This window comes from Streptomyces sp. NPDC058464, from assembly GCF_042721035.1.
In the GTDB taxonomy this organism is placed as follows: Bacteria; Actinomycetota; Actinomycetes; order Streptomycetales; family Streptomycetaceae; genus Streptomyces.
On record NZ_JBHXMA010000047.1, the window covers coordinates 1 to 57671 of the forward strand.

Annotated in this window: 39 protein-coding genes (1 of these 39 running past the window's edge); 19 read left to right on the top strand and 20 right to left on the bottom strand. The window is 72.7% G+C overall.

What is annotated here, in order from left to right:
- Positions 1-123: 123 nt before the first annotated feature.
- On the bottom strand, positions 124-831 hold the full coding sequence (locus ACFWPQ_RS42280) for an SDR family NAD(P)-dependent oxidoreductase (protein ID WP_384047569.1): 708 nt from the start codon (positions 829-831) through the stop codon (positions 124-126).
- Positions 832-932: 101 nt separating this feature from the next.
- Here ACFWPQ_RS42280 and ACFWPQ_RS42285 point away from each other — a divergent pair, with 101 nt between their 5' ends.
- The 9 genes from ACFWPQ_RS42285 (at position 933) to ACFWPQ_RS42325 (ending at position 21008) form a co-directional block, all read left to right on the top strand.
- Positions 933-1781 carry a helix-turn-helix domain-containing protein gene (locus ACFWPQ_RS42285; RefSeq protein WP_384047572.1) on the top strand — a complete coding sequence of 283 codons (849 nt, stop codon included), beginning with the start codon at positions 933-935 and terminating at the stop codon, positions 1779-1781.
- 38 nt (positions 1782-1819) lie between these two features.
- Positions 1820-3001 carry a histidine kinase gene (locus tag ACFWPQ_RS42290; RefSeq protein ID WP_384047575.1) on the top strand — a complete coding sequence of 394 codons (1182 nt, stop codon included), beginning with the start codon at positions 1820-1822 and terminating at the stop codon, positions 2999-3001.
- A complete protein-coding gene (locus ACFWPQ_RS42295) occupies positions 2989-3642 on the top strand; it encodes a response regulator (protein ID WP_384047578.1) in 654 nt (217 codons plus the stop codon). Before ACFWPQ_RS42290 ends, ACFWPQ_RS42295 begins: the two co-directional genes overlap by 13 nt.
- Positions 3643-4070: 428 nt before the next feature.
- Positions 4071-8144 carry an amino acid adenylation domain-containing protein gene (locus ACFWPQ_RS42300; RefSeq protein ID WP_384047582.1) on the top strand — a complete coding sequence of 1358 codons (4074 nt, stop codon included), beginning with the start codon at positions 4071-4073 and terminating at the stop codon, positions 8142-8144.
- Entirely contained in the window at positions 8141-17590 is a 9450-nt protein-coding gene (locus tag ACFWPQ_RS42305) for an amino acid adenylation domain-containing protein (RefSeq protein WP_384047585.1), read from the top strand. Before ACFWPQ_RS42300 ends, ACFWPQ_RS42305 begins: the two co-directional genes overlap by 4 nt.
- Positions 17591-17601: 11 nt before the next feature.
- A complete protein-coding gene (locus ACFWPQ_RS42310) occupies positions 17602-18684 on the top strand; it encodes a GSCFA domain-containing protein (protein WP_384047588.1) in 1083 nt (360 codons plus the stop codon).
- Positions 18623-19339: a hypothetical protein gene (locus ACFWPQ_RS42315; RefSeq protein ID WP_384047590.1), complete on the top strand. Its 717-nt coding sequence runs from the start codon at positions 18623-18625 to the stop codon at positions 19337-19339. The genes ACFWPQ_RS42310 and ACFWPQ_RS42315 overlap by 62 nt, the downstream gene beginning before the upstream one ends.
- Positions 19340-19390: 51 nt before the next feature.
- Positions 19391-20269 (top strand): TauD/TfdA dioxygenase family protein, encoded by an 879-nt coding sequence (locus ACFWPQ_RS42320; RefSeq protein ID WP_384047593.1) that lies wholly within the window; start codon positions 19391-19393, stop codon positions 20267-20269.
- A gap of 22 nt (positions 20270-20291) precedes the next feature.
- The gene (locus tag ACFWPQ_RS42325) at positions 20292-21008 is read left to right on the top strand and encodes a hypothetical protein (RefSeq protein WP_384047596.1); all 717 of its coding nucleotides are present in this window, start codon (positions 20292-20294) and stop codon (positions 21006-21008) included.
- Positions 21009-21017: 9 nt separating this feature from the next.
- On the opposite strand, the gene ACFWPQ_RS42330 is transcribed toward ACFWPQ_RS42325, so the two are convergent.
- From ACFWPQ_RS42330 to ACFWPQ_RS42375, 10 genes are all read right to left on the bottom strand, one after another.
- A complete protein-coding gene (locus ACFWPQ_RS42330) occupies positions 21018-23141 on the bottom strand; it encodes an exo-alpha-sialidase (RefSeq protein WP_384047599.1) in 2124 nt (707 codons plus the stop codon).
- Between the two features lie 150 nt (positions 23142-23291).
- Positions 23292-24392 carry a dihydrodipicolinate synthase family protein gene (locus tag ACFWPQ_RS42335; protein ID WP_384047602.1) on the bottom strand — a complete coding sequence of 367 codons (1101 nt, stop codon included), beginning with the start codon at positions 24390-24392 and terminating at the stop codon, positions 23292-23294.
- Positions 24392-26005 carry an FAD-dependent oxidoreductase gene (locus tag ACFWPQ_RS42340; protein WP_384047605.1) on the bottom strand — a complete coding sequence of 538 codons (1614 nt, stop codon included), beginning with the start codon at positions 26003-26005 and terminating at the stop codon, positions 24392-24394. The genes ACFWPQ_RS42335 and ACFWPQ_RS42340 overlap by 1 nt, the downstream gene beginning before the upstream one ends.
- The gene (locus tag ACFWPQ_RS42345; RefSeq protein WP_384047608.1) at positions 26002-28257 is read right to left on the bottom strand and encodes a trehalase family glycosidase; all 2256 of its coding nucleotides are present in this window, start codon (positions 28255-28257) and stop codon (positions 26002-26004) included. The genes ACFWPQ_RS42340 and ACFWPQ_RS42345 overlap by 4 nt, the downstream gene beginning before the upstream one ends.
- Complete coding sequence (locus tag ACFWPQ_RS42350; RefSeq protein ID WP_361302963.1) at positions 28254-29135, bottom strand: ATP-binding cassette domain-containing protein; 882 nt, start codon at positions 29133-29135, stop codon at positions 28254-28256. The genes ACFWPQ_RS42345 and ACFWPQ_RS42350 overlap by 4 nt, the downstream gene beginning before the upstream one ends.
- Positions 29132-30169: an ABC transporter ATP-binding protein gene (locus ACFWPQ_RS42355; RefSeq protein ID WP_384047612.1), complete on the bottom strand. Its 1038-nt coding sequence runs from the start codon at positions 30167-30169 to the stop codon at positions 29132-29134. The genes ACFWPQ_RS42350 and ACFWPQ_RS42355 overlap by 4 nt, the downstream gene beginning before the upstream one ends.
- The gene (locus tag ACFWPQ_RS42360) at positions 30166-31704 is read right to left on the bottom strand and encodes an ABC transporter substrate-binding protein (RefSeq protein WP_384047615.1); all 1539 of its coding nucleotides are present in this window, start codon (positions 31702-31704) and stop codon (positions 30166-30168) included. The genes ACFWPQ_RS42355 and ACFWPQ_RS42360 overlap by 4 nt, the downstream gene beginning before the upstream one ends.
- 68 nt (positions 31705-31772) lie before the next feature.
- Positions 31773-32651: an ABC transporter permease gene (locus ACFWPQ_RS42365; RefSeq protein ID WP_384047617.1), complete on the bottom strand. Its 879-nt coding sequence runs from the start codon at positions 32649-32651 to the stop codon at positions 31773-31775.
- Positions 32651-33577, bottom strand: a complete 927-nt coding sequence (locus ACFWPQ_RS42370) for an ABC transporter permease (protein ID WP_384047620.1) — start codon at positions 33575-33577, stop codon at positions 32651-32653. Before ACFWPQ_RS42370 ends, ACFWPQ_RS42365 begins: the two co-directional genes overlap by 1 nt.
- Positions 33574-34674, bottom strand: a complete 1101-nt coding sequence (locus ACFWPQ_RS42375; protein ID WP_384047623.1) for a LacI family DNA-binding transcriptional regulator — start codon at positions 34672-34674, stop codon at positions 33574-33576. The genes ACFWPQ_RS42370 and ACFWPQ_RS42375 overlap by 4 nt, the downstream gene beginning before the upstream one ends.
- Before the next feature lie 245 nt (positions 34675-34919).
- Here ACFWPQ_RS42375 and ACFWPQ_RS42380 point away from each other — a divergent pair, with 245 nt between their 5' ends.
- On the top strand, positions 34920-35777 hold the full coding sequence (locus tag ACFWPQ_RS42380; RefSeq protein ID WP_384047626.1) for a phytanoyl-CoA dioxygenase family protein: 858 nt from the start codon (positions 34920-34922) through the stop codon (positions 35775-35777).
- Between the two features lie 4 nt (positions 35778-35781).
- Positions 35782-36705, top strand: coding sequence for an AraC family transcriptional regulator (locus ACFWPQ_RS42385; protein ID WP_384047628.1), 924 nt, complete (start codon positions 35782-35784; stop codon positions 36703-36705).
- A 74-nt stretch (positions 36706-36779) separates the two neighbouring features.
- Here the strand turns inward: ACFWPQ_RS42385 and ACFWPQ_RS42390 are convergent, their stop codons facing one another.
- Positions 36780-37646 (bottom strand): aldo/keto reductase, encoded by an 867-nt coding sequence (locus tag ACFWPQ_RS42390; protein ID WP_384047631.1) that lies wholly within the window; start codon positions 37644-37646, stop codon positions 36780-36782.
- 192 nt (positions 37647-37838) lie between these two features.
- Between ACFWPQ_RS42390 and ACFWPQ_RS42395 the strand changes: the two genes are divergently transcribed.
- Together ACFWPQ_RS42395 and ACFWPQ_RS42400 are read left to right on the top strand one after the other, a co-directional pair.
- Positions 37839-39512, top strand: coding sequence for an FAD-dependent oxidoreductase (locus tag ACFWPQ_RS42395; RefSeq protein ID WP_384047633.1), 1674 nt, complete (start codon positions 37839-37841; stop codon positions 39510-39512).
- 155 nt (positions 39513-39667) lie between these two features.
- Positions 39668-40099 (top strand): OsmC family peroxiredoxin, encoded by a 432-nt coding sequence (locus ACFWPQ_RS42400; protein WP_384047636.1) that lies wholly within the window; start codon positions 39668-39670, stop codon positions 40097-40099.
- Between the two features lie 15 nt (positions 40100-40114).
- Here the strand turns inward: ACFWPQ_RS42400 and ACFWPQ_RS42405 are convergent, their stop codons facing one another.
- The 7 genes from ACFWPQ_RS42405 to ACFWPQ_RS42435 all read right to left on the bottom strand — a co-directional run bounded on the left by ACFWPQ_RS42405 (position 40115) and on the right by ACFWPQ_RS42435 (position 50280).
- Positions 40115-41077, bottom strand: a complete 963-nt coding sequence (locus ACFWPQ_RS42405; protein ID WP_384047638.1) for a phosphotransferase family protein — start codon at positions 41075-41077, stop codon at positions 40115-40117.
- Between the two features lie 240 nt (positions 41078-41317).
- On the bottom strand, positions 41318-43123 hold the full coding sequence (locus ACFWPQ_RS42410; protein ID WP_384047641.1) for an RICIN domain-containing protein: 1806 nt from the start codon (positions 43121-43123) through the stop codon (positions 41318-41320).
- A gap of 53 nt (positions 43124-43176) precedes the next feature.
- The gene (locus ACFWPQ_RS42415) at positions 43177-45336 is read right to left on the bottom strand and encodes a beta-galactosidase (protein ID WP_384047644.1); all 2160 of its coding nucleotides are present in this window, start codon (positions 45334-45336) and stop codon (positions 43177-43179) included.
- Positions 45337-45390: 54 nt separating this feature from the next.
- Positions 45391-46221 (bottom strand): carbohydrate ABC transporter permease, encoded by an 831-nt coding sequence (locus ACFWPQ_RS42420; protein WP_384047750.1) that lies wholly within the window; start codon positions 46219-46221, stop codon positions 45391-45393.
- 131 nt (positions 46222-46352) lie between these two features.
- Positions 46353-47291, bottom strand: coding sequence for a carbohydrate ABC transporter permease (locus ACFWPQ_RS42425; protein WP_384047646.1), 939 nt, complete (start codon positions 47289-47291; stop codon positions 46353-46355).
- Between the two features lie 98 nt (positions 47292-47389).
- Positions 47390-48781, bottom strand: a complete 1392-nt coding sequence (locus ACFWPQ_RS42430; RefSeq protein WP_384047649.1) for an extracellular solute-binding protein — start codon at positions 48779-48781, stop codon at positions 47390-47392.
- A gap of 359 nt (positions 48782-49140) precedes the next feature.
- Positions 49141-50280 carry a LacI family DNA-binding transcriptional regulator gene (locus tag ACFWPQ_RS42435; protein WP_384047652.1) on the bottom strand — a complete coding sequence of 380 codons (1140 nt, stop codon included), beginning with the start codon at positions 50278-50280 and terminating at the stop codon, positions 49141-49143.
- A 458-nt stretch (positions 50281-50738) separates the two neighbouring features.
- Between ACFWPQ_RS42435 and araB the strand changes: the two genes are divergently transcribed.
- Genes araB through araD form a run of 3 tightly spaced genes read left to right on the top strand, consistent with a single transcriptional unit; the run spans position 50739 to position 54786 of the window.
- A complete protein-coding gene (gene araB / locus ACFWPQ_RS42440; protein WP_384047753.1) occupies positions 50739-52418 on the top strand; it encodes a ribulokinase in 1680 nt (559 codons plus the stop codon).
- Between the two features lie 56 nt (positions 52419-52474).
- The gene (gene araA, locus ACFWPQ_RS42445) at positions 52475-53992 is read left to right on the top strand and encodes an L-arabinose isomerase (RefSeq protein WP_384047655.1); all 1518 of its coding nucleotides are present in this window, start codon (positions 52475-52477) and stop codon (positions 53990-53992) included.
- A 56-nt stretch (positions 53993-54048) separates the two neighbouring features.
- Positions 54049-54786, top strand: a complete 738-nt coding sequence (araD, locus tag ACFWPQ_RS42450; RefSeq protein ID WP_384047657.1) for an L-ribulose-5-phosphate 4-epimerase AraD — start codon at positions 54049-54051, stop codon at positions 54784-54786.
- Positions 54787-55019: 233 nt separating this feature from the next.
- On the opposite strand, the gene ACFWPQ_RS42455 is transcribed toward araD, so the two are convergent.
- The gene (locus tag ACFWPQ_RS42455; RefSeq protein ID WP_384047660.1) at positions 55020-55622 is read right to left on the bottom strand and encodes a TetR/AcrR family transcriptional regulator; all 603 of its coding nucleotides are present in this window, start codon (positions 55620-55622) and stop codon (positions 55020-55022) included.
- A gap of 144 nt (positions 55623-55766) precedes the next feature.
- Here ACFWPQ_RS42455 and ACFWPQ_RS42460 point away from each other — a divergent pair, with 144 nt between their 5' ends.
- The 3 genes in view from ACFWPQ_RS42460 to ACFWPQ_RS42470 are tightly spaced (at most 3 nt apart) and all read left to right on the top strand, a layout consistent with a single transcriptional unit that may run on beyond the window.
- Positions 55767-56843: a zinc-binding dehydrogenase gene (locus ACFWPQ_RS42460; protein WP_384047662.1), complete on the top strand. Its 1077-nt coding sequence runs from the start codon at positions 55767-55769 to the stop codon at positions 56841-56843.
- Between the two features lie 3 nt (positions 56844-56846).
- Positions 56847-57374 (top strand): nuclear transport factor 2 family protein, encoded by a 528-nt coding sequence (locus tag ACFWPQ_RS42465; protein WP_384047665.1) that lies wholly within the window; start codon positions 56847-56849, stop codon positions 57372-57374.
- On the top strand, positions 57371-57671 hold the 5' end (the start) of the coding sequence (locus ACFWPQ_RS42470) for an NAD(P)-dependent oxidoreductase (RefSeq protein ID WP_384047668.1). Its footprint extends 557 nt past the window's final position; only the first 301 of its 858 coding nucleotides appear in the window; it begins with the start codon at positions 57371-57373; its stop codon lies off the right edge, out of view. The genes ACFWPQ_RS42465 and ACFWPQ_RS42470 overlap by 4 nt, the downstream gene beginning before the upstream one ends.

A 57671-nucleotide genomic window follows, 5' to 3' on the forward strand; every position in this document is an offset into this window, starting at 1 on the left:
CCGACCGCCACCGCCACCGCCACCTCGCCGTCGCAGCTCTGCCTGCTGGTCATCTGCCTCGGCTGACCCCCGGGCCGCCGCGTGCGCGGAACGCGGCGGCCCGGCCGGCGGCCATGCCGTGACTCACCAGGGCAGGCGGCCGTTCACGTCGAAGAAGCCGCCGGTCGGTCCGTCCGGGCCGATCTGCGCCATCCGCACGATGATCTCGGCGCCCTGCTCCACGGTCTGCGTGCCCGTGTTGCCGTTCAGGTCCGTCTTGGTGAAGCCGGGCTCGACGGAGTTGATCCGCATGGCCGGGAACGCCTTCGCGAACTGCACGGTGAGCATGTTGACCGCGGTCTTCGAGGCCGGGTACGCGATGCCCGGGTAGAAGTGCGCGAAGTGGTCCGGGTCGGAGAGGGCCGTCAGCGAGGCCAGGCCGCTGCTGACGTTGACCACGACCGGTGCCGCCGAGCGCTCCAGCAGGGGCCGGAAGGCGTGCAGGACGCGGACGACACCGAAGACGTTCGTCTCGAAGGTGGTGCGCATCTGGTCCGCGGTGACGGTCTCGGCCGTGGGGACGCCGTTGTCCGCGGTCCTGCTCTCGATCCCGGCGTTGTTGATCAGGACGTCGAGCCCGCCGTCGGCCTCGATCGTCTTGGCCGCGGCCTCGACGGAGGCGTCGTCGGTGACGTCGAGGTGGACGAACCTGCCGCCCAGTTCCTCGGCGGCCCGGCGGCCGCGTTCGGCGTTCCGGGCTCCGATGTACACGGTGTGGCCTGCGGCGATGAGTCGGCGGGCGGTTTCGTGGCCGATGCCCTTGTTGGCTCCGGTGATCAGTGTTGTCGTCATGCCTCCACCCTGCGCCCCGGTCGCGGGGGCAGCCAGAAGACCCTTCTTCCTGGGACTGCGGGTACCAGGCACCTCCGCGGCCGGCCGTGTTGACTGTGGGTATGACGGCGACGGAACTCGGACAGGCACTGCGGCGCTGGCGCGACCGGGTGGCGCCGGACGCGGCCGGGCTGCCGGCCGGCGGCCGGCGGCGCGCGGCGGGGCTGCGGCGCGAGGAACTGGCGCTGCTGGCCGGGATCTCGGTCGACTACGTCACGCGCCTCGAACAGGGCCGGGCGACCAACCCGTCCGTGCAGGTCGTGGAGGCGCTGGCACGGGCGCTGCGACTGTCCGCGGACGAGCGGACGTATCTGTTCGGGCTGACGGGGCTGGTACCGCCGGGCCCCGACATGGTGCCCGCCTACATCACGCCCAGTGTCCAGCGGCTCCTCGACCGGCTGGCCGGCACGCCCGTCGCGGTGTCCGACGCGGCCATGACCCTGCTGGTGACCAACCCGATGTACGGGGCGCTGATGGGCGATCCGTCCGGGCTGCGCGGCTTCGAGCGCAACGGCGTGTGGCGCAACTTCCTCGCGCGGCCGACCCGGGTGCGGCACACCCCCGAGGAGCGGCGTGCCTTCGAGGCCGGCATGGTCGCCGAGCTGCGCTCGACGGCCGCCCGCTATCCGGCCGACCGCCAACTGCGGCGGATGATCGCCGAGTTGCGTGCGCAGAGCGGGCGGTTCGCCGAGCTGTGGGACGCGGGGGTCGTCGGGCGGCTGGAGGCGTCCCGCAAGACGGTCGAGCATCCGCAGGTGGGCTCCCTGACGCTGGACTGCGACCACCTCCGGGTCGAGGAGCACGACCTGCGCATCCTCGTGTACTCGGCCGAGCCGGGCACGGAGGCCGCCGAGAAGCTGGAGCTGCTCTCGGTGCTCGGCACCCAGAGCCTGACGGAGAGACGATCATGAAACTTGCGTGACTCAAGCAAAACCCTTAGCTTCCTTTCATGTGGAAATCGGTGCGGCGTGCCGCGGAGGCCACGGTCCACCTCCTCGTGGCCGCCGCGATGGCGTTCGGAACGTGGATCTTCATCACCGTCCTGCTGATCACCGCGATCGGCACGCTGGTGGTCGTCGGCGTCTGGCTGCTGCCCGAGACGGTGCTGCTGGTCCGGCGGATCGCGGGAGCCAAGCGGGGCCTGACCGCCGCGTGGACCGGGGTGCGGATCCCCGAGGCGTACCGGCCCCTGACCGGGACCGTGCGCGAGCGGGTGGTCACGGCCGTGCGGGATCCCGGTACCCGCACCGACGCGCGCTGGATGGCCGCCCACTGGTTCTACGGCGCGCTGCTCGGCCTCGCCCTGCCGCTGTGGCCGGTGGGACTGGTCGTCGACGGCCTGTGGTGCGGGCTGCTGCGCCGCGAGGCGGTCGTCCTGCCGCTGATCGTGCGGCTCGCGGACCTGGAGGCGGACTGGTCGACGGCACTGCTCAAGCCCTCCCCGCAGGCACAGCTCACGGCCCGGGTCCAGGAACTCGCCGCGACCCGCGCCGACGCGATCACCGCGCACGAGGCCGAGCTGCGCCGGATCGAACGGGACCTGCACGACGGGGCTCAGGCCCGGCTGGTGGCGCTGTCCCTGCGGATCGGGCTCGCCAGGCGCGCCTACGGCGGCGATCCCGAGACCGGCCTCCGGCTCCTCGACGAGGCCCAGGAACAGGCCGAGAAGGCGCTGACCGAGCTGCGGCAGGTGGTGCGCGGCATCCATCCGCCGATCCTGAGCGACCGGGGCCTGGCGGGCGCCGTGCGGGCGCTGGCGGCGGGCAGTGGCCTTGAGGTGGCCGTGGACGACGGCGGTCTGGAGCAGGGGGTGCGGGCGCCCGCGGCGGTGGAGGCGGCCGCCTACTTCGCGGTGGCGGAGTCGCTGACGAACGTCGCCAAGTACAGCGGGGTGTCCCGTGCCGAGGTCCAGCTGGTGCGGGCCCGGCGCGGACTGCGCGTGCGGGTCCGGGACGAGGGCCGCGGCGGTGCGGGGGTGTCCTCGTCGGTGTCCGGGTCCGAGGGCGAGGGCGGCGGCTCGGGGCTGCTCGGCATGCGGCGGCGGGTCGCCGCGCTCGACGGAACCATGGAAGTGTCCAGCCCGGTCGGGGGGCCGACCGTGATCGAAGTGGAGTTGCCGTGCGTGTGGTGATCGCCGAGGACAATGCCCTCCTGCGGGAGGGACTGGTCCTGCTGCTGACCTCGGCCGGGCACGACGTCGTGGCCGTCGCCGGGAGCGGGCCGGAGATCATGCCCGCGCTCCTGGAACACCGCCCGGACGTGGCCGTGCTCGACGTGCGGATGCCCCCGGGCTTCCGCGACGAGGGACTGCGGGCGGCGCTGGAGGCGCGCGAGAAGCTGCCCGGACTGCCGGTGCTGGTGCTCTCGCAGTACGTCGAGGAGACCTACGCCGGTGAGCTGCTGAGCGGTGGAAGCAGCGGCATCGGGTATCTCCTCAAGGACCGGGTGGGCCGGGTCGACGAGTTCCTCGACGCGCTGGAGCGGGTGGCCGGCGGCGGCACCGCGCTGGACCCCGAGGTCGTCACCGAGCTCCTCACCCGCCGCAAGGACTCCCCGATCGACTCCCTCACGCCCCGCGAGCGCGAGGTGCTGTCGCTGATGGCCGAGGGCCACGACAACGCCACCATCGCCAGGACCCTCGTCGTCACCGAGCGCGCGGTCCACAAGCACATCGGCAACGTCTTCCTCAAGCTCCACCTGCCACCGAGCGACAGCGGCCACCGCCGGGTCCTCGCGGTCCTCGCCTACCTGGCCCACGCACCGCAGGTGTGACCCGCGACTCCTCGCGAGGCGGCACGAGTCTTCCCGGGCGCGGGTCTTTCCGGGCGCGGCCGCCGCCGGATGAGCCCGCTCAAATAGGTCAACTCCCGCAGCAAAGTCAAGTGTTGACATGTCCTGAGCGCGTGACTGATGATCACAACCACGTCACGGAGCCTCCTGAGAAACTCTGCACAACTGACGCCCCAGTGTGCGCATCCGCACCACGCGTATCCCCCGTCGGTCCTCCCCCACCTGCCGATACCTACGCATCCCCCCACTTCACATCCCCCCGCCTCGCCCCCCCATCTCGAACTCTCCACTTCGCACCCCCCACTTCGCACCCCCCACTTCGCATCCCCCTCCGGCACTTCGCGCGATGCCGTCATTCGCCGCGCCTCCGTTCCGTCCCCGGTCCCGTTCCCCGACAGGAAGGCCAGGCCTTGCCGGTGCTGAACACTCCCCGTCTCGCCCCCGCGGATCCGGACCGCCGTGTCCGGCCGGCGTCCTTCGCCCAGCAGCGGCTGTGGTTCCTGGCCCAGCTTCCGGGCGGGAACACCGCCTACAACGAGACCCTCGCCTTCCTCCTCACCGGACCGCTCGACCCCGGCGTCCTGACCGCCGCCTTCGACGCCCTGACCGACCGGCACGAGACCCTGCGGACCCGACTGGTGGCCGAGGCGGGCGGAGTGTGCCAGCACATCGACCCGGCGGGCTCGGGCATCCCCCTGGAGTTCGAGGACCTCAGCGAGTCGACGGACCCCGACGGGCGCGTGGCCGCGTGTCAGCGGGAGGAGGCGGAGCGGGAGTTCGACCTGGCGGCCGGTCCGCTCTGGCACGGCCGGCTGCTCGCCCTCGGCACCGCACGCCATGTGCTGTTACTGACGTTCCATCACAGTATCTACGACGGCACGTCGATGAACGTGATGATGAGCGAAGTCGGCCTCCTCTACGAGGCGTTGGCGGCGGGGGTGCCCGACGGGCTGCCCGGGTTACGGCTCCAGTACGCGGACTACGCGGACGCCCAGCGGCAGTCGGTGCTCGGTGGCGACCTCGCCGCCCAAGAGGCTTACTGGAAGGGCGTGTTGGCCGACGCCCCGCCCCTGCTCGAACTGCCGCTGCCGGGGCCGCGGCCGGCGGAGCAGGGCTACGAGGGCGGACGCGTCGGGTTCGAGCTGGACGCGGACGTCACGGCCGCCCTCCGCGGGCTCGCCCGGGAACACGGGGCCACCTTGTTCGTGGCGGTGCTGACGGGCTGGGCCGTGCTGTTGTCGCGGCTCTCCGGACAGCAGGACATCGTTGTCGGAAGCCCGGTCGCGGGCCGCCGTGGCCCGGGCACCGCCGGCCTCATCGGTTTCCTCGTCAACTCCCTTCCGCTGCGCGTCGATCTGTCCGGTTCCCCGACCGCGGCGGAGGCCCTGGCCCGTACCCGGGCGGTGGTCCGCGGCGCCCTGGCCCACCAGGACCTGCCGTTCGAGCGGATCGTCGAGGTGGTGAACCCGCCCCGCAGCGCGGCCCACACCCCGTTGTTCCAGACGATGCTGGCCTGGGTCCCGGACCGGCACGACCTGCTGAAACTGCCGGGCGTCGAGACCGTGCCGCTGCCGATCGCCCACGCCCCGGCCAAGTTCGACCTCGCCCTGTCGGCGACCGAGTCGGAGGGCCGGGTCACCGGCCACCTCGACCACGCGACCGCGCTGCTGGACACCGCCACCGCCGAACGCTGGGCCGGGCACCTCCGGCACCTGCTCACCGACATGGCCCGGCACCCGGACCGCACCGTCGACACCCTGGAACTGATGGACCCGCGCGAGCGCCAGGCGGTGATCGCCACCGGCGACGCCACACGGCAGCGGGACGAGAGCGGCAACTCCCCCGACGCCGGCGGCTCCCCCGACGCCGGCGGCTCCTCCGACACCATCGCGACCGCGCTGCGCACGGCCACCGGCATCGTGGAGCTCTTCGAGGCCCGGGTCCGCGCCCACCCCGCCGCCACCGCAGTCGTCGACCGCGAGCACACGATGGACTACGCGACACTCGACCGGCGTGCCAACCGGCTCGCGCACGCCCTCGTCGGCCGTGCCGTCCGCCCGGGTGACGTCGTCGGACTGCACGCACGCCGTACCGGCGACCTGGCCGTCGGCATCCTCGGCATCCTCAAGGCGGGTGCCGCCTATCTCCCGCTCGACCCCGGGCAGCCCTGGGAACGTCTCGCCGCCATGGTCGAGGACGCCGTGTGCCCCGTGGTCCTCAGCGACCACCGCGGTGCGGACCGGCCAGGGGACTGGCTCGACATCGGCATGATCGAGGCCGAGGTCGAGGTCGAAGTCGAGGTCGAGGTCGAGGTCGATGCCGGGGGAACGGCCGGGGACCGGCCGCCGGCCGGGATCACCCGGGCCCCGGACCAACTGGCCTACGTGATCTTCACCTCCGGGTCCACAGGGCGCCCCAAGGGCGTCGCCGTCGAGCACCGCAGCGTCCTCAACCTCTTCTCCGCCTGGCACGACCGGATGGGCACCGCCCCCGGCGAGGCGGGCTCGGCCTGGTCCAGTATCGGCTTCGACGCCTCGGTCCACGAACTCCTGCTGCCCCTCACCACCGGCGGTGTGCTGCACATCGTCCCCGAGGAACTGCGCGGCGACCCGGAGGAGTTCTTCGCCTGGCTGCGCGAACACGAGATCGTGCAGGCGTTCCTGCCACCCGCCTACGTCAAGTGGGTCGACGAGGACCCGGTCGGACGGCTGCGCGGGCTGCGCCTGCGCAAGCTGCTGACCGGGGTCGAGTCGATCACCGAAGCGGCGCTGCACCGCATGACGGAACTCCTGCCCGGCCTGCGGGTCTGCTTCGGCTACGGCCCCACCGAGGCGACCCTCTACAGCACCGCCCACTACGACCCCCGCCCGCTGGACCGCCCCTGCCCCGTCGGCAGCCCGCTCCCGGGCACCCGCTGCTACGTCCTGGACGCCCGGATGCAGCCGGTCCCGCCCGGCGTCGTCGGGGAGATCCACCTCGGCGGGGCGGCCCTCGCCCGCGGCTATCTGGGCCGCCCCGACCTCACCGAGGAACGCTTCCTGCCCGACCCGTTCGTACCCGGCGACCGCGTCTACCGCACCGGCGACCTCGCCCGCTGGGGCGACGACGGCCTGCTCCACTACGCGGGTCGCGCGGACGACCAGGTGAAGCTGCGCGGCTTCCGCATCGAACCGGGCGAGATAGCGGCGGCGTTGACGCGGCTGCCCGGCGTCCGCGAGGCCGTCGTCCTCGCCGACCAGGACCCGGCGGGCCGGCCCCGGCTGGTGGCCGCCGTCGGCCGGGGTGCCGTCGCGGCGCGCGGCAGCGCCGACTGGCGCACGGCACTCGCCCGCAGTCTGCCGGACTACATGGTCCCCGCCGTCGTCCTCGACCTGGAGACCCTGCCGCTGGGCCGCAGCGGGAAGCTCGACCGCGCCGCTCTGCTCCGCCTGGTCCACGAGCAGACGTCTGACCAGGTCAACACCGCCAGCCCGCGCGACCACGTCGAGCACGCCCTGTACCGCATCTGGCAGCGCATCCTGCTGCACCCCGCGATAGGCGTCGGCGACAACTTCTTCGACCTCGGCGGCACATCGCTGTCCGCCATCAAGATGGCCCACGAGGTCACCGAGACCTTCGGCCGCCGGCTGCCCGTCGCCGAGGTCGTGGTCCGGCCGACGATCGAGGCGCTGGCAGCGCTGCTGCGCGAGGACGGCGCGAACCGCGCCACGGGCAGCCTGATCGAGTTCCGCCGGGGTACCGGCCCCCGGGTCGTCTGCGTCCACCCGGCCGGCGGCACCGCCTTCTGCTACCTGCCCCTCGCCGCCCACCTGCCCGCACAGGCCGGCCTCTACGGCATCCAGTCCCCCGGCGTGAACCCGGGAGAGGACGTGCTGCCCACCGTGGAGGCCATGGCGGAGGAGTACCTGCGCCTCCTCGAACCGCTCGGCCGGGGTCCGCTCGTCCTGACCGGGCTCTCCTACGGCGGCCTCGTCGCCCACGAGATGGGACGCCTGCTCGGCGCCGCCGGACGCACCGACGTGAGCGTGGTCCTCCTCGACACGCAGGCGACCGACGACACCGAGGCCCGGGCGGCGATCACCGCCGTCGACGCGGACGAGTTCCGCGACAAGCTCGTACGGTTCAACGGGATGTACCCCGGCATCGACGACGCCCAGGTGGACCGCTACTTCCGGATCTACAACCACAACCGGCTCACCGCCCGCGATCACCTCCCGGCCGCCTCCCCGGCCCGGCTGGTCCTCGCGGAGGCCGTGCCGGACGGTGCCGACACCCCCTTCCACGCCGAGGTCCGCGCCTTCTGGCGGCGGCGCGCACAGGGCGAGTTCCGCGTCGAGACGATGGCATGCGACCACTGGGAGATCCTGGAGGGCGCCGAGACCGCCCGGGTCGCCGCTCTGCTCGCCGCCGAACTCGCCCATCACGAAGGGCAGTCGAGGCACGCGACACACTCCGTCGCCGTACCGGCGGGAGAAGTCCGATGACCGACCGCACCGCGCCCTCCGAACCGGCCGACATCGTCCCGGCCGACATCGTCCCGGCCGACGGCGTCCCGGCCGACGGCGTCCCGGCCGTCGCCGGGCTCGTCCAGGCCGACGCCGGGCTCGTCCAGGCCGTACTCGCCCAGGTTCGCCGCGCGCCCTCCGCCGTCGCCGTCGAGGACGGTGGCCGCGTGCTCGACTACGCGGAACTCGACCTGCTCAGCGGCCGGGTCGCCGCGAGGCTGCGGGAACGGGGCGTGGCCGCCGGGCAGTCCGTCGCGGTCTGCCTGCCCCGCTCCTGGCAGCTGGTGTGCGTCATGCTCGGCATCCGCCGCGCGGGGGCCGCCGTCGTCCCCCTCGACCGGCTCAGCCCGCCCGACCGGCAACGTCACATCCTCGACGACTCCGCCGCCGTCGCGGTCGTCCACGACGGTACGGCCGAGCACGTGCACGGGATCGACGCCGACCTCCTCCTCGGCCCGGCCGCGTCACCCACGGCCGCGACGGCAGCCGAACCCGTCGGTGACGCGGACGACCCGACCGCCTTCGTCTTCTACACCTCCGGCAGCACCGGCCGTCCCAAGGGCGTCGAGGTCACCGACGCGGGTGTGCTGCGGCTGGCCCGGCCCGGCTGGCTCGACCCGCGGCCCGGCGCCCGCTTCGCCTGTCTGTCCAACCCGGCCTTCGACGCGCTCAGTTTCGAGGTCTGGGCCCCGCTGCTCACCGGCGGCGTCTGCGTCGTGCTGGACGACTCCGTCGTGCACAGCCCGCAGCGGTTCGCGGCCGCGCTGCGCGAACGCCGCGTCGACACCGCGTTCATCACGGTGGCGCTCTTCAACACGGTCGTCGACAAGGTTCCCGGCTGCTTCGCCGACGCCGGCCAGGTCCTCGTCGGCGGCGAACGGCTCGACCCGCGCGCGATCCGCACCTGGTACGCCGCCAACCCGGACTCCGCCACCGTCCTTCACAACGTGTACGGGCCGACGGAGGCCACAACGTTCGCGCTCTGCCACCCGATCCCCCGGGACTTCGACGGCGACTCGGTCCCGATCGGCACCCCGCTGCCCGGGACCGGGCTGCTGCTGCGCACCGCGGACGGGCGCACCGCGGAGGACGGCGAGGTGGCCGAACTCCTGCTCTCGGGCGCAGCGTTGGCACGCGGATACCGCAATCTGCCGGAACTGACCGAGCGTTGTTTCGTGCAGTCGGAGGACGAGGACGGCACCGCGCACCGCTGGTACCGGACCGGTGACCTGGTCCGCCAGGACGCCGACGGGCGCGTGCACTACGTCGGACGCGCCGACCGGCAGGTCAAGGTGCGCGGCTTCCGCATCGAACCCGGCGAGGTGGAGCAGCGGATCCTGACCCTGCCCGCCGTCCGGCACGCGCACGTCTGCACCCGGCGTGACACGGCGGACCGGCACGAACTGCTGGCCTTCCTCGTCCTCGGCGACGACCTCTCCTTCGCCGACTACGAACGTCACCTCGGCACCGCCCTGCCGCCGTACATGCGCCCCCACCACACATACCTCGTGGCGGAACTCCCGCTGACCGCCAACGGCAAGGTCGACCAGGCCGCGCTGCTGCGCGGGGCGGGCACTCCGTGGCGCGGGAGACGTGCGGACGCCGTGCCGGTCAGTGCCGGGCAGCGGCAGGTCCTGGAGGTCGCCGAGGAGATCCTCGCCGTCGGCGGCCTGCTGCCCGACGACCGCTGGATCCCGAGCGGCGGCGACTCCCTGAAGGCGGTGCGGTTCCGCTTCGCGATCCTGGAGCGGTACGGCGTCGACATCCCCCAGGGTCTGGTGCTGCAGGCCGACTTCGCCGCTCTCGCGGACGCCGTACGCACCGCCGAGGCGGACTCCCGCCCACCGGTGCCGCCCGCCGCGGACGCCACGGCGGCGCCTGCCACCAGCGAGCAGGAACGCCTCTGGCTGCTGCATCGGCGCGACCCCGACGACCGCTCCTACGACGTGCCGCTCGCCTTCCGCGTCCAGGGCGCCGTCGACCCGCGGGCACTGCGCCGAGCGCTGCGCACGCTGGTGGCGCGGCACCCCGCCCTGCGCACCCGGCTGGTCCCCGCCCCGGACGGCCTGCTGCAGCGGGCCGAGGCGCCCTACGACCCCTGGCAGCCGCTCGACGCCCCGGCCGGGGAGCCCTGGCAGGAGACCGCCGGCCGCTTCTTCGCGCACCGCTTCGACCTCACCGAACCGCACATGGTGCGGGCCGCGTGGGTGGAGCGGGCCGACGGCGGTCTGCTGCTTCTGCATCTGCACCACGCGGCCGTGGACGGCTGGTCGCTCAACCTCCTCTTCCGCGACCTCACCGAGGCCTACGCGGGCGACGCCGGGCGGCCGGCGCCGGCCGCAAGCCCCCTCGACCTGGCCCGCTGGCAGCGCGACTGGCGCGCGACGCCCGCCTACGAACGCCAACGCGCCCGGCTGGGCGACCACTACGCCGACGCGACGGAGCCGTCACCCGCCCTCCCCGCTCCCGAGCCCGCGTCGTCGGCCGGGCCGCGGGCCGGACTGCTGCGCACCTCCCTCGACCTGGTCCGCCGTACCGCACTGGACCGGCGGGCCACCGAACTCGGCCTGACCAGGTTCCAGTTGCTGGTGTCGGCGTTCGCCGCGTGTCTGTACGGCGTGACCGGGCAGGCCCGGCCGCTGGTCGCCGCTCCGGTGGCGAACCGGCCGCGTCCCGAGTTCGCCGAGAGCGTCGGCATGTTCGCGAACACCGTGCTCCTCGACCTCGCCGTGCGGCCCGACGACTCCCTGCGCGCTCACCTCACCGCGCACGCGGACAGCGTGCGCCGGGTGCTGGAGGGAGAGGAGGTCCTCCTCGCCGATCTGCTCACCGATCCGGCGTTCCGTGACCGCACTCCCCTGTTCGACTACCTCTTCGTCCTGGAGAACACGGAGTTCTCCGCGCTGCGCCTGGCCGGCTGTGCGATCGAGCCCCTGTGGCCCGAGCCCGCGGGCGCCAAGTGCGCGCTGACGCTGTCGGTGGTGGAGGACGAGTCGGGGTTCGGCTGTCTCTGGGAGTACCGCGACGACTTCGGTGCCGAACGCGCAAAGGCGGCGGCCCGGTTGTTCCGGCGGGCCCTGGACCGGCTGACCGGCGACGGCAACAGCGACGGCGACGGCGACCTCACCGTGCGCGAACTCGTCGCTCCGCACCGCACGTCCGCGACCGTCCACGGCGCTCCGGTGGCAGCCGACTTCACGACGGTCGCCGAGGGCTTCGCCCGCCAGGTCGCCCGCACTCCGGACGCGCCCGCCGTCACCCTCGGCGGGACCACCCTCACCTACGCCGAACTCGACGCCCAGGCCGACGAGTTGGCGTCGCTCCTGAGCGTGCCCGAGGACCCCGCCGCCCCGGCGTCCGTGGCCCTGTACCTCCAGCCGTCCGTCGAGCACGTCGTCGCCCTGCTCGCGGCGGCCCGCCGCAACCTGACCGTCGTCCCCCTCGACCCCGCCTACCCGCCGGCCCTGCTGCGTCATGTGCTGGACCGTGCCGCTCCCCTGTGCGTGCTGACCGGCGCCCAGGACCTCGACGTCCTGGCCACGATCGCCCCGCCGGACCTGCCGCGGCACGTCGTCACCCTCACCCGCAGGCCCACCGCGCCGCCCGTGCCGTACCGGCACCACGGACTCCGGCCCCTGTACACCCTGTTCACCTCGGGCTCCACCGGCACCCCCAAGGGCGTCCAGGTCCCCGACCGGACCCTGTGCTCCCTGCTCACCTGGCAGCGGACCGCCGGCGGACTCGAACGGCCCGCCGTCACCCAGCAGTTCTCCATGCTCTCGTTCGACGTCTCCTTCCAGGAGATCCTCACCACGCTGTGCTCCGGCGGCGAGCTGCGCCTGGTGCGTCCGTCCTGGCGGCAGGACGTGCCCACGCTGCTCGCGCAGTTGGAGACGGGCGGCGCGGAGCGGATCTTCCTTCCGTACGTGGCGTTGCAGCTGCTCGCCGAACACGGCGTGCGCCTGGGGGTGTTCCCGTCCCGGCTGCGTGATGTCGTCACCGCCGGGGAGCAGTTGGTGTGCACGGACGCGATCCGGCGCTGGTTCGCGGGGCTGCCGGACGGGGCACGCCTGTTCAACCACTACGGCCCGACCGAGACCCATGTCGTCAGCGCCCTGTGCCTGGAGGGCGACCCCGCCGCCTGGCCGGTCCGTCCCGCCATCGGGCGCCCGGTGGCGGGGGCCGTGCTGCGGGTGGTCGACGAGGGCGGTCTGCCCGTCCCGCCGGGTGTGACGGGCGACCTGCTCATCGGCGGTCCGATGGCGGGCCGTTGCTACCTCGGCGACCCCGCCGCACACCGCGACCGGTTCCTCGACGCCCCCGAGCTGGGCACCCTCTACCGGAGCGGGGACCGTGCCCGCTTCGACGCGCGCGGTCTGCTGCACTACGCGGGGCGCGACGACGGCCAGGTCAAGCTGGGCGGACACCGCCTCGAACTGGGCCAGGTCGAGGCCGCGTTGCTGGAGCTGCCCGGGGTGGTCAACGCGGTCGCGGGAGTGCTGGACGGCCGGCTGGTCGCCGCTCTCCAGTGCCGGGGCGAGGATCCCGACCCCGCGGACCTGACCCGGCGGCTGGCGCTGCTGCTGCCCGCCTACGTCCGGGTCGCCGTCTTCCGCCGCGTGACGGACCTGCCGCGCACGCCCAGCGGCAAGCTGGACCGCCGGGCGGCGCTCACCGCGCCGGGGCGGGAACTGCGGCCGGCGCACGAGCCTCGGCCGGCGCACGAACCATGGCCGACGCCCCAACCAAGGCCGGTGCACGAACCACGGTCAGGGCGTGAATCGCGGCCAGGGCACGTATCGCGGGCGGACGACCGCGCGGACGCCGGGGTGACGGCGCTGGAAGGACGGCTGGCCGAGCTGTTCCGGGCGGCGACCGGGCGGACGGTCTCCGTGGACGAGCGGTTCCTCGACGCCGGGGCCACCAGCCTGGACCTGATGCGCTTCCAGCTCAGATGCGCGGGAGAGGGCGATCTCGCGTTCTCCGTACCGGACTTGTTCGAGCACGTCACCCTGCGCGCCCTGGCCCGGCTGCTCACGGACGACGGCACCGACCGCGACACCCCGGCCCGCCGGCCGGAGGCGTCGGGCGACGCCCGGCGGACAGCGGACGAACCGGTCGCCGTCGTCGGCATGGCCGTACGGCTGCCGGGCGCGCCCGACCTGGCCGCGTTCTGGGACCTGGTCGTCTCCGGCCGGCGCGGGATCGAGCACTTCGCCGCGGCCGACGGCCGGGTCGGCGCCCGCAGCCAACTGGCCGGACCGCTCGACTTCGACCCGGGCCGGTTCACGATCAGCCCGCACGAGGCCCGGCTGATGGACCCCCAGCAGCGCCAACTGCTCATGAACTGCGCCGAAGCGCTGGCCCACGCCGGAATCGGCGACCCGGCCCGGCTCCGGGTCGGTCTGGTCGCCTCCTGCGGCGAGAACACCTACTTCCGGCGCATGCTCCGCGACGGCGACCCGGACCTGCTGCCCGACTCCTTCCGGCTCGCCCTGCACCACGAGAAGGACTTCCTCGCCACCAAGGCCGCCTACCATCTCGGGCTCACCGGACCGGCGTTCACGCTCCAGTCCGCCTGCTCCAGCTCGCTCGCCGGGGTGCACGTCGCGGCCGGCCTGCTGCGGCAGGGCGACGCCGACGTGATGCTGGTCGGCGGGGTCCTCGTCGACACGGAGCTGACGGACGGCTACACCTACCGGCCGCAGCACATCTTCTCCCCCGACGGGCACTGCCGGCCCTTCAGCGCGGACGCCGAGGGCACCGTGGGGGCGAGCGGCACCGGCGTGGTCGTCCTGAAACCGCTGACCGCGGCCCGCCGGGACGGCGACACCGTGTACGCGGTCGTCACCGGCTCGGGGCTGAACAACGACGGCTCCGGCAAGCTCGGTTACAGCGCCCCGTCGCTGCCCGGGCAGCGGGCCGCGATCCGCGCGGCGCTCCAGGCGAGCGGCCGCGGAGACGGTGACGGTGGCGGCGACATCGGGTACGTCGAGGCGCACGGCACCGGGACCCGGCTCGGGGACCCGGTCGAGGCGGCCGCGTTGCGACAGGCGTACGGGCTGGCGCAGGACGCGCGGGTGGCGCTGTCGTCCGTGAAGAGCCAGATCGGGCACCTGGGCGCGGCGGCGGGCGTCGTCGGCCTGGTGCGCGCGGTGCTCGCCGTGCACCACGGGGTCGTCCCGCCGACAGCCGACTTCGACCGGCTCAACCCGGAGATCGACGACGGCCCGTTCCGGATCCCGGTCGCCGCCGAGCCCTGGCCCGCCGGTCCGCGGCGGGTGGCCGGGGTGAGCAGTTTCGGTATCGGCGGCACCAACGCCCATGTGCTCCTGGAGCAGCCGGACCCGGTGCCGGAGACGGAGACGGACACGGCGGAGCCGCTGCCGTGCCTGGTGCTGTCCGGCGCCTCGGAGGCCGCGGTCCGCGCGGACGGCCGGCGCATCGCCGACTACCTCACGACCCGTCCCGGCGCCTACCCCCGGGTGCTGCGGCACCTCCAGGCCGGGCGTCCCGCCCTCGCCCACCGCGCGGCGGCCGTCTGCCCCGACGCCGCCTCGGCCGTCGCCTGGCTGCGGGCGCTGCCGACGGTCACCGCGCCCCCGTCCCAGGACGCGCCGGCGGTAGAGGACCGCGACGCGCACACCCTCGCCGCGGCATGGGCGGCCGGCCGCACCGTCGGGTGGCCGGCGGGCCCGGCACCCGCGCCCTGGGACTTCCCGCCGCCCGCCTTCGACACCGCCGAGTACGACTTCCCGCGCGCCCCCGAGGAGCGGGCCTCACGTGCCTCCGAGGAGCGGGCCTCGCGTGCCTCCGGGGAGCGGGCCGGGAGCTCCCGGCTGCCCGCCGCGCAGTGGCTGCACCAGCCTCTGTGGACCCGCTCCCGGCGCGCCCGTACCGCCGCCCCGGTGTCCCGCCGTACCGCCGTGGTGGTGCTCGGCCCCGGGCAGGACGGCGAGAACTGGCGGTTCCTGGAACGCCACTACGCCCGCGTGGTGACCGTACGCGCCGGGCAGGGCCTGACCCGGATCGGCGACGACCGCTACGAGGCCGATGTCGCCGACGCCGAGCAGCTCGGCGCCCTGCTCGACCGCCTCACCGGCGTGGACGGCGCCGTCGGACCGGACCGGACGGACGGACCGGCCGTCGACTGGCTGCACGCCCTTCCGCTCGCCCTCGACGGCGATGCGACCACGGCCGCGCTGGGCACCGCCGAGTGGGCCTGCCTCGACACGGTCGCCGCCCTCGCCCTGGCCCTCGCCGGCCGCCCGGCGACGGAACGGCCCCGGGCCTGGCTGCTGTCCCAGCGGGCGCAGCCGGTCACCGGGAGCGTGCACACCCCCGAGGCCGGACTGCTCGCCGCGGCCCTGGAAGTCCCCCGGCAGGAACTGGGCGTCACCCTGCGCTGGGCCGACCTGCCCGGCGCGCACCCGGCCGGCTGGGCCGCCCACCTGCCCGACCTGCTCCTCGACGACACCATCGCCGTGACCGACCGGGCGACGGCCCTGCGGGACGGCTTCTGGTGGCAGCGCACCACCGTGCCGGTGCCCGTGGGCGAGACCCCCCGGCCCGCCGCCGTACCGGGCACCCATCTGGTCCTCGGCGGCACGGGCGGCCTCGGCACCACCCTGGCCGCGAGCCTCCTGCGACACCCCGGAAACCGGGTCGTCCTGGTGGCCCGCGGCGCCGAAGTGCCGGCCGCGCTGCGGAGGTTCGGCGAGCGCGTCACCCTCGTCACGGCCGACCTGGCGGCCGAGGAACCCGCGGCCGTCGCGGACCGGCTGGCCCCGCTGCTCGACGGTCTGGCCGGCATCGTGCACGCCGCCGGCACCGCCGCGGGCGGACTCCTGGCCCGGCGCGAACCGACCGCCGCGCGCGGGGTCACGGCGGCCAAGCTGCGCGGCGCCCTGCTCGTCGAGCTGCTCGTCGCCGAGCACGCCCCCGACTACGTCCTGTACTGCTCCTCGATGGCGGCCCGGTTCGGCGGAATCGGCCAGTTCGACTACGCGGCCGCCAACGCCTGCCTCGACGCCTACGCCCACCACACCGCGCCCGGCGGCGACGCCACCGTACGCACGAGTGTCGGCTGGGACGCGTGGCGGGACGTCGGCATGGCCCAGCAGCACGCCGCCGCCAGGGCGGACGCCCGGCATCGCGAACACCTGACCGTGGCGCTCACCCCCGAGGAGGGTACGGCCCTCTTCGAGCGGGCCCTGCATCTCCAACTGCCTCACCTCATGGTGAGCACCACGGACCTCACGGAAGCCCGGGCCTTCTACGAACCGGCCCCCGCCTCCGGGCCCGCTGCTCCCGCGCCCGCACCCGCCGCTCCCGTCCAGCGCGACCCCGGCGCGGAGATCACCGGAATCCTCCTCGACCTGCTCGGCGTGGACACCGTCGACCCGCAGGCGCCCCTGTACGACCTGGGCGCCGACTCGCTGACCCTGCTGGAGCTCCTCGACGAGATCAAACGCCGGCACGGCACCGACATCGAGCTGTCCCGGCTCAGCCACCGGGTGAGCCTCGCGGAGCTCCTCGGGCACCTCGACGACAGCGGTGTCCGCCCGCAGGGCACGGTGGACGTCGAGGTGTGGCAGCGCGGCCCGGGGCCGGACGTGCTGTGCCTCGTGCATCCGGTGGGCGGGGACATCCAGGCCTACCGGCCGCTGGTGTCCGCCCTGCCCGACGACCTCACCGTCTGCCTGATCGCCGACCCCGGGCTGCGCGATCCCGGGCTGCCCGACCGCTCCATCGACGAGCGCGCCGCCCTCTACCTGGCCGCCGTGCGACGGGAGTTCCCGGAACCCGGGCGCCGACTGGCGCTCGCCGGCTGGTCGTTCGGGGCGTGGACCGCGCTGTCGATGGCCACGCTCGCCGAGGCCGGCGACCGGCCGGTGACCGCCCTCCATCTCCTCGACCCGCCGCCGCCCGGGACGGGACATCGCTTCGCCGGTTACGACGAGGAGCGCGTACAGGCCGTCTTCGCCCGCGAGTTGGGCGGAAACGGTGCGGGGCGGCCGACCGAGCCGATGCACGACACCGCCGAACCCCTCACCGGTGCCGCCGAGCCCCTCACCGGCACCGTCGGTCCCCTCACGGAGGCCGGTCGTGTCTACGCCGAGCGGCTCGCGCGCTGCTGCCGTGCCAACCTGGCGGCCATGGCCGGGCACCGGCTGCCGCGGCTGCGCCGGACGCCCGCCGCCGTATGGCTGGCGGCACGCCCCGTGGCCGAGGCCCCGCTCGCGCCCGAACCGACCGCCCCCGGTGCCTGGGACGCCCACCTTCCCTCGCCGTACCGGCTGCACCACGTCGACGCCGACCACTACCAGATCGTCGCCGAACCCCATGTCCGGGAGATCGCCGCCACCCTGGCCGAGACCGGGTCCCCGTCCGCCGCCCGGCCGCAGCCCGCCGGACGGATCTGAGGAGACCAACCGTGCAGCATCCGTACACCCACCTGCCCGCGAGGTCGTTCTGGCGCACCGCGGTCGCCGAGCCCGACGCCGCGGACATCGACGGCCTGTGGACGCCGAAGTTCACGATCGGCCAGGACGATCCCGTGGTCACCGCCGGATCCTGCTTCGCCGCGCACATCGGCCGGGCCCTCCTGACGGAGGGCATGCACTGGTACGACGCCGAGCTCCCGCCCCCGGGCCTGACGCCCGCCGAGCAGGCGGCGCGCGGATACCGCCGGTTCTCCTTCCGGACCGGCAACATCTACACGGCCGCCGCGCTGCGCCAGTGGGTCGCCTGGGCGCTGGAGGAGGAGAAGCCGCCGGAGGAGGTGTGGGAGGAGGCCGGCGCCTTCCACGACCCCTACCGGCCCACCGTGGAGCCGGACGGCCACGCCTGTGCGGACGACGTGCTGCGCGCCCGCGCGGTCACCCTGGACGCGGTCCGGACCGCCCTCGACCGGGCCGAGGTACTGGTGTTCACCCTCGGCCTGACGGAGGCCTGGCACGACGTCCGTACCGGTACCGTCCTGCCGATGTGCCCCGGTACGGTGCGCGGCACCTACGACCCCGGCCGGCACGTCCTGCACAACCACACGGTGGACCGGGTGCTCCGCGACCTCACCGACGTGCTCGCGATGGCGCGCGGCGTCAACTCCCGGCTGCGCACGGTCCTCACCGTCTCCCCGGTCCCGCTGACGGCGACCGCCACCGGCCGCCACGCGCTGGTCGCCACCACCCACTCCAAGTCGGTGCTGCGCGCCGCGGCCGGCCAGCTCGCCGACGCCTCCGACGACGTCGACTACTTCCCGTCGTACGAGATCGTCACGGGCTTTCCGTACCGGGCGGCGTTCTACGAGCCGAACCTGCGCACGGTCACCCCCGACGGGGTGGCCTTCGTGATGCGGCACTTCTTCCGGGGTGTCCGGCCCGCTACCGACACCGCGCCGCCCGCGCCCGCCCGCGCGCATTCCACCCCCGTCACCGGCGGAGAGGACCACTGGTGTGACGACGCCGTACTCGACTACTACGCCCCCCGTTCCCGCCCGGTTCCTCCTGCTCGGTGACTCCCACGCCGGCTGTGTCGGGCGGGCCGCGCAGCAGGCGGGGCTGCCCTTCGTGGGCGGACCGGTCGGCTCGGGGCGGGACTTCCTCGGGCCGTTCCTCGACGACCTCGACGACCTCGACGACAAAGGTGACTTGGTCTTCCGGGACGCCGAGACGCGGCGGCTGGTCGGGGAGTTCCTGAACACCCTGGACGTGGCCGGGTTCGCGGGGCTCGGGGTGCCGCTCGTGTGCACGTTCGGGCTGAGCGCGCACACGGTGGCCACCCGGCAGAACTGGGACATCCACCGCGACCGGCACGGCAGCGTGCCCGAACGGTTCCTGCGCAGCGGCCTGTTCGCCGACCTGGTCCGGGCTAGTGTCCGCGGCGCGCTCGCCTTCTACGACCGTACGGCCGCCCTCGGGCTGCGTGTGCTGGCTCCGCTGCCGCCGCAGCGCGTCCCCGGCATGTCCGACGCGTCCGTCTTCTTCGCCGCCCAGGACGTCATCAGCACCGAACTCACGGCTCGGGGCGTGGAGTTGGTCGATCTGCGCGCCCGCGTCACCGACGACTCGGGACACCAGCGGGCGGTCTTCTGCCAGGCCGACGACACGATCCACGGCAACCTCGCCTTCGGCCGCCTGGTGGTCGCCGAACTCCTCGACCGCGGGCTCTGACCCCGCACACCCGTCAACGCTTCCGTTCGCCCCGTCCCAAGGAGGTTCCTCATGGAGGACTACGCGCTGCGCGCGGTAGAGCAGCTCACCACCCGCCCCGCCGAGCCCTACGACACCCTCTCCGTCGCCCCGATCACGCCGGTGCTGGGCGCCGAGGTCACCGGCCTCGACCTCTCCCGTGAGCTGACGCCGCAGCAGGAGAAGGAGCTCAAGCACGCCTTCCACACCCACCACGTGCTGGTCTTCCGCGACCAGGACCTGACCCCCGAGGAACACAAGCGGTTCGCGGGCGTCTTCGGCGAACTGCACCCCGTCGCGCTCGCCGCCGAGGGTTCCGACCCGCACATCCTGGAGATCAAGGCGGACAAGGACTCCAAGGCCGTCGCCGGCAACGGCTGGCACTCCGACGGCACCGCCGACGCCGAGCCCTCCCTCGGCTCCATGCTGTACATCACCACGATCCCCGAGGGCGGCAGCGGCGGCGACACCCTGTTCGCCAACATGCACCTCGCCTACGAGCTGCTCTCCCCCGCCCTGCGCGGCTTCCTCGACGGCCTGACCGCCCTCCACGACGGCGCCAAGCCCTGGACGGACGCCGGGCTGACCCCGCCGCCCGAGTACGACGTGCCGCGCACCGAGCAGCCGGTCGTCGTCCGCCATCCGGAGAACGGCCGCAAGCTGCTCTTCGTCAACGCCCCCTACACCTCGCACATCACCCAGCTGTCGCGTGCCGAGAGCGACGCCCTGCTGGGGATGCTGTACGCGCACATCGCCCGTACCCCGCTGCTGCACTGCCGGGTCCGCTGGCAGGAGCGCACGCTGGTGTTCTGGGACAACCGCAGCGTGCAGCACCACGCGGTGTGGGACTACTTCCCGCACACCAGGGAGGGTCGCCGCGTGGCGATCGACGGCACGAGCCTGCACGCCTGACGCGGCCGGGAGGACAGCGCACATGGCCACGACCACGGCCGCCCCGGCGGCGTTCCGCGCCGCGCTGCGGACCGGGTCCGCCGAGCCGCCCGCGGCCGGCGTGCCCGACTGGCTGTGGCGGCTCGCCACCGCCGTCCACGGGGAACTGCCGCCGACCGCCGCGGACGCCTGGGCCGACCGGCTGCACGGCCTCCTCGGCCCGGCGGGGGTTCCCGCCGGGCTGGCGGCCGTGCACCTCTGGCAGGCGGACACCGTGCTGCCGCTGCTCGCGGGGACAGCGGACACGGCCGCGCCGGCGGAGCTGCACCGTGCGGCGGCCCAGGGCGCACCTGCCGAACCGGACACCTGGCGGTCGGCGCTGGACCCGTTGCTGCTGCGGCTGTACGACGCCGCCTACGACCGTGCCTCCGCCTACGCGGAGGGGCACACGGGCGCCCGCGACTACGCCCTGGCCAACGGGTACGCCGCGGCCGAGGCGGACGCGTACGGCCACGAGTACGCGCGGCTCAGCAGCGAGGCGAACGCCCGTGCCTTCGCCGAGGCACACGCGGAGGCCCTCGGCCCGGCACTCGCGGCGGCGTACGCCGCCGACGACGCGCAGGGCTACGCCGCCACGTTCCCCGGCGCGCATCTGAAGGCCGTCGTACGCGCCACGGCGGCAACGGCCGAAACCCCGCGGGCCCAGGCCCAGTTCCTGGCCGACGGCCTGCTCACGGCGCTCGGGGCCGCCCGTCCGTGAGGCCGGGGGTCAGGTCTTCGGGCCCAGCAGGCGGATCGCGTCGGCGGCCACCACGCCGTCGGCGTCGTTGGTCAGTTCGACCGACGTGGTGAGACCGGCCTGGAGCCGGAACTCGCCGAGCGGGAGCCAGGTACCGCCGCGCGGGTCGGTGGTGCCCGCGGCCCGCTGGTCGACGCGCACGGTGGTGGTGCCGTCCGCGTGGACGACGGTGTACGGGGCGTTGCTCGCCCGGTTGGCGGACGGCGGACAGGACGTCTGGATCTCGTACACGCCGTCCTGCGGCACGGCCGGCTGCCAGCGCACCTTCCGCTCGCCCGAACCGGCGGGCGCCGTACGGTAGTTGCCCGACCAGTAGCCGGGGTCCGCGGTCGCCGTGGGCCAGCTGCCGCTGACGAGCGCGAAGCCCAGCCGGTCGTTGTCCACGACCACCTCCGCGCGCACGTCGGCGGAGCCCGGCGCCTCGATCAGGCTGAGCGAGTCGAGGCCGAGCCGCGTCCCGCCGCCCCTGCCGGGTCCCGTCACCGCGCAGCGCAGGGTGTGCCGTCCGGCGCGCAGCCGGGTGGCACCGAGGTGCGCCAGGTCGAAGCCGTCCGCCGTCTGCGCCGTGGTGTCGATCGCGAAGGCGGGCAGTGGGGTGCGGTCCACGGTGACGGTGGTCAGGGCGCCGTCCGCCGTGCGGTAGTAGCGCAGGAGCAGCTCGTAGTCGCCGGTGCGCGGCACCCGGAAGGTGAACTCCACGGTGTCGCCGACCTGTTCGGGAGTGAGGACCAGGCGCTCGCCACGGCGGGCGAGCGGATCGGCGACGGTCTGCACGGCGCCGCCGGTGACCTCGCGGTCCGCTTCGGCCAACGCGACGACGGCCTCCGGGTAGTGGGGACCGTGGCGCAGGCTGTCGCGGCCGCCGGTCAGCCAGTCGAGGGAGAAACAGCAGACATTGACCTGGCGCGGGACACTCGCCATGTCGCCGTCGCAGCCGTAGAGCAGCACGATGGTGCCGTCGGACAGCCGGGCGAGATCCGAGTAGAAGGAGCGGTTCTCGTTGACGACCCGCTGGTACCGGTAGGAGAAGCCCTCGTCGTAGCTGACCGCCACCGTCATGTTGTACCTGACGGGTGAGTCGGGCCGGCTGAACAGCACCCGCCCGGGTGCGCGGCTGCCGGGGCCGCCGGTGTAGCGCAGCAGGCCGGCGTCCACCGCGTTGAACGAGCCGGTGCTGCCGTCGAGCGCGGGCTGCGACCAGGTCATTCCGTCGTCGGTGCTGACGGACACGATGCGCTGGTTCTCACCGCCCGACGCGAAGCGGCCGTTGACGACGACGGTGCCGTCGGAGCGCTGCACCATCCGCGCCTCGTTGATGGGGTCGGCGACCTGTACGGGCACCGCGCCGGTCGCCTGCCAGGTGGCGCCGTGGTCGTCGCTGTAGACCGGCGCCACGCCGTACATCCGCTGGGCGACGGTGTTGCCCACGATCACCCTGCGGTGCAGGCAGTTGAGCAGCAGCCGGCCGGAGCGCAGCTGGAGTCCGTGGCCCGGACCGGGGCCGTGCAGCGCCCAGTTGTAGGGGAAGCCGTCGAACAGGCCTGCCAGGCTGCGTACTTCGCTCCACGTCCGCCCGCTGTCCCGGCTGGAGATCACGTACAGCTCGCCCGAGTCGCCCGAGCACGAGGTGTTCTGCGGGAGCCGGAGCGAGAGCATGTAGAAGAGGAAGACCTCCCGTGTCTCCCGGTCCACGACCAGCGCCGGGTTGCCCCAGGACTGTCCGTCGACGGAGGCGACCAGGGTGCGGGTCTCCTCCCAGGTCCGGCCGCCGTCGGTGCTGCGGCGCAGCAGCAGGTCACGGGGCCCGGCGTCGCACACCTCGTGGCGGCCCTCGGTCACGGCCAGGACGGTGTCGTCGGGCAGTACGGCGAGCGCGTGGACGTGATAGCTCACGAGCGGGCCCTCGACGGAGTCCCAGAGGGTCTGCTCCTCGAAGAAGGCGCCGTGCCGGCCCGACGCGGAGGTCCGGCCGGCCGCCTGGGCCGTGGCTCCGAGGGCCACCGGGCCCAACGCGGCGGTCGCCGTGGCGCCGACGACTCCCAGGGCGAAGGATCTGCGGTTCATGGCGATGCCGTTCGGTCTGCTGTCGGACATGGTGGGCCACCCCTTTCGGGCGGAACGGAGGAGAGGGACCCGGCGCGGGGCATCCCGCGCACCGGGTCGGCGGCAAGTGCGGGTGCCGGCGTGGATGCCGGCGTGGATGCCGGTGTGGGTGTGGGTGTAGATGGGGGCGTGCGTCTGGGATCAGGCACGTATGAGATGTGCGTCGAGGGGGGCGAGCAGGTCGAGCAGGGCCTGCCGTTCCTTGTCGGAGCACGGGGTGAAGGGCGCCGCGGCATGCGGCGGGCACAGCCCTCGCTCGGCGAGGACGGCCTTCACCGCCGGAACTCCGGGACGTACGGTGTGCAGCGCCAGCACCTCGTCGAGCAGCCGTTGCGCGCGCCGGGCGTCGTCGTCCCGGCCGTCGTGGTGGGCCCGGAACAGCTCGGCGGTCACCGCGGGGGCCACGTTGGCCACCCCGAGCACCATTCCGTCGGCTCCGAGCCGCAGCCCGTCCAGTGCCTGCCGCTCCGCGCCCTGGCTGACTCCGAAGTCGTCGCGCCGGCGGGCCGCCGAGAGGGCGTGTCCGAACAGCGCCGGGTCGCCCGAGCTGTCCTTGACACCCACCAGGTGTGCGAGGCCGGTCAGTTCGTCGAGCAGGGCGGGGGTCAGCGGGTTGCTGTAGCGGGGAGCGTTGTAGGCGACGACGGGAATGCCGAGGCCGGCGAAGGCCGCGTAGTGGGCGACGATCTCGTCGTGCCGGTGGTGGAAGTAGACCGGCGGACTGAGCACCAGCGCGTCGGGGGCGGCGGGCCGGACGGCCTCCGCCCGGGCCAGCGCCTCGGCGGTGCCGGGTGCCGTGACGTTGATCAACACCGGTCCGCTGTCGGTGAGTTCGCGCCAGCGTGCCGCCACCCCGGCCGAGAAGTCGCCCAGTTGTGCCGTGGGGAGCAGCGGGCCCTCGCCGTTGCTGCCGAAGAGCATGAGACCGCGTGCGCCTGCGGCCGCCAGCGCCGTGAGCAGGAGATCGGCGGCCGGGGCCGAGGGGTGTCCGGGGCGGTCCATCGGGGTGACCAGCGGGACGATGACGCCGGAGAGCAGGGCGCGGCCGTCGACCAGGCGCTCCGCTGTGCGCGCCGTGGTGGGCCGTCGTGCGGCTGCAGCGCCGTCGTGGCTGGTCGCGCCCCGCGGCGGAGCCGCATGCTGATACAGCCCCGCGCCTCTTTGGGGCGCTTCGCCTGCCCCTCCTGACCTGGATCGCTCGGCCGGTCTCGCCCCGTGGCCGCTTCTGCCCTCCGCGCCCATCAATACCCCTTGACCTCGGGCCAGGCCAGTTCCACCCCGGCGCGCGTGAGTTCGTCCTGGAAGTGGTGCAGACGTTGGGCGTCCTCGTACACCTGCTCCACGTCCAGCCGGTTGTCGAGGCAGTGGGCCGCCAGTGACCCGGCCGCCTCGCCGATGTTCCACTCGACGGGGTGCAGCCGGTAGCAGCCGTTGGTGATGTGGGTGGAGCCGATGTTCTTGCACACCGGCAGCAGGTTCCGCATCCGCACCGGGAGCAGGGCGCCCAGCGGGATCTGGAAGGGGCTGCTGGCCACGTCGATGTAGGTGTCGCCGCCGGTGGACGGATGCAGGTCGATCCGGTACATCCCGATGCCGACCGAGTCCGGGTGGCGCACCGCTCCGTGCTCGCCCCGCACGGCGAGGGACAGGTCCTGTTCGACGATCCGGCGCCGGGCGACGATCCGGCGTGACTCACGGATGTACGGTGCCTTGGCCAGCCCGTCGGCCGTGCCCAGCACGTCGCCGCGCAGCCGCAGCCCGGGCCAGCCGGTGCCGCCGTCGGGGCGGGGGGCCTCGGTCTGCAGCCAGTAGAGCATGCTCATGCTGAGCTCACGGGCTCCCGCCAGATGCCGGTCCCGCTCCTTGTCGTCCACCCCGATCAGCGGTCCGGGCAGATAATCGATCATGGGCCAGTTGACGATGGTGACATCGCTCGCGGCGAACCCCGGCCGGTACAGCTTCCGGGAGAACACCCGGCGGAACTCCCACAGTTCCTTGTCGCCCGCGTCCTTGCTCTGGTCGGCGACGACCGGCCCCGAGTCGGTGTTCGGGGTGAACCCGCGCGGTACGGTCTCCAGCGTCCTCGGGTCGGGGGCGCTGAGGCTCAGCAGCCGGTTCGGCCACTGCGGGGGATGGTAGGCGGCCCAGCGGTCGTAACCGGCCGGCCGGTCGACGGTGTGGTCCTCCCCGGCCCGGTGGTCGACGGCGAACACCCAAGAGAACGCCTGCATGTTGCCCGGCTGCGCCTCGTCGGGTGCGCTCGGCTCCCCGGTGTCCCGCCGTGACTCGAAGCCCGTGACATGCTCGGTGCCGGTCAGCGGCAGCAGCTCGCCGAGTTCCGTCGCGTCCAGGACGTACGGCGCGGACACCTCGACCCGGGTGCCGTCCGGGCCCTCGACGACCACGGACCGCACCCGGTCGCCGTCCACGGAGGCGGCCACCGGACGGTGCCGGTACAGGATCCGCAGCCGCCCGGCGGCCACGTACGGCGCGACCATGGCCGTCAGCACGGCGGCGCCGACCCGCGGTTCGTGGCACAGCGGGCTCACGCGCCCCTCGCCCGGGTTGAGATACCGGCGCCGCCGGGCCTCCTCGGTGAGCGGATACCAGGTCCGGTAGTGGTCGCGGATCGCCTCGCGCAGCGCGCGGTAGGTGCGGGTGGCGCCGAACTGCTCGATCCAGGCGTGCTCGTCGGGCGGCACGCCCTGGCTGGTGAGCTGCCCGCCGATCCAGTCGGTCTCCTCGGTGAGCAGGACCGTCCGCCCCCGGTCGAGGGCGGCCAGTGCCGCGGCCACCCCGCCGAGGCCCCCGCCGACGACGAGGATGTCCGTGGCCGCCGACGTCGGCGCGCTCATGTACCGCTCCCTTCCCGTACGTCACCCGTGCCGTCCGGACCGAACGTGAATCTCCGGGGTGCGCCGCGTACGTCCACCGGCACGGGCGGACCGTCGCCCGGCGGGGTGACGAGCAGGTCGCCGGTGCCCTCGGCGGTCCCGGTGACCTCGTCGGCGGTTCGCCGGTATCCCCGGACGACGACGCCGGGCGCCGTGTCCAGCAGGACCCGCCCTTCGAGGCGGACGGTGAGCCGCTTCGCCGCCCGCACGCCGAGGCGGCCCTCGCCGAGCGGCAGGTTGCCGAGTTCCGCGGGCTCGCCCGGGTGGGCGAACCGCCAGCCGTCGGGGCGCGCGTCGGCCAGTTCGCCGAAGGCGAGGTACGCCAGCAGGCCTCCCCAGGCCATCAGCCCGTCCGAACGCTTCTCGAAGCCCGTGAGGTTCTCGCCGTCGACGGCCGGATAGTTCTCCCGGACGTGGCCGTACCCGCGCCACTCGTCGAGGAACAGCCGCAGCAGGTTCCCGACCACCGGCCGGCTCAGCTCCGTCAGCCCGTACCGGCGCAGTCCGCGGACGGCGAGGTAGGCCATCGGCGCCCAGATCCGGCCGCGCCAGTAGGTGGCCGCGAAACCGGGGTCGTCGCGGGCGACGCTGGGCAGCGGCCGTGTGCCGCCCAGCACTTCGGGCCGCAGCAGGTCCGCTGCGGTGGCTGCCGCACGGCCGGCGTCCGGCAACCCGCCGAGCAGCGCGTACAGCATCGTCGGCGAGACGTGCGGATCGTGCGTGCCCGCCGCCGTGAGGTTGCGGTAGCCGCCCCGCTCGGCGTCCCACAGCAGCCGGTCGGCGGCCGCCCTCGCCGTGGCGGCCTCGGCGCGCAGCCGGTCGGCCGTCGCCTGCTCCCCCAGGATGCCGGCGATGTCCGCCAGTGCCTCGGCGTCGGCGATGTGCAGCGCGTTCAGGCCGACGTCGGCGAGATCCATGGTGTGGGTCGCCGGGTCGTACCGGGCCTCGTCGTACATCGGCGAATCGTCCAGGCCCGACTCGCGTTTTGCCCGGTCCAGGGTGGCCGACGCCGGGTCGCCCGCGATCGGGTCGGAGCCCCAGGCGAGCAGCCCGTGCGGTCCGCGGCGGGCCCGCGGCCACCAGTCGTGCCAGGCCAGCAGCGCCGGGAAGGTGCTGCGCAGCAGCGTCGTGTCGCGGGTCCCGTGCGACAGGCCGCCCGCCAGATACGCCTGGTACACCGTCAGCGCGCCGACCGGCGGCTGCGAACGGTCGTCGGTGCGGCCCCTGTCGTCCGAGACCCGGTTCGGGATCATGCCGGTCTCGTCGGCGTACGGAAGGATCTGTTCGAAGATGCCGCGCGCGTAGTCCCGGTCGACGGCGGAGGCGACGAGGCCGGTGAAGAACGTGTCCCAGGCGTGCAGGGCCCAGGTGCCGTAGAAGCCCGTCCGCTCGGCGCAGACGAAGTCCCGGGAGGTCGGGGTGAGGACCCGGCCGAGGTCGGGGGCGTGGACGGTGTTCCAGGTGACGGCCGTGGCCAGGGCGTCGGCGGCGGCGCCGAGCCGGCCGCCGGACCGCAGCCGCGTCAGGTCGGCGGCGGCGCGGTGCGACGCGAGTACGCCGGCGGTGCGCGCCGCCGTGCCCGGTGCGTCGGCCGGCCCGATCCGCAGCTCCACCGGGCCCGGGACGCGGAACGCCAGGACCAGCGCGTCCGGCGGGCCCTCGACCCGGTCCGCGGCCGACGAGGCGGTGACGGTCCAGCGGAGCCCGCCCGCGAGGACGGTCCCGAGCAGGAAGTCGCCGGCCCCCGCCGCCGCATCCGGACGCCCTGCCGTACCCGGACGCTCCGCCGTATCCGGACGGACCATCGCCCTCGGGCGCCGCGTCGGCTCGACGACGCCGGTGAGACCGTCCACGGACAGCGCGACGCGGCCCGTGCTCTCGGCGCGGACGTACAGGATGTCGCCGGGTCCGCCCGCGAACTCCAGCCGCAGTCGGTGTCCCGCCGCCCGTACCGTCGCCTCGGCGTAGCTGCCGTCCACGGTGTGCGGCCCGAGCCGTTCGAAACCGTCGCGCCAGGTGAACCCGTCGAGCACCGGGCCTCCGGGGCCGAGCACGCCGAACCGCACCCGCGGTCCTGACGGCAGCCGGCTCATACCGGTGTGCGTACGGACGTCCCAGGTGTTCCAGCCGATCGGCGCGGGAGTACCGGTGGCACGCGCGGGAGTTCTGGTGGCGCGCCTCTCTCCGGCCCCGCTCCCGCTCATACGGCTCATACGACCGCCCTGCCGTCGGCGGTGCCGTCCCCCGGCACCGAGTCGTCGAGGTCCAGGGCCGCGTCCAGCAGCGCCCGGGTGTAGGGGTGCCGCGGTGCGGTCAGCACCTCGCCGGTGCGGCCCTCCTCCACGATCACGCCCCGGTGCATCACCGCCACCCGGTCGGCGATCTGGTGCACCACCCCCAGGTCGTGCGAGATGAACAGCATGGCGAGCCGGTGCCGGCCGCGCAGATCGACCAGCAGCCGCAGGATCTGGGCCTGGACCGACACGTCGAGCGCCGACACCGCCTCGTCGCAGACCAGCAGCCGGGGCCGTACCGCCAGCGCCCTGGCGATGCTGACCCGCTGGCACTGACCGCCGGACAGGTCCCCCGCGCGGCGCGCCGCCACCTCGGGGTCGAGGCCCATGTCGGCGAGGAGCCGGTGCAGGGCCCCGGTGCGGTCGCCCTCGGGCGCGGTGACCGGGTGGGTGCGCCAGACCTCGGCGATGATCGAGGCGACCGTCATCCGCGGGTTCAGCGACGAACGCGGGTCCTGGAACACCATCTGCACCGCACGCTGCAGTTCGGGCGGGCGGCGCCCCGCGCGGCCGAGCGGCCGTCCCTCGAAGGTGACGGTCCCGGCGCCGGGCCGCAGCAGTCCGGCCACGCAGCGGGCCACGGTGGTCTTGCCGGAGCCCGACTCGCCGACGAGCCCGACTGTCTCCTCGGGGGCCACCGACAGGCTCACCCCGTCCACGGCGGCCCGGCCGGCCCGGCCTCCCCACCGGGCGCCGCCCCGGCCGCCGTAGGTGACGCGCAGGTCGCGCACGTCGAGGAGGGCGTGTCCGCCGGGAGGTGCGGGCACGTCGAGGAGTTCGCGTTCGCTCGCGCTCACGGTCCCGGCACCTCCTCGGCGAAGTGGCAGGCGCTCCAGCGGTCCGGCGCCACCTCCCGTACCTGGGGCGGTTCGGCGCGGCACCGGGCGCGGGCCATCGGACAGCGCGGGTGGAAGGCGCAGCCGGCCGGGCGGTTGGCCGGTGTCGCCGGGGCCCCGGGCAGCGGGTCGGCCAGTGCGGTGCGGGTCCGGACGGCGGGCACGCTGCGCACCAGGGCCGCGGTGTACGGATGGGCGGGCCGGCGCAGGACGTCACGGGCGGGCCCTCGTTCGCAGACCCGTCCCGCGTACATCACGACGACCCGCTCGCCGACGTGCGACACGACCCGCAGGTCGTGGCTGACGAGGAGCATCGCAAGGCCGTCCGCCGCCTGGATGCCGGCCAGCAGCCGCAGGATCCGGGACTGCACGGTGACGTCGAGTGCCGTGGTGGGCTCGTCGGCGAGCAGCAGCGCGGGGTTGCCGGCCAGCGCCATGGCGATCACGGCACGCTGGCGGAGACCTCCGGAGAGTTCGTGCGGGTAGGCGCGCATCCGCCGTTCCGGCTCGGGCACCCCGACCCGGTCGAGGAGTTCGACGACCCGGCGGTTGACCTCGGCGCGGGGCAGCCGGTCGCGGCGTGGCACCTCGCCGATCTGACGGGCGATCCGCTGGGTCGGGTTCAGGGCCGCGAGGGGGTCCTGGAAGATCATCGCGATCTCCCGGCCGCGTACCGCGCGGCGCCGGGCGGGGCCGGCGGCGAGCAGGTCCTCGCCATGCCACAGCAGCCGGCCGGACAGGGTGGCGCCCTCGGGCGGCAGGCCCAGGATCGCCTGCGCGGTCATGGTCTTCCCGCTGCCCGACTCGCCGATCAGCCCCACGGTGGTGGCCCGTGGCACGTCGAAGGAGACACCGTCCACGACGCGGGTCCGGGTGCCGTGCGGGCCGGGCAGTTCCACCGCCAGGTCGTCGATCCGCAGGATCGGCCCGTCGGTCGCGGGCGCCGCCTTCCCGGCCCCGCTCTCCCGCGCGGTTCCGGCTCCGGCGGGGGTCACGAGCCGCCCGTCCGTACGGTGGCGAAGTCCGGCAGCCCGCTGGCGTCGGGGACGAATCCCTTGAGGTCGCTGTTCCAGGCGTAGGCGATGCTCACCGACATCGGGTACATCCCGACGGCGTCCTGCCAGATGATGCGGCTGGCCTGGCCGTAGAGGTCGGTGCGCTTCTGCTTGTCGGCCGTGGCGCCGGCCGCCGCCAGCAGGCCGTCCAGCTGCTTGTTGCAGTAGCCCATGCGCTTGGCCGCACAGGTGTAGAGGCGGCCGAGGTTGCTGGCCGCGTCGTAGCTGGGGGTGGCCAGCTGCTGGAAGTTGATGTCCCACTTGAGCGCGAGCAGGTCCTCCGTGAAGACGGCCTGCTCCTTCTCCAGCGGATCCACCTGCACGCCGACCTTCTGGAGGTCCGAGACGACGGCCTGGACGAAGGGCTTGAACTCGTCGTTGGCGAACTGGAGGCGGAGCTTCTTCGAGAAGTCGAAGCCCGCGGCGGTGAGGGCCGCCTTGGCGGCCGTGGGGTCGTAGGCCACGGCCGGCTGTGCCGCGTGGCCGAGGACGACGCTCGTCACGGGTGCGTCGGCCGCCTTGCCGGTGTCGGGATACAGCTTGCTGATGATCGTCTTGAAGTCGACCGCCTGCCAGATGGCCCTGCGTACCTTCGCGTCCTTGAGGGCGGGGATCGAGGAGTTGAACCACATGGTGAACTCGGCGCTGCTCGGCACGGTCTGCACCGTCAGGTCCTGCTGGCTCTTGAGAGAGGCCAGTTGGTCGTCGGGGATGCCCCACACGACGTCGACCTCGCCGGTGCGCAGTGCGGTCAGGCGGGACGCGAGCTCGGGGATGTTCCGCACGGTGACCTTGCCCAGCGTGGGCTTGGTGCCCCGGTACTTCTTGTTGGGCACCAGGACCAGCGACCCGCTCGGGGTGAAGGCGTCGACGGTGAACGGGCCCGAGCCGACGGGGTGGTTGAAGAAGGCGGTGTCGTCCTTGCCGACGCCCGACGGGAGGACGTAGAAGGTGCCGAGCTTGCCGGGGACGGACGCGTCGGGTGCCGGGCTGTGCAGGACCACCTCGGTGGCGGAGACCTTGGTCATCGTGTCGCCGGGGAAGTTGCCCGCGTTGGGGCCGTTCAGGCCGATCATGCGCTGGAAGGAGGCGACCACATCGTCCGCGTCGAGGGCGGTGCCGTCGGAGAAGGTGACGCCGGAGCGCAGTGTGAACGTCCAGGCCGTGACGTCCTTGCTGGCCTTCCAGGAGGTGGCGAGGTCGCCTTCGAGGGTGCCGTCCGCGGTGGGTTTCACCAGTCTGCTGAAGATCTCCTGTGCGGCCAGCTGGGTTCCGGTGGAGGCGCCCTGGGCCCCATGCGGGTCCAGGCTCTCGATCGGGTAGGTGCCGGCGACCGTCACGTCGCCCGAGGCGGAGGAACCTCCTCCGTCCTCACCGCTGGTCGTGCTGCACGCGGCGAGGAGCGCCGCGCCCGCCGTGGCGGTGGTGGCGAGCCGGATCAGCCGGCGCCGCCCGTGCTCACGCGTCCTGGTCATGATGGTGCTCCTCTCGATCGAGGGTCGGTCGGAGTCAGCCGGTGGGTGAGGCGCTGTACCTGGCGGGTTCAGTCGGGGCGGCCACGCCCGTAGCGGGCGGTGAGCTGGTCGCCGAGGATGCCCACGTTGACGATCAGGAGGGACAGGGCGATGCCCGGCAGGGTGGAGATCCACCATTGTGTTTCGAGGTATTCCTTGCCGTTGGCGATGACCTGTCCCCAGGAGACGGTCGACGGGGGCAGTCCGATGCCGAGGAAGCTGAGCCCGGCCTCCGCCAGCACCACCAGCGCGAATTCGAGCGTGGCGAGGGCGACGACCGGTCCCGCCGTGAAGGGGAGCACGTGCCGGGCGAGGACCGTCCGGCCGGGCACGCCCAGCACCCGCGCGGCGTCCACCCAGGGCCGTTCCCGGACGGAGAGCGCGATGCCGCGGGTGACGCGGGCGAAGGTGATCCAGCCGGTGGCCGAGAGCGCGACGACGACCAGCAGGACACTGCGCTCGAAGGCGCCCGCGATCACGATGGCCAGCAGGATCGCGGGGAACGCCAGCAGGACGTCGAAGATCCGGGCGAGGACCGCGTCGGCGGCACCCCGGAAGTAGCCGGCGACGGCGCCGAGCAGGACCCCGACCAGGCAGGACAGCCCGACCGTGGACACGCCGATCAGCACCGCCGTGCGGGCCCCGTAGACGATCTGGGCGAGCAGGTCGCGGCCGAGGCCGTCCGTGCCGAGCCAGGCCGTGCCGCCGCCGGACACCTTGGAGCCGGGTGCGAGCAGCCGGTCCTCCAGGGAGGTGTGCACCGGGTCGTAGTGGATCACCATGGGTCCGACGAGGGCCACCAGCAGATAGCAGCCCACGACCAGGGCGGGGACCCGGGACAGGAGCGGGCGCCGGGCCCGCCGCTCAGGCGCCGCCGGCTTCTCGACGGCCACGGTGACGCCGGCCATCAGACGGCTCCCGTCCGGATCCGCGGATCCAGCTGGGCGATGAGCAGATCGGCCATCAGGTTGAGGACGACGACGATGCCGGCGATCAGCAGGGTGGCGCCCTGCACGACCGTGTAGTCGCGGTTGGCCACCGCCTCCACCACGAGCGAGCCGAGGCCGGGCCAGGCGAACACGTTCTCGACGATCACGGCGCCGCCGACCAGCGCCCCGACCTGGACGCCCACCACGGTCACCACCGGGATCAGCGAGTTGCGCAGGGCGTGCCCGAACAGCACCTGACGCTCGGTCAGTCCCTTGGAGCGGGCGGTCTGGATGTAGCTCTCGCGCATCGTCTCCGCGAGGCTGGTCCGGGTCAGCCGGGCGATGATCGCGACGAACGGGAACGCGAGGGTGACGGCCGGCAGGACCAGGTGCTGGGGCGAGCCGACCCCGGAACTGGGCAGCACGCGCAGGCTGAGGGCGAAGACCAGCACCAGCATGATGCCGATCCAGAACGTGGGGAACGACTGGAGGGCGATCGTGCAGGCCGAGACCACCCGGTCCAGCAGCCCGCCCGGCCGGGCGCCGGCCAGCATGCCGAGCGTGAGCCCCACGATCACCGCGATCACCGTGGCCGTCACGGTGAGGTCGATGGTGGCGGGCAGCCGGTCGAGGACCGCGCCCATCGCGGGCCTGCCGAGCCAGTGCGACTCGCCGAAGTCGAGCCGGCAGACGTCGCCGAGGTAGCTGAGGTACTGCGCGCCGAGCGGCCGGTCGAGTCCGAGCGAGGCGCGCAACTGGTCGAGCTGGCTGCGGGTGGCGTCCGGGCCGAGCAGGACCGTGGCGGGGTCGCCGGGCGCGGCCCGCACGATGAGGAAGATCAGCGAGGCGGCGCCCCACATCACGAAGACCCCGATGAGCAGCCGATGCACGATCATCCGGATCATGCCCTCGGCCTCCCGCCCCCGGTGGGAACCGGGCCGACCGAGTCGCCCGGTACGAAGGCGCAGGGCACCGTCAGCCGGCGCGGCGCCGGGGCCGCCTCGTCGAGCAGCTCGATCAGCAGCCGCACGGCCTCCCCCGCCATCCGGGCGCGGGGCAGTGAGAACCGGGTCCAGTTCCGGGACTCCGGTGTCCAGGACGGCGGATCGCCCAGCAGGGCCAGCGAGCAGTCCTGCGGGAACCGGACCCGTTCCGTGCCGGCCATCGTCGCCAGCGCGCCGGTGAGCCGGTCGTCCTCGGTCGGCTCGACCAGCAGCGCGGTGATCCCGAGTCCGTCGATCCACCCCTCCAGCCGCTCCACCGTCAGGCCGGCCGGGTCGGCCAGGCTCCGGATCAGCGCCTCGTCCTGGCCGAGGCCGGCCTCGGCCAGCCCGCTCCGGTATCCCTCCTCGCGGTCCCGGGTGGGCTCGCTGTCCTCCGGGGCCCGCAGGTACAGGATCCGGCGGTGGCCGAGTCGCGCCAGCTCCGCGACGAGGTGCGCGGTCGCCGAGACGTAGTCGGCGGCCACGTAGGAGAGTTCACCGTCGTCCACCTCACGACGTCCGACGAAGACGAACGGGAAGTCCTCCCGGACCAGCGCCGACAGCTCCTCGCGGCGGACGTTCCGGCCGAGCAGCACGCAACCGTCCGCGATCTTCAGCCGGTTGGTCCCGCCGGCGTAGATGGACCGCCCGGCCCTCGCCGTGCCGGCCGTGCTCCCGTCGGAGCAGAACAGCAGCAGGTCGTAGCCCTGCCGTGCCGTCTCCTCCTCCACGCCGAGCAGGAACGGGTAGTAGAAGTCGCGCTGGTCGGTGGGGAACACCGACTCGAAGGTGTAGAGCCCGAGGAGCCGGTTGCGGCCGCCTTTCAGGCTGCGTGCGGCGACATTGGCCGCGTAGCCCAGTTCCTCGGCCGCCGCCAGCACGGCCTGCCGGGTCGGTTCCGCGATCTGCGCACTCGCCGCGCCTCCGCTGATCACCAGCGACACCGTCGCCTGGGAGACTCCGGCGTGCCGGGCGATGTCCCGTTGGGTGGAGCGTCTACGTCGTTCGGGAGGGGCCATGAGCACTCCCAGTTAATACGTATTAGCAAGTGCCGAATGACGCTACTCGGATGCGGCGAAATGCGTCAAGACACATGAACGGCCCTTGTCCGTCCTGTTTCTGACACATGATCCGATCTTGCGGAGTGACCGGATTCGCCATCCGGGTGCACCGGCCGGCCATGGCACGGGGCCGCGATGTTCAGGACCATCGGGAGCACGACCGCATTCCGGTGTTCCGGCATCCCCGCGCGAAGGGAATCCCGATGAGCGACCCCACAGACGACCTCGCGACCCGCTTCCTCCGCGACGGATACGCCGTGCTCCCGGACGCCCTGACGCCGGGCGAGGTGGCGCAGTTGCGCGCGGAGACCGTACGGATCTGCCGGGGCGAGCGGGGCATCGTGGACGGGGCGCCGCCGCCGGTCGCGGGCGAGAGCGACGACGACACGGTCCGGCGGTTCCTGTGCGTGCACTATCCGCACAAGCTGTCGGCGCTCATGCTCGACACCATGCGCCATCCCGCCGTGGTCGGCCCGCTGACCGAGGTGATCGGACCCGACGTCAAGGCGATGCAGTCGATGCTGTTCGTCAAGTCCGAGGGCAGGCCGGGCCAGGCCTGGCACCAGGACGAGATGTTCATCCCCACCCGGGACCGGTCACTGACCGCCGCCTGGCTCGCCCTCGACGACGCCACTGTCGAGAACGGCTGCCTGTGGGTCCTGCCGGGTTCGCACCGGCCCGGCGTCATCTACCCCAACCGGCAGCACGACGACGCCCGTTACGACTGCACGGCCGAGTCCTACGGCTTCCCGTACGCCGAGGCCGACGCCGTTCCGGTCGAGATCGGCGCCGGATCGGTGCTGCTCTTCAACGGCTACCTGCTGCACAAGTCGCTGCCCAACACCGGCCGCCAGGGCTTCCGCCGGGCCCTGGTCAACCACTACATGAGTGCCTCCTCCCTCCTCCCCTGGGCGCCCCCCGACGCCGAAGTGCCCATGGCCCAGACCGACTTCCGGGACATCGTGCTGGTCGCGGGCCGGGACCCGTACGGCTACAAGGGCATCGCCGACATCCGCAGGCCCCGGGTGCGGCGCGACCGGTCCGGGGGCTGCGACAGGTGAGGCCGTGACCGGACACGTCCCGCCCCTGACCCCGGTGCTCCTGGCCCGGCTCGGTCCCGCGGTCGCCGACTACCCGCCCGGGTCGGTCTTCGGCCCCAGGGACGCCGGGTCGTACGAGTTCGTCTGGCTGCTGCACGGCAGCGCCCGCTGGGTCTGCGACGGCCTGACCGTGCCGCTGACGCCCAGTGCGCTGCTGCTCGTGCGCCCGGGTATGCGCGACACGTTCCACTGGGACACCCGCCGGCCCAGCCGGCACGCCTACACGCACTTCCGGCTGCCCGCGGCACCATGCGGCGCGGAGCCCGTCGACGACACCGGCTGGCCGGTCGTCCGGGACCTGACGGGGCGCGGCGACCCGATGGCCGCGCTCTGCCAGTACCTCCTGGTGCTCGGCGCGGCCCGCCCGCCGGACTGGGAACGGCACGCCGAGGAAACCCTGCGGCTGCTGCTCTTCACCTTCGTGCACGGCCCCGGCCCGGCGACCGGTGCCGAGACGCTCCCGGAACCCCTGGTCGCCATGGCCGCCGCGGTCCGCTCGCACTGGTCGGACGGCGTCGCCCGGCCGCTCCCCCTCGGGCGGCTGGCGCGGGCGGCCGGGGTCTCGGAGAGCACGCTGTCCCGGATCTGCCGGCGGCACCTCGGCGTCAGCCCCGTCGCGGGGCTCGAACGGCTGCGCCTGGCGCGGGCCGAGCCGCTGCTGTGGCTGAGCGGCCTCTCGCTGCGCGCCATAGCGGTGCGGTGCGGCTTCCCCGACGCCTACCACTTCTCGCGCCGGTTCCGCGCCGTCTACGGGATGTCCCCGAGCGCCTTCCGCGGGGTGCCGCCCGAGTCGGCACCGCCGTCCCCGGTCGGCGACGGCCCGCTGTCCGCGCTCCTGGCCCTGGTGCCGCCCTCGCACCCGCGGTCCGCCGACGGCCGCCGCTGCTGAGCGGGCCCTGCGGTGAACGGGACGCGGTGAACGGGACGCGGTAAAGGGGACGCGGTGAAGGGGACGTGACTGCCTCAGACGGCCCTCGTCAGCGCCGCGAACTCCTCGGTGGACAGCCGCACCGACGCCGCCGCGACGTTCTCGTCGAGGTGGGCCACCGACGACGTTCCCGGAATGGGCAGGATCACCGGGGAGCGGCGCAGCAGCCAGGCGAGTGCGAGCTGGGACGGCGTCGCGCCGTGGCTCCTGCTGACCCTCGCCAGCGGACCGTGCGACTCCGCGAGCGTGCCGGTCGCGATGGGGAACCAGGGTATGAACGCGAGGTTCTCGGCCTCGCAGTATGCGAGGACGTCCTCGGAGGTGCGGTCGGCGAGGTTGTAGAGGTTCTGGACCGACACGATCTCCGCGACCGCGCGGGCCTGCTCGAGCTGCGCGACCGAGACCTGGGACAGGCCGACATGGCGGATCTTCCCGTCCTGCTGGAGCCAGGTCAGCTCGCCGAGGGACTCCTCCACCGGCACCGCCGGGTCGATGCGGTGCAGTTGGTACAGGTCGATGCGCTCGACGCCGAGGTTGCGCAGGCTCTGCTCGACCTGCTGCCTGAGGTACTCGGGCCGGCCGTTCGGCAGCCACACACCGGGGCCGGGCCGGGTGAAGCCGCCCTTCGTGGCGATGACCAGGTCGGCGGGATAGGGGTGCAGCGCCTCCCGGATCAGCCGCTCGCTGACGGACGGGCCGTAGGAGTCCGCCGTGTCGATGAACGTCACCCCGAGCTCGGTCAGCCGGCGCAGCACCCGCACCGCCTCGCCCGGATCGCGTGGTTCGCCCCAGACCCCGGGTCCGGTGATGCGCATCGCACCGAATCCCAGGCGGTGCACCGGAAGGTCACCGCCGAGCAGGAACGTGCCGGAAGCCGCTGCGGGGGCGGGAGTGGTGGTCAACGCGATTCCTTCTTTCCACAGGCGAGGGGATCCGGGAACGACGACGGCGGGGCCGGGCCGACGCCGAGGACCAGCCTCCCACCGCGCCCACGGACGGCGCCCTCACCTATTCACGCGAGGGACGCGCGGACGCACCCGGCGGAGGATGGATCACCCCCACGGACCCTTGCCCACCAGCGAGAGAGGCACCACATGGACCACGTTGACCGAGGCCAGCCCTGGGTGTCGGCCCCGGCGGCACCGCTCTCCGGCGACCAGCTCAAGAAACTGGCGGCGCTCGGATCGGAGTTTCCGGCGAACTCCGGCGAGATCCTCTTCTCGGCGGGCGACGGGTCCTACGACTTCTTCGTCGTCCTCGAGGGATCCGCGGACGTGGTCGACCGGATCGGGGAGCCGGACGAACGGCTGGTCGCGTCGTACGGGCCCGCGGAGTTCCTGGGCGAGATCGGCATGCTGACGGGTGAGCGCGCCCGCTTCGCCGGTGTCATGCGAACCCCTGGCCGGCTGCTGCGGGTTCCGGTCCGCCGGATTCTCCGGCTCGTCGCCCAGGACGCCGGCCTCAGTGAGTACATCCTGCGGACGTTCCTGGAGCGCCGGGCGAACCTGGTGCGAAGAGGCGCGGGACTCACGCTCATCGGTTCCCGGTACGACGAGAGGAGCCGGGCGCTTCTCCAGTCGTTCTCGCTCGGCCGGACAGCCGTGCGCTGGCTGGACCTCGAGGAGCAGCCGGAGGCCGAGGCGCTGCTGCGTGAACTCCGGGTACCGGTGACCGACCTTCCCCTCGTCCTCGTCCCCGGCCGGCCTCTGCTGCGCAACCCGCAGCCGGCCGACATCGCCGCGGAGTTCGGGGAGCCGCCCGGCGCGGTGGCCGACGACGGCCCCGAGGTCGGTGACCTGCTCGTCGTCGGCGGCGGCCCCGGCGGTCTGGCGGCGGCGATGTACGGTGCCTCGGAAGGGCTTCGGACCACCCTCATCGACGCGGCGGCCTTCGGCGGCCAGGCCGGTACGTCCTCCAGGATCGAGAACTACCTCGGTTTTCCGGCCGGGCTCTCGGGCGCCGAACTGGCCACGCGGGGGACGATCCAGGCGGCGAAGTTCGGGGTCCGGCTGCACCGCAACGCCCGCGCGGCCGCCTTCGCCAGCAAGGCCGGCATCCACACCGTCACCTGCGACGACGGACGGACGTTCAGGGCGCGCGACGTCGTCATCGCCACCGGTGCCGACTACCGGCGCCTGGCCGTGCCCGGGATCGGCGACTGGGAAGGCAACGGCGTCCACTACTCGGCGACGGTCGCCGAGGCGGGGAACGCGCTCGGACGGCCCGTGGCCGTGATCGGCGGCGCCAACTCGGCCGGCCAGGCCGCCATGTTCCTGGCCCGGACGTCCGACCCGGTGCACCTCCTGGTACGGGGACCCGACCTCGACCACTCGATGTCCCGCTACCTGATCGACGCGGTCACCTCCCATCCGGGGATCCGGGTACGCGTCCGGACGGAGGCGGTCGGCGTGAGGGCGGATTCCTCGGTCACCGGGCTCGACGTGGTGGACGGCACCACCGGGCGGCGCTCCGCCCTGGAGGTCGCCGCGGTCTTCGTGTTCATCGGCGCCACGCCGTGCACCGGCTGGCTCGGCGGCCGGCTCGCGACGGACTCCGGGGGCTTCCTGCTCACGGGACACGACCTCGACGCCCTCGCGGCCGGCCGTCGAGCGCCCTTCCCCTTCGAGACGAGTGTCCCCGGCGTGTTCTGCATCGGCGACGTGCGCAGCGGGAGTGTCAAGCGCGTCGCGACCGCGGTCGGTGAGGGTTCCGCGGCGGTACGGCTCGTCTTCGAGCGGCGCCGGGCCGACGGGGAGCACGTGTGGTGACCACCGTCGACGCACACCACCGAACAGGGTCACCGCGCACGATTCCTCCGGTCTCACCTGTCCAGGTGATGCCGGTGAGCACCGAGCGTCGGAGACGATGCCCGCATCGGCGGCTTCGCGCCGCATCGACCGTACCGTCCACACCTGGAGGGCACATGCCCGTCTCGAAAGCACACGCGGCCTGGAACGGCGACATCCCCAGCGGGTCCGGGACCTTCACCGCCGGCGACGGCATCAGCGGGGGCGTGACGTACAAGTCCCGCTTCGAAGGCGGCCCCGGATCCAACCCGGAGCAGCTCATCGGTGCGGCTCACGCCACCTGCTTCTCCATGGCGCTCGCCAGCACGCTGGCCAGCGCCGGCTTCCCCGCCGAGTCGATCGAGACGGATGCCTCGGTGACCCTGCGGCCGGTCGACGGCACTCCCACGATCACGAGGATCGAGCTCGTGACGAGGGGCCGGGTCCCCGGGGTCGGGGAGGCCGAGTTCCGCGAGTTCGCCGCGTCGGCGAAGGCGAACTGCCCGGTCAGCCGGGCGCTGGCAGGCGTCCCCGAGGTCACCCTGCAGGCGACGCTCGCCGACGGCTGAGCCGGGCGCCCCGGCTCACCCGAGCGCGTCCATCAGGGCGGTGACGTAGGCGTCCAGCCGCTGCTCCACGGCCCGCGTGGTCAGCTCGGTCCGCCCCGCCTCCTGCCACGGCCGTGCCACCCACCGCACCGACGTCGAGAACCCCAGCGCGTCCAGCAGCCGCCAGTACAACCGCTCGCCCGCGGCCGCGGCCAGCGTCCCGCCGGCCTCCTCGTACGCCTCGGCGAACCGCAGACCCCACGCCGGGCCGTGCAGCATCGCGAGATTGGAGGAGCAGTGCGCCACATCGAGGTCCGCCGGACCCCAGGAGGTCTGCACCCAGTCGACGACGCCGGTGACACGGGGACCTGCCGGCCCCGGGGGCGGCACGTGGAACAGCACGTTGCCCGGCTGGAAGTCCCGGTGCAGGAACCGCCCTTCGTAGGGCGGCGGCGGCCGGCGGATCACGTCGGTCGCCGCCGCCCATGCCGTCGCGTCGGCGCCGTCCGGAGGGACCACGGCGTCGGCGGTCGTCCATGCCTGGTACTCCCGGGGACGCTCGGCGGGCCGCACGGCGTGGATCGCGACGAGCTGACGGGCCAGCAGGGGTACGCGTGCCTCCAGCCCCTGGTCGTCGAGGGCCGTCCGGCCCGCCAGGTGTGTCATCAGGAGTGACGGGTGCTCGCAGTGCGCGGCGGTCGCGTCGACCGCGACCGGTCCGGGAGCCGGCACACCGGTGCCCGTGAGCAGGGCGAGGGTGCCGGCCTCGCGGTTCAGCATGGCCTCGGCGTGTGCCACGAAGGCCGGGTCGACGAAGGACCGCAGCACCAGGTCCCGGGTGCCTCCGTCCGACGCGCCGATGGTCAGCCGGCGCATCTCGGCGGTGATGCCGCCGTGCAGCGCCTCGGTTCTGACGATCCGTTCGCCGTCCTTCAGATACCGGCTCGCCCAGGCCAGGGTCGACGGCCGGACGGTCCCCGCCTCATCGTGGTCGATCACCGTGCCACCCCACCACCCGGACGGCGGCCCGTGCAAAGGGCTTTCGCCGGAGGCGACGGCGACGCCGCTCCGGCCGACCCGGTCTCGTCAGTCGCCGCCGCTGTCGTCGAACCTGCGGTCGACCGCGGCGTGAAGGGCGTCCCGACAGGCCAGGACGGCCGGATCACACGTTTGAACCCCCGTCCCCGGACGTACCGGTGGCGGGGGTTCGTGCCGACTGTCGTTTCGCGTCGGGGGCGGCTACCGGACCAGTTCCCAGTCCTGGGAGCCGTCCGTGGCCGCCGTCTGCAGGGTGAGCTGCCCGCCGACGGTTGCTCCGGTCAGGTACAGGCTCGTGTTCTTGACCGACTGCAGCTTGTAGAGGCCGTCGCTGGTCCTGACGAGGTTCCAGCTGCCGGTGGAGCTGTTGTCGACCCACTGGCCGATCTTCTGTCCGGCCGTCGCGTTGCCGGTCCAGATCGCCGCCGCGCGGCCACCCGCCCTGTTGAGCAGCGTGGTTCCACCGCCGGGCTCGGTCACCACGTGCCAGAACTGGGTGTCGGGGTTGGCCGCGGAGCCCGGGTCCTCCAGACGGACGTCGGGCACGTCACCGTTGCCGAGGTTGGCGTCGTTGGTCTTGTTGCCGGTGCCGATGACCTGGTCGGTCTTGCGGTTGAACAACTGGTAGTAGGTGCCGGCCGAGTTGCCGAGGTCCGTCTCGGCGTAGGCGATCGTCGAGGTCCCCTGGTTGTTGAGGATCACCAGACGGCCCGTGTCGTCGACGTACTGGAGGTCGCGGCTGTAGCCGGCCTTCGAGGTGGTCTGGTACTCCTTCCAGGTGCCGTCGCTGCGTCCGGTCTGGTCGACCCAGACGCTTGCGCTGCCTGCCGCGTTGTAGACCAGGCGACCACCGGGCAGCCGGATGAGGACCGGGCTGCCGCCGGTCGCCAGGGTGTGCGAGCCGGTGTCGACGGGCAGGGAGTTGACGCCGGTTCCGGTCGCCGACCCCTTGAAGAACTCCAGCGGGTTGCTTGCGATCTGGTAGCGCGTGTTGGCGCCGCCGCCCCAGTACTCGTAGGTGATCATCCACTTGCCGTCGGTGGTGCGGACCACGTTCGCCATGCCGGGACGGCCGCCGCCGATCTCCGACTTGCCGCTTCCCATGTCCTGGGTCAGCCCGGCGATGTCGACGACGGGGTCGCTCCACTGCGCCGCCTGACCGTCCCACGTCCTGTGCACGAGGATCTGGCCCTGCGAGTCCGTGGCGGTGTCGTTGGCGGGGTCGAGGGTGGCGGCTCCGGTGGTCGCGTCGAAGCCGGTGTAGTCGTTCTCGTCGGAGTAGTAGCAGACGAGCTTGCCCTTGTAGACCATCAGGTACGGCTCCCAGACCGGGTCCACCTGGTGGTTGGTGTTCGCCGAGGAGAAGTTCTGGCCCACGGCGCCCGCGCTGCCGCCCTGCCAGCCGCCGGTGGCGACGACGTTCTCGACCTTCCAGGTGGCCCCGTTGTCCGTGCTGGAGTACAGCGCGATCGCCACGTCCTTGCGGTCACCGTCGTTGGTGGGCGTCCAGCTCGGGTCGGCCGCCTTGTGCTCCTTGTAGTAGTAGTCGTCGCCCGATACGACGCCGGCCAGCAGCAGGGTGTCCTGCTTCAGGTTGCCCACGTCCTGGGGCAGGACGTACAGGTACGGGTTGGTCCAGTTGCTGGTGTACTTCGCGTACTTCGTGTCGCTGGACAGATAGGCCGGTGCCTTCACCTCGGACAGCGACTGCCATGTCGTACCGTCGTCGTCGCTCTTGTAGACGGGAAGGGTCTGCCCGTCGGCGCTGCCCGAGGCCGGTACCGTGGACTTCTCGAACGACGCGACCAGCCGGCCGTCCGGCAGTTCCGCCGACTTCGGGTAGATCGCGCAGTTCCCCCGGCCCTTGAGGCACGCCTCGCTGCCGAGCTGGTAGACGGTCCCGCCCGTCGGGGCGTACGCCTGGGCGCCGCCGGACGCGGGGATCGCCAGCAGTGCCGCGGCCGCGACGGCGGCTCCCAGCAGGTTTCTCAGTCTTCTTCTCTGCACAGCCTCTCCTTTGAGGTTGGTGGTCCTCGGGGTGACACCGACGGGCCTTCGTCCTAGACCCTCGCTCCGTCGGAATTCGCGGCGACGAACACCTTCACGTCCCAGGCGCCCAGATCGAGCGCTGTGCCCGCGGGGACGGGAGTGCCGTCGAGAACATCGGTCAGCCCGACGGGAGCCGCGACCCGCGCGGGCTCCCAGCTCCAGTTGTGGATCACGTGCACCCTGCGGCCGTCCGGGGCCGTGCCCGTGGTGGCGGTGACGGACGCCGGAAGGTCCTGCCATCCGCTGCGCGCCGCGGGCGCCAGCCACTCGGCGAGAGCCCGGGCGAGACCGCGCCCAGGTGCGGTGCCGACGCAGGTGATCTGTCCCTCGCCGTGACGGCGGGTGGTGATCGCCGGCCACCTGCCGAAGTGGGGGTGGTCGTAGTGCGCGAGGGCCTCCGCGTCGTGCGCGGTCAGGCCGTCCGCCCAGTGCGTGGCCGTCGCGTCCGCGGGGAGGTCGAGCGGGCCGCCGGGGGTGGCGGTGACCGCGATCCCGGTGGTCAGGTTGCTGAACTCGTCGTACGTCACGCCCGCCGCGGCGGCGAGACCGCCGGGGGCCGGCTCCAGCCGGGCCCGTGCCTCGTGGTCGGCGTAGGCCGTCCGCGGGCCGAGGACGAGATGGCCGCCGGCGTGGGCGTAGGCGGCGAGCCAGTCCACGGTGGTGTCGTGGGCGAGGTACAGGGCGGGCACCACCAGGACCGGGTGATGCCGGGCCGCTTCGGCGGGTGCCATGCCCTCCCGGTCGCCGTCCGGGTCGTGGAGCTGCCGGACGTGGACGATGCGGACCTGCCGGCCGGCGTCGAAGGCGCCTCGGTAGAAGGGGTCGAAGATGCGGTGGTAGGAGGCCGGGTCCGGTTCGCCGTCGGCGGTCGCCAGGGGCGGGTACTTCTGCATCAGCCACTTGCTCGGCGTCGAGTAGACCATCGTGATGTCGGCGTCCGGCTCCAGGCCTGCGACGAGCGGGCCCGCCTTCTCGAACTCCGCGCCGAGCGTGGCGAGTTCGGCATACGTCCGCCCGGGGCGGCCGCTGTGCGGGAGGACGCCGCCCCAGTAGGTCTCGGCGCCGAAGCGCAGGGTCTGCCACTGCCAGTACTCGATCATCCGGGCGCCGCGCGCCACATGGGCCCAGGCGGCCTGGCGCCACTGGCCGTCGAATCCGGGCCGGTTGTCCCAGGGGTAGCCGATGGAGTTCGCGTTGGTCTCGGTGACCAGGAACGGCTCCTGGCGTGAGGAGAACATCCAGTCCGCGGTCTGGTACATCGACCAGACTCCGGTGGTCTTCCAGATCTGTTGGTGCTCGTCCGGTGTGGGATCGGGGAGCAGCAGGCCGTCCTGCATGTCGTAGTACGGGTTGCCGGACGCGATGTCGAGGCGGTCCGACAGCTCGTCGTCCTCCACGCCGCCTCGCGTGTAGGAGATGCAGGTGGTGACGAACTGCTCCGGCCGGGCGTACTCGCGCACGATGTCGGCCTGCCAGCCGATGAACTCGGTGACCTGGCGGGCCTGGAACTCCCGCCAGGCGACGTCGTACTGGGGCTGCACGTTGCCGTCCGGGGTCCACAGGTCGGCCCAGGTGGACAGGCGGTGCGACCAGTAGACGAGGCCCCACTCGCGGTTGAGGGTCTCGACGTCCCGGTACTTCTGGCGCAGATGGTCGACGAACCGCTCGAACACGCCCCGGTTGTGCAGCAGATGCAGTCCCGGTTCGTTGTCCACCTGCCATCCGATGACCGCGGGGTGGTCGTAGTACCGTTCGGCGATCTTCCGGATCACGCGCTCGGCGTGGAACTTGAACGCCGGGTGGGTGATGTCCACCTCCTGGCGGGCGCCCCAGCCGATCCGCTCGCCCGTGCGCAGCTCGCCGGTGATCTCCGGGTACTGCCGGACCAGCCACGGCGGCACGGCGTACGTCGGGGTGCCGAGGATCACGGAGATGCCGCGCTCATGGGCGCCGTCGAGGACGGGTTGCAGCCAGTCGAGGTCGAACCGTCCGTTCTCCGGCTCCCAGGTCGACCAGACCGACTCCCCGACGCGGATGACGGTGAAGTGCGCGTCGGCCATCAGGTCGAGGTCGGTCTTGAGCTGTTCGTCGGGCTGCGTGCCGCCGAAGGCCGGCGTGTACTCGTGGTAGTACGCAGCGCCGAACAGGACACGGGCGGGCAGGACCGCCATGGAGGGACCTCCAAGAGGGGGATGGGAGAAGGAGCAGGGTGTGGTCGGCGGCACTTACTGTTTGACACCGCCGGCGGCCAGGCCGCTCTGCCAGTACCGCTGGAGCATCAGGAAGGCCACGACGAGGGGGATGACCGAGATGAGCGAGCCGGTCACGACGAGCGCGAGCATGTCGCTGCTGGCGCCGGCCCCGCCGTTCTGGGCCTGGGCCGCCCAGGAGGAGAGCCCGACGGTGACGGGGTACAGCTTCGGGTCGTTGAGCATGATCAGCGGCAGGAAGTAGTTGTTCCAGGTCGCCACGAGCGTGAAGAGGACGACCGTCACCAGCCCCGGTGCCAGCAGCCGCAGGGCGATCCGGACGAAGATCCGCAGCTCCCCCGCACCGTCGATCCGGGCGGCCTCCAGAAGGCTGTCGGGAACGGCGTCCGCCGCGTAGATGCGCATCAGGTAGAGGCCGAACGGGCTGACGAGCGAGGGCAGGACGATCGCCCAGGGGGTGTTGACCAGTCCCACCTTCGCGAAGAGCAGGTAGGTCGGGATCGCCAGTGCCGTGGTCGGGATCATGATGGCGCCGAGGACCAGGTTGAAGGCCGTGCTGTTGCCCCGGAACCGGTACTTGGCGAAGCCGTACCCGGCCGTGGTGGCCAGCAGAGCGGCGCCGAGCGCGCTGCCGACCGAGTACAGGACCGTGTTGAGCAGCCAGTGCAGGAAGACGCCGTCGTCGTAGGTCAGGGTCTGCCTGATGTTCGCCGGCAGTCGCGGGCTGTGCGAGAACCACAGGCCGAAGCTGTTGAACAGGTCCTGGGTGCTCTTGGTCGAGGCGACGGCGAGCCAGAACAGCGGCAGGAGGAAGTAGGCGAGTACGGCCAGCATGACGATCGTCAGCGGGGTGCTGCGGCGTCGGACCGGGGAGCGGCGCCCGCGCGGGACCTTGGTCGCCCGTCGGGACGCGGTGGCCCCGGAGGCTGCGGTGGCCGGGGCCGCGGCGGACCGGGGCGAGGACTGGGAGACGACCGTCACGAGGTCCTCCTGCGGTTCGCGGTGATCAGCACGGCGTAGGAGAAGACCACGATGACCAGGCCCAGGAGGAAGGAGACCGCGGCCGCGTAGTTCACCTGCTGTCCGGTGAAGGCGAGGGTGTAGGCGTAGAGGTTCGCGGTGTACGAACTGTCGATCACGTCGGGGGCGATGGTCTGCAGCAGCTTGGGCTCGTTGAACAGCTGGAAGCTGCCGATCACCGAGAACAGCAGGGTCAGCAGGAGCGCCGGCCGCAGCGCGGGCAGCTTGACCGACCAGGCGATGCGCCAGGCGCCGGCGCCGTCCACGGCGGCCGCCTCGTACAGCTCACCCGGGATGGTCCGCAGCGCGGCATAGAGAATGATCATGTTGTAGCCGACGAACTCCCAGGTCACCACGTTCGCCAGGCTGCCCAGCATCCAGGTGTCGCTGAGGAAGTGCGGGACCGGCACATCGAGCTTGCGGCCCAGTTGGGCGAAGGGGCCGAAGTCGGGGCCGTAGAGGTAGCCCCACATGAGGGTCGCGACGACGCTGGGTACCGCGTACGGGACGAAGATGCCGAGCCTGATGACCTTGGCGAGGCGCAGCAGGCCGCTGTCGAGCGCGAGCGCGAAGAGCAGCGCCAGCAGCAGCATCACGGGCACCTGGATCGCGAAGAACGCCGCGACCCGCAGGAGACCTTCCCTCAGCAGCGGGTCCTTCAGGGCGGTCACGTAGTTGTCCAGCCCGACGAACGTCGTCCCGCCGATGAGCCGTTCCTGGAACAGGCTGAGATAGGCGGCGTAGCCGAGCGGGGTCAGGAACAGCAGCACGAACAGCACCATGAACGGTGCGATGAACAACGGGCCTGCCGCACCGTGGCGCAGGCCACCGAGCCGGCGGCGCTGCGGCCCTGCTCGGCGCGGGTCCTCGGTGGAGGCCGCGGTCATGGCGGTCATCAACGGGCCTTTCTGGATGTCGGAAGGGCCGGCCGTGGGTCCCGGGGCCCGGGGCCCGGGCGGCGAGCGCCTGGGCCGGAGCCGGGACCCGCCGGCGGTCACGCGGACTTGACGGTGAAGCCCTGGCCCTTGGCGTAGGTGGTGAGCCGCTGCTGCCAGGCGTCGAGGGCGGCCCCGCTGTCGGTCTTGTCGGCGAGGGACTTTCCGACGGTCTCGGTCCAGTCGGTGGCGGCCTGGTCGAGGAACGGGGGCCACTGGAAGTCGTCGCTGACCGTGTCGCCGATGTCGGCGAAGACCTGGTTCACCTTCTGACCGCCGTAGAAGGACGGCGTGGCGCCGGCGAAGGACGGGTCGGCGAGCAGGGCCTTGGTCGCCGGGAAGAACGACTGCTCGGTCGCGAACATCTTCGCGCTCGCGGGGTCGCTGTTGAGGAACTGGGCGAACTGCGCGGCGGCGACGGGGTTCTTGGTCGAGCGGATGACCGCGCTGGTCGATCCGCCCCAGTTCCCGGACGCGGGGCTCGACGCGTCCCACTGCGGCAGCGGAGCGGCCCGCCACTTGCCCGCCGTGGCCTTGGCGGAACCGGAGAGGAACGCCGGACCCCAGGCAGCGGTGATCCAGGTGGCGTACCTGCCCTTGTTGAGGCCGGCGTACCAGGCGTCCGTGAAGTCCGGGTCGGTGCTGATGACGCCCTCCTTCGCGAGGCCGCCCCAGTAGCTGCCGAGCTTCTTGGAGATCGCGTCGTTCACGTCGATGGTGATGTCGCTCTTGCCGGAAAGGGCGTAGGGGTGGGCGCCCGCCTGCCACAGCAGGCCGTGCCAGGCCGCGGCCTCGTTCGCCGCGAGGTTGGTCAGGTAGACGTCCGGGTCGGCCTTGTGCAGCTTGCGCGCGGCGGCGGCGAACTCGTCCCAGGTCGTCGGCGGCTTGATGCCGTGCTTGTGGAAGATGTCCTGCCGGTACAGCATGCCCAGCGGGCCGGTGTCCTGCGGGATCGCCCAGATCTCACCGTTGGAGCCGCCGACCTGTGCCCAGGTCCAGTCCACGAACGCGCTCTTCAGACCGGTGGCGCCGTAGGGGCTGAGATCCAGCAGGCTGTCCGTGATGGTGAACGTGGGGATCGCCTGGTACTCCACCTGTGCCAGGTCCGGGGCGCCCTTGCCGGCCTTGATCGCCGTACGCAGCTTGGTGTAATGGGCCACGCCTTGACCGGCGTTGACGACCTTGACCTTGATGGCCGGGTACTTCTTCTCGAAGAGGGCGACCTCCTTGTCGATGTTCGGGACCCAGGTCCAGAAGGTGAGTTCGGTCGGCGTCTTCATCGCCTTGTCGATGTCGGCCCGGGACAGCGGCTTGGCGGTGCTGCCGCCGCTGCTCCCGCTGCCGCTACCACCGCTGCAGGCGGACAGTGCGACGCCGAAGGTCGCCGCCCCCACGGCGGCGAGGAATCCGCGACGGCTCGGGGAGGAGGGCGTGACGAAGGATCTGGGCATGGTGGACTCCCGCCGGTTGGGCGAAGGTGAGGGCATGCCTGCGGCGGCATGCCGGGCAAGGGAACGCGGGGAGGTGACGACCGGGACTTCGAGGTCGGTGCGGGGAAGGCCACGTCGTCATCAGCTGCTCCCGGCTCGCGGCGCGGATGGCGGACCACGAGGGGGAGGGCGGTCGGAGCAGGCGCCGGTACGGCGGCCCGCTCGGCGAGAAGGAGAACGTGCGGTGCCCGAGTCCCTGCGGGCGGCTGAGCCGGCATGGCAAGGAGGGGCGAACCGGGCAGCGGCCTGTGCGGCGGCTGCGCAGGTGTGACAGGTGCGGCCCGGAATCCCTGCTCTGGGCCTACTGAGGCTGAAGTCGATCAGGAACGGTCGGATGGACCTCCACTCGGGGGCGTGGCCTTCGCGGCACGACGGGGGCGTGTGGCGGAGCGCCGTGCCCCGCCCGGATCGGTCCGGGCCGGAGCGGGCGCGGTCGAGGCGCGAAGGACGAGCTCGACGGGCGGGTCGTTGGCCGGGGGCAGGTCGGCGCCGGGCTTCTCGATGGCGTGGACGAGAAGTCTCAGCCCCTCCTGGGCCACGGCGTCGAACGGCTGACGCACGGTGGTCAGCGGTGGGGACACGAACGCGGCCACCGGAATGTCGTCGAATCCGACGACGCTGACGTCGTCCGGCACGGTGCGGCCGGCCTCCGCCAGTGCGCGCATGAGGCCGATGGCCATGTCGTCGTTGGCGGCGAACACCGCGGTCACGTCGGGATCCGCGGCGAGTACCCGGCCCGCCGCGTAACCCGATGCGGCGGACCAGTCGCCCTCGACGAGCGACGGCTCGTCGCGGCCTCGTGACTCCAGTGCCTCACGCCATCCCCGGAGACGGTCGCGGGCGGCATACCAGCGCTGCGGACCCGCGAGGTGGTGGACGGTCCGGTGTCCGAGGTCCAGGAGATGCTCGGTGGCCGCCCGTGCCAGCAGGTCGGCGCCGACGCCGGCGGCCACGGTGCCCGGGGCCGTCGTGGCCACGGGCGCGCCCAGGACCAGCACCGGTACGCGCACGTCGGTGGGGACCGCTCCCCCGTCCGCCTCCTCGTCGATCGGCTCGGAGATGACGATGCCGTCCACGCCCTGTTCGAGGAGCGAGTCGATGGCTCCGCCTACACCCCCCGGGTCACCCTCCAGGGTGTTGACCACACGGAGCGCGTAACCGGTGACCCGGGCGGCCCGCTCGATGCCGATGAGAAGTGACGCGGGTCCGTACAGTGCCGTCCCGAGCGTCACCACGCCGATGGATCGGGTCCGGCCGGAGGCCAGTGCCCGGGCCGCGTGGTTCAGCCGGTAGCCGAGTTCGTCGGCCGCGTCGAGAACGCGCTTGCGCACCTCTGCCGAGACGTACGCCTCGTCGTTGAAGACCCGCGACACCGTCTTCTGCGACACGCCCGCCAGCCGGGCCACATCCACGCTCCGGGGCGCGCCGGAAACGCCGGCCCGTCCTGCCGATGGCGTCATGATGTCTCCCGATGGCCGTGTTCCGCGCCGGCTGCCCCGACGACCTGACTACGCAGCCATGTCTACGCAGTCAGAAGATGTCCGTCAAGAGTGCGGAACATATTCGTCATATGGCGTTCCCGTGTTCGGCACCGCTCCGCGAACACCCCGTCGACCTCGCGCCCGGCACGAGTTCGCCGGGCGCTGCTTCCCGGTCGGGCGGCTCGCACGCCCAACCCTCGCACGGCGGCACCCGATGGGGCGGGGCGCCGGATCGGCTCGGCGAGAAACGTGGGCGAAACCTCTTGACGGCCGAAATATGACTGCGTAGACATGACTGCGCAGTCGGTGATGACTGCGCAGTCAGCCACCCACTGGCTCCACACCACCCCTCAGCCCCGGCCCACTACCCGGTGACGCGTCGCGGGTTCCCCTCACCGGCCAGTGACCGAAATATCGATTGAAAGGGCGCCATCGTGGTGACCGTCGAACACAAGGACCACCAGCACGCCGATCAGTTCGTCGTGGGTGTGGACTTCGGGACGCTCTCCGGGCGGGCTGTGGTGGTCCGGGTGAGCGACGGCGCGGAGCTGGCGGTCGGCGAGTACGCCTACCCGCACGCGGTCCTCGACCGCGAGCTGCCCGACGGAACCCCGCTGCCCCCCGACTGGGCACTGCAAGTGCCGGGCGACTACATCGGCGTCCTGCGCCACGCGGTCCCCGAGGCACTGGCCGGTTCCGGGGTGCGGCCCGAGCAGGTGATCGGCATCGGAACGGACTTCACCGCCTGCACGGTCCTGCCGGTACGCTCCGACGGCACCCCCCTGTGCGAGGTGCAGGGGCTCTCCGGCCGCCCGCACGCCTACGTCAAGCTCTGGCGCCACCACGCCGCGCAGGGCCAGGCCGACCGGATCAACGCCCTGGCCGCGGAGCGCGCGGAGCCCTGGCTGGAGCGGTACGGCGGCCGGATCTCCTCGGAGTGGGAGTTCGCCAAGGCCCTCCAGCTGCTGGAGGAGGACCCGGAGATCTACGACCTCACCGACCGCTGGGTCGAAGCGGCGGACTGGATCGTCTGGCGCCTGTGCGGGACGTATGTCCGCAACGCCTGCACCGCCGGGTACAAGGGCCAGTTCCAGGACGGCTGCTACCCCTCGGCCGACTACCTCGCCGCCCTGAACCCCGCGTTCACCGACTTCGTGACCGACAAGCTGGACCAGCCGGTCGCCGAGCTCGGCTCCCTGGCCGGACGGCTCACGGCGGAAGCGGCCGCATGGACGGGACTGCCGGAGGGCATCGCGGTCTGTGCCGGCAACGTGGACGCCCATGTGACGGCGCCGGCCGCCACCGCGGTCGAACCCGGCCGGATGGTGGCCATCATGGGCACGTCCACCTGCCATGTCATGAGCTCCGACCGGAAGGGCACGGTGCCTGGCATGTGCGGGGTCGTCGACGGCGGCATCCTGCCCGGTCTGTGGGGCTACGAGGCCGGTCAGAGCGGAGTCGGCGACATCTTCGCCTGGTTCCTGCGCACGGGGTTCCCCGCCGAGTACGCCGAGCGGGCCAAGCTCATGCAGCGCACCCCGCACGAGTACCTGACCGAACTCGCGTCGGGGCAGAGGGTGGGCGAGCACGGCCTGATCGCCCTGGACTGGCACAGCGGCAACCGGTCCGTCCTGGTCGACCACGATCTCAGCGGCGTGGTGCTGGGTCTCACGCTGTCCACCCGCCCGGAGGACGTCTACCGCGCCCTGCTGGAGGCGACCGCCTTCGGCACCCGCACCATCATCGAGGCCTTCGAATCGTCCGGGGTCCCGGTCCAGGAGCTGATCATCGCCGGCGGACTGACCAAGAACGCGCTGCTCATGCAGATCTACGCCGACGTCACCCGCCGCCCGCTCGGCGTCATCGACTCCGCGCAGGGTCCCGCCCTCGGCGCGGCCATGCACGCCGCGATCGCGGCCGGCGCGTATCCCGACATCCGGGCCGCGGCACACGCGATGGGCAGTGCCCGTCCCGGCGTGCACCTGCCCGACCCGGACCGGGCCGCCGCCTACGACCGTCTGTACGCCGAATACCGGCTGCTGCACGACCACTTCGGTCGTGGCGCCAATGACGTCATGCACCGGCTGCGCCGTATCCGGGCCGAAGCCTCCGCCTGAACGCGTGACTCCCCGCGGTTCGCGGCCCCCTGCACTCCCCTCTGAAAGGACACCTCATGGAGAGCGACTCCACGTACCAGCTCCCGGGCGAGATCTGGTTCCTGACCGGCAGTCAGGGCCTGTACGGCGAGGAGACCCTGACCCAGGTCGCCCACCAGTCCCAGCGCATAGCGGAGCGGCTGGACGCGAGCGCCGAGATCCCCCTGCGCATCGTGTGGAAGCCGGTCCTCACCGACTCCGATTCCATCCGCCGGCTCTGCCAGGAGGCCTCCTCCTCCGACACCTGCGTCGGTGTGATCCTCTGGATGCACACCTTCTCCCCGGCCAAGATGTGGATCGCCGGGCTCAGCGCCCTGGACCGGCCCGTGCTCCATCTGCACACCCAGTACAACCTGTCGCTGCCCTGGTCGAGCATCGACATGGAGTTCATGAACCTCAACCAGGCCGCCCACGGGGACCGCGAGTTCGCGCACATCGGGTCCCGCCTCGGGGTGAACCGCAAGATCGTGGCCGGCCACGCCAGCGACGCCCGGGTCCAGAGCCGCGTGGCCGCCTGGTGCCGGGCCGCCGCGGGCCGCCACGCGTCGCGCACCCTGAGGCTGGCCCGCTTCGGCGACAACATGCGCGACGTCGCCGTGACGGAGGGCGACAAGGTCGAGGCCCAGGTGCGGTTCGGGTTCTCCGTGAACACCTACGGAGTGAACGATCTGGTCGAGGTCGTCGACGCCGTCGAGGAGAAGGCGGCGGCCGAGCTCGCCGCGAGCTACGTCGACGAGTACGACGTCCGTCCCATTCTCCGGCCGGACGGCGTCCGCCACGACGCGTTGCGGTACGCCGCACGCCTGGAACTCGGTCTGCGTACGTTTCTGGACGAGGGCGGTTTCACCGCCTTCACCACCAACTTCGAGGACCTCGGCGGCCTGCGTCAGCTGCCCGGACTCGCCGTCCAGCGGCTGATGGCCGACGGATACGGCTTCGGCGGCGAAGGCGACTGGAAGACCTCCGCCCTGCTGCGCACGATGAAGGTCATGGGCTCCGGGCAGCCCGGCGGCACCAGCTTCATGGAGGACTACACCTACCACCTCGGACCGGGCGAGCCGCGGATCCTCGGCGCCCACATGCTGGAGGTCTGCCCCTCCATCGCGGCCGGCCGCCCCAGCTGCGAGATCCACCCGCTGTCGATCGGCGACCGCGAGGACCCCGTCCGCCTGGTCTTCGACGCCGCCCCCGGCCCCGCCGTGGTCGTCGGCCTCTCCGACCTGGGCGATCGCTTCCGGCTCACCGCGAACACCGTGGACGTGGTCGAGCCCGGCCGGCCTCTGCCCCAGCTCCCGGTGGCCAGGGCCGTGTGGAAGCCGCGCCCGTCACTCGCCGAATCCGCCGAGAGCTGGCTGCTCGCCGGTGCCCCGCACCACACCGTGCTCAGCTCGGCCGTCGGCATCGAGACGCTCACCGACTTCGCCGCCATGACCGGCGTCGAACTGCTCGTCATCGACGAGAACACGAGCACCGAGCGGTTCGCCAAGGAGATCCGCTGGAACGCCGCCTACCACCGGCTCGACCAGTCGCTGTGAGCACCCCGCCCTCGGATGGGACCGTCCCGTCACCACGGCAAGAAGAAGGAGCACCGATGACCCTCACCGTGCGGGACGGCCTGCGGCAGGAGGTGCTGGCGGCGAATCTGGCCATACCCCAGGTCGGCCTCGCCACCCTGACCTGGGGCAACGTCAGCGGAGTCGACCGTGAGGCGGGGGTGTTCGTCATCAAGCCCTCGGGGGTTGCCTACGACGACCTCACCATCGACAGCCTGGTCACCGTACGGCTGGCCGACGGCGCGGTCGTCGACGGCGACCTGCGCCCCTCCACCGACACCGAGACCCACCGCTGCCTGTACCTCGCGTTCCCCTCCGTCGGCGGAGTCACCCACACCCACTCCACCCACGCGGTCGCCTTCGCCCAGGCGCGCCGGGACATTCCCGTCCTGGGCACCACCCATGCCGACACCTTCAACGGCCCCGTCCCGTGTACTCCGGACCTCACCGCGGAGCAGTGCGCCACGGACTACGAGTACAACACCGGCCGTGTCATCGTGGATCTGCTGAAGTCGGACGACCGGGCGGCAGCCGAGGTGCCCGCCGCGCTGGTCGCCAACCACGGCCCGTTCACCTGGGGTGCGAGCGCGCGCAAGTCCCTGGAACACGCGATCATCTGCGAAGCCGTCGCCGACATCGCCATCCACACCCTCGCCCTGATCCCCACCGCGCCGCCGCCCCGCCATCTCCTGGAACGCCACTACACCCGCAAACACGGCCCCGACGCGTACTACGGCAACCCGGAGGTGACGGCCCCGGCCCGCACACAGGGATGATCGTCATCGGCGCGGGCCACCGGGCCGGAGGCGCACTGCCCCGCACCCTCTGGGGCAAGGTCCTCAAGTCGGTCGCCGACTCCGCAGCCGTGCGCGAGACGGCCGAGCGCATCACCGACGCGACGGGCCGGCTGGACACGCTGGTCGACTGCACGGGCGTCAGTCCGCACTTCACCACCCGCAGCGAGAAGGTCACCGGCTTCGAGCGGATCGCCGCCCACGCCGCAGTGGCCCTATTCCGACTGCGCAGGCCGGTCCATGGGCCGCAGCAGCCGGAGAATCATCTCGACGGTGCGCTCGACGGGGTGGGTCCGCACGATGACGGTCGAGAGCAGCGTACGGGTCAGGACCGCGGCAAGGAGCATGTCGAAGACGTCGTCCGGGTCCACGGCCGGGTCGACGCTGCCGGGTGGAGCGGCCTGCAGGATGTCCTGGAACTGAGGCCGCGCCGACACACGCAGATACAGCTCCGGTGAACGGGTGCGCTCCGAGGCCTGATGGTGCGCGAGGAGTCCGGCCGCGGCCGCGCGCGCGGCCGGGGCGCCGAAGGCCGCCAGGTAGGCACCGATGAAGCGGCGCAGATCGCGCCGGAGATCCCCCGTCGGCTGCACGCTCAGTGGGCTCAGCCCGGGGAACGTGGCCTCCTCGATCAGCTCGATCCTTGACGGCCAGCGCCGGTAGATGGCCGAGGCGTGCACACCGGACTGCTCGGCGACGGCCTGGATCGTCGTCGCGTCGAAGCCGCGTTGGACGAGCAGTTCGCGCGTTGCCGTGAGAGCCCGTTCGTTGATGCTCATGTCACGTGGGCGGCCCGGGCGACGGCGAGGCTCTTCCATGCCGGCGATTGTATTGAACAGTCACTGACCAGGTCCTGCCCAGCGGTCGAAGCCGGCTGCCCCTCCTTAATTATAGGAGACCATCTTCTGTAATTCCCGCAGTGGCGCTACAGTCCCGGAGGACGGACTGCGGAGGAGACGCTGATGCGTGCTGCTGTGCTACGTGGCGGAACGGTCGAAGTGCGAGACATCGAGGATCCTGTTCCCGGACCGGGCCAGCTCCTCGTCCGCTCCCTCGCGTGCGGTGTCTGCGCGTCGGACCTTCACTTCATGGACCATCCGGAGGCGGGTGCCGACGACGACAGCGGAATGTCGACCTACGACCGGGACGTCGACATCGTCATGGGCCACGAGTACTGCGCCGAAGTCGTGGACTACGGTCCGGACACCGAGCGCCGGATCCCCGTCGGTACGCGGGTCAGCTCCCTGCCGGTGCTGACCACCCCCGCCGGCCGCAGGATCATCGGGCAGAACCCCGAGTCGCCCGGTGCGTTCGGCGAATACTTCCTGGTGACCGAGGCCATCACCCGGGTCGTGGGCTCGGACCTCCCGAGCGGGATCGTCTGTGTCGCCGACGCGTTGTCGGTCGGCTGGTCAGCCGCCTCGCGCGCCCGGGTGACGCCGAAGGAGGTACCGCTCGTCATCGGCTGCGGCGCCATCGGGCTGTCGGTGATCGCGCGGCTCAGAAGCCTGGGCGTGGGCCCGATCGTGGCGGTGGACTTCGTTGCGTCACGGCGCGCCACCGCACTGGCCATGGGGGCCGACGTGGTCATCGATCCGGCCGCGGTCTCGGCGTACGGGGCGTGGCACGACGTGGCCCACGCCCGCGTGCCGGACGAGTCGGTGCAGGACACGACGGCGTCGCACGGTCGACCGGGCTGCGTCGTGTTCGAGTGCGTCGGTGTTCCGGGCGTCCTCGACTCGGTCATCAAGGGATGTGTGCGCGGCACCCGCATCTTCTCCGTCGGCGGACCGCCCGAAGGCGACCACCTGCACACCCTGACCGCGAAGCGGAAGGGCCTGAACATCCAGTTCGGCGGCGGCCCGTCGATGGCCCACTGGGTCGAGGCGTTCGAAGCGGTCTGCTCGGGCGGCCTCGATGTCACGCCGATGCTGGCCGGCGCGGGAACCGTCGGGCTCGACGAGGTGCCCGCCGCGCTCGACGCGGCCCGCGACGCGAACGGCCCCGCCCGCATAGTCGTCGTACCCGGGGAGCTGTGACCGATGAGCGACACCGGTGAACTCGCCCAGTTGCGCGCCACGGTGGAGACGCTGGCGGCGAAGGTGCGCGCCCTGGCGGACCAGGTCGAGATCATGCAACTCGTCGCCCAGTACGGGCCCGCGGTCGACAGCGGTTCGGGGGAGGCCGCGGCAGCGCTGTGGACCGACGACGGCATCTTCGACGCCCTCCCCCATCTGCGCATGGAAGGCCGGGACGACATCGTCGGCATGGTGCACGGCGCCGGCCACCAGAGCCTGATCCACAAGGGCTGCGGTCACGTCCTGACCGCGCCCCACATCGTCGTCGACGGCGACCGCGCCACCGGCCGCAGCCACGCGCTGCACCTGCGCTGGGACGCAGAGGCAGGCCGTTTCTGGGTGTTCCAGGTGTCCGCGAACACCTGGCGCTGGGCGCGCACCCCGCAGGGCTGGCGCATCACCGAGCGCATCAACGCCAACCTCGACGGCAGCGCCGAACACCGCGAGATGCTCACGCCGCCCGGCCCCCGCGGCCGCCTGGAGGACGAGTGAAGATCGGTTTCATCGGCCCGGGCCGTATGGGCCGGCCGATCCTCGACCGCCTAGTGGCCGCGGATCACGACGTCACCGTGTGCGTACGCCGCCCGAAGGCCCGTGCGGCCGCCGAGGCCGACGGGCTGACCTGTGCCGACACGGTCGGGGCAACGGTGTGCGACGCCGACGCGGTGTTCGTCGTCGTGCTCAACGACGAGCAGGTGCGATCGGTCTGCCTCGGTTCCCGGGGTGCGGGAGGCTCGGACGGTGCCATCGCCGTCATGAAACCGGGCGCGACGCTCGTCCAGCACACCA

Bases quoted from the DNA above. Each gene is read 5' to 3' on its own strand.
- ACFWPQ_RS42280 (WP_384047569.1), bottom strand. From the start codon at position 831: ATGACGACAACACTGATCACCGGAGCCAACAAGGGCATCGGCCACGAA.
- ACFWPQ_RS42285 (WP_384047572.1), top strand. From the start codon at position 933: ATGACGGCGACGGAACTCGGACAGGCACTGCGGCGCTGGCGCGACCGG.
- ACFWPQ_RS42290 (WP_384047575.1), top strand. From the start codon at position 1,820: ATGTGGAAATCGGTGCGGCGTGCCGCGGAGGCCACGGTCCACCTCCTC.
- ACFWPQ_RS42305 (WP_384047585.1), top strand. From the start codon at position 8,141: ATGACCGACCGCACCGCGCCCTCCGAACCGGCCGACATCGTCCCGGCC.
- ACFWPQ_RS42320 (WP_384047593.1), top strand. From the start codon at position 19,391: ATGGAGGACTACGCGCTGCGCGCGGTAGAGCAGCTCACCACCCGCCCC.
- ACFWPQ_RS42325 (WP_384047596.1), top strand. From the start codon at position 20,292: ATGGCCACGACCACGGCCGCCCCGGCGGCGTTCCGCGCCGCGCTGCGG.
- ACFWPQ_RS42330 (WP_384047599.1), bottom strand. From the start codon at position 23,141: ATGTCCGACAGCAGACCGAACGGCATCGCCATGAACCGCAGATCCTTC.
- ACFWPQ_RS42335 (WP_384047602.1), bottom strand. From the start codon at position 24,392: ATGGGCGCGGAGGGCAGAAGCGGCCACGGGGCGAGACCGGCCGAGCGA.
- ACFWPQ_RS42340 (WP_384047605.1), bottom strand. From the start codon at position 26,005: ATGAGCGCGCCGACGTCGGCGGCCACGGACATCCTCGTCGTCGGCGGG.
- ACFWPQ_RS42345 (WP_384047608.1), bottom strand. From the start codon at position 28,257: ATGAGCCGTATGAGCGGGAGCGGGGCCGGAGAGAGGCGCGCCACCAGA.
- ACFWPQ_RS42360 (WP_384047615.1), bottom strand. From the start codon at position 31,704: ATGACCAGGACGCGTGAGCACGGGCGGCGCCGGCTGATCCGGCTCGCC.
- ACFWPQ_RS42365 (WP_384047617.1), bottom strand. From the start codon at position 32,651: ATGGCCGGCGTCACCGTGGCCGTCGAGAAGCCGGCGGCGCCTGAGCGG.
- ACFWPQ_RS42370 (WP_384047620.1), bottom strand. From the start codon at position 33,577: ATGATCCGGATGATCGTGCATCGGCTGCTCATCGGGGTCTTCGTGATG.
- ACFWPQ_RS42375 (WP_384047623.1), bottom strand. From the start codon at position 34,674: ATGGCCCCTCCCGAACGACGTAGACGCTCCACCCAACGGGACATCGCC.
- ACFWPQ_RS42380 (WP_384047626.1), top strand. From the start codon at position 34,920: ATGAGCGACCCCACAGACGACCTCGCGACCCGCTTCCTCCGCGACGGA.
- ACFWPQ_RS42395 (WP_384047633.1), top strand. From the start codon at position 37,839: ATGGACCACGTTGACCGAGGCCAGCCCTGGGTGTCGGCCCCGGCGGCA.
- ACFWPQ_RS42400 (WP_384047636.1), top strand. From the start codon at position 39,668: ATGCCCGTCTCGAAAGCACACGCGGCCTGGAACGGCGACATCCCCAGC.
- ACFWPQ_RS42415 (WP_384047644.1), bottom strand. From the start codon at position 45,336: ATGGCGGTCCTGCCCGCCCGTGTCCTGTTCGGCGCTGCGTACTACCAC.
- ACFWPQ_RS42425 (WP_384047646.1), bottom strand. From the start codon at position 47,291: ATGACCGCCATGACCGCGGCCTCCACCGAGGACCCGCGCCGAGCAGGG.
- ACFWPQ_RS42430 (WP_384047649.1), bottom strand. From the start codon at position 48,781: ATGCCCAGATCCTTCGTCACGCCCTCCTCCCCGAGCCGTCGCGGATTC.
- ACFWPQ_RS42435 (WP_384047652.1), bottom strand. From the start codon at position 50,280: ATGACGCCATCGGCAGGACGGGCCGGCGTTTCCGGCGCGCCCCGGAGC.
- araA (WP_384047655.1), top strand. From the start codon at position 52,475: ATGGAGAGCGACTCCACGTACCAGCTCCCGGGCGAGATCTGGTTCCTG.
- araD (WP_384047657.1), top strand. From the start codon at position 54,049: ATGACCCTCACCGTGCGGGACGGCCTGCGGCAGGAGGTGCTGGCGGCG.
- ACFWPQ_RS42455 (WP_384047660.1), bottom strand. From the start codon at position 55,622: ATGGAAGAGCCTCGCCGTCGCCCGGGCCGCCCACGTGACATGAGCATC.
- ACFWPQ_RS42460 (WP_384047662.1), top strand. From the start codon at position 55,767: ATGCGTGCTGCTGTGCTACGTGGCGGAACGGTCGAAGTGCGAGACATC.
- ACFWPQ_RS42465 (WP_384047665.1), top strand. From the start codon at position 56,847: ATGAGCGACACCGGTGAACTCGCCCAGTTGCGCGCCACGGTGGAGACG.